41 protein-coding genes, 2 tRNA genes and 1 pseudogene are annotated in these 57671 nt (G+C 51.4%); 20 read left to right on the top strand and 24 right to left on the bottom strand.

All coding sequences use genetic code 11. The features are described 5' to 3' along the window. Positions 1 to 251 precede the first annotated feature (251 nt). The 8 genes from K2G41_RS01785 to K2G41_RS01750 all read left to right on the top strand — a co-directional run bounded on the left by K2G41_RS01785 (position 252) and on the right by K2G41_RS01750 (position 13452). Positions 252 to 836, top strand: a complete 585-nt coding sequence (locus K2G41_RS01785; protein ID WP_300113574.1) for a DUF3575 domain-containing protein — start codon at positions 252 to 254, stop codon at positions 834 to 836. Between the two features lie 74 nt (positions 837 to 910). Next, positions 911 to 2311: a DUF3868 domain-containing protein gene (locus K2G41_RS01780; RefSeq protein WP_300113571.1), complete on the top strand. Its 1401-nt coding sequence runs from the start codon at positions 911 to 913 to the stop codon at positions 2309 to 2311. A 304-nt stretch (positions 2312 to 2615) separates the two neighbouring features. After that, a complete protein-coding gene (locus tag K2G41_RS01775) occupies positions 2616 to 4652 on the top strand; it encodes an Mfa1 family fimbria major subunit (RefSeq protein WP_300113568.1) in 2037 nt (678 codons plus the stop codon). Positions 4653 to 4981: 329 nt separating this feature from the next. Further along, the gene (locus K2G41_RS01770) at positions 4982 to 6061 is read left to right on the top strand and encodes a FimB/Mfa2 family fimbrial subunit (protein ID WP_300113564.1); all 1080 of its coding nucleotides are present in this window, start codon (positions 4982 to 4984) and stop codon (positions 6059 to 6061) included. A 72-nt stretch (positions 6062 to 6133) separates the two neighbouring features. Next, on the top strand, positions 6134 to 7909 hold the full coding sequence (locus K2G41_RS01765) for a hypothetical protein (RefSeq protein ID WP_300113561.1): 1776 nt from the start codon (positions 6134 to 6136) through the stop codon (positions 7907 to 7909). Positions 7910 to 7921: 12 nt separating this feature from the next. Further along, the gene (locus K2G41_RS01760; RefSeq protein WP_300113559.1) at positions 7922 to 10417 is read left to right on the top strand and encodes a hypothetical protein; all 2496 of its coding nucleotides are present in this window, start codon (positions 7922 to 7924) and stop codon (positions 10415 to 10417) included. Positions 10418 to 10440: 23 nt separating this feature from the next. Then, positions 10441 to 12420, top strand: a complete 1980-nt coding sequence (locus tag K2G41_RS01755; RefSeq protein ID WP_300113556.1) for a hypothetical protein — start codon at positions 10441 to 10443, stop codon at positions 12418 to 12420. A 12-nt stretch (positions 12421 to 12432) separates the two neighbouring features. Further along, entirely contained in the window at positions 12433 to 13452 is a 1020-nt protein-coding gene (locus K2G41_RS01750; RefSeq protein WP_300113553.1) for a DUF5106 domain-containing protein, read from the top strand. A 428-nt stretch (positions 13453 to 13880) separates the two neighbouring features. On the opposite strand, the gene K2G41_RS01745 is transcribed toward K2G41_RS01750, so the two are convergent. Both K2G41_RS01745 and K2G41_RS01740 read right to left on the bottom strand, forming a co-directional pair. Further along, complete coding sequence (locus tag K2G41_RS01745; RefSeq protein ID WP_300113550.1) at positions 13881 to 15362, bottom strand: AMP-binding protein; 1482 nt, start codon at positions 15360 to 15362, stop codon at positions 13881 to 13883. 244 nt (positions 15363 to 15606) lie between these two features. Next, the gene (locus K2G41_RS01740) at positions 15607 to 16056 is read right to left on the bottom strand and encodes a peroxiredoxin (RefSeq protein ID WP_300113547.1); all 450 of its coding nucleotides are present in this window, start codon (positions 16054 to 16056) and stop codon (positions 15607 to 15609) included. Between the two features lie 107 nt (positions 16057 to 16163). Here K2G41_RS01740 and K2G41_RS01735 point away from each other — a divergent pair, with 107 nt between their 5' ends. Next, a complete protein-coding gene (locus tag K2G41_RS01735; RefSeq protein ID WP_300113545.1) occupies positions 16164 to 17129 on the top strand; it encodes a glycosyltransferase family A protein in 966 nt (321 codons plus the stop codon). Between the two features lie 32 nt (positions 17130 to 17161). Here K2G41_RS01735 and K2G41_RS01730 read toward each other — a convergent pair whose 3' ends face one another. From K2G41_RS01730 to K2G41_RS01665, 14 genes are all read right to left on the bottom strand, one after another. After that, positions 17162 to 18379, bottom strand: coding sequence for a cysteine desulfurase (locus K2G41_RS01730; RefSeq protein ID WP_300113543.1), 1218 nt, complete (start codon positions 18377 to 18379; stop codon positions 17162 to 17164). Between the two features lie 64 nt (positions 18380 to 18443). Beyond that, complete coding sequence (gene sufD, locus K2G41_RS01725; RefSeq protein WP_300113541.1) at positions 18444 to 19793, bottom strand: Fe-S cluster assembly protein SufD; 1350 nt, start codon at positions 19791 to 19793, stop codon at positions 18444 to 18446. Then, complete coding sequence (sufC, locus tag K2G41_RS01720) at positions 19790 to 20554, bottom strand: Fe-S cluster assembly ATPase SufC (protein ID WP_300113539.1); 765 nt, start codon at positions 20552 to 20554, stop codon at positions 19790 to 19792. The genes sufD and sufC overlap by 4 nt, the downstream gene beginning before the upstream one ends. A gap of 608 nt (positions 20555 to 21162) precedes the next feature. Then, positions 21163 to 21236 (bottom strand) — tRNA-Asp (locus tag K2G41_RS01715). A 218-nt stretch (positions 21237 to 21454) separates the two neighbouring features. Beyond that, on the bottom strand, positions 21455 to 22000 hold the full coding sequence (locus K2G41_RS01710) for a 2-oxoacid:acceptor oxidoreductase family protein (RefSeq protein WP_300113536.1): 546 nt from the start codon (positions 21998 to 22000) through the stop codon (positions 21455 to 21457). Positions 22001 to 22039: 39 nt separating this feature from the next. Then, positions 22040 to 22813: a thiamine pyrophosphate-dependent enzyme gene (locus K2G41_RS01705; RefSeq protein ID WP_300113533.1), complete on the bottom strand. Its 774-nt coding sequence runs from the start codon at positions 22811 to 22813 to the stop codon at positions 22040 to 22042. A 5-nt stretch (positions 22814 to 22818) separates the two neighbouring features. Continuing rightward, positions 22819 to 23901, bottom strand: a complete 1083-nt coding sequence (locus K2G41_RS01700) for a 3-methyl-2-oxobutanoate dehydrogenase subunit VorB (RefSeq protein ID WP_300113530.1) — start codon at positions 23899 to 23901, stop codon at positions 22819 to 22821. A 121-nt stretch (positions 23902 to 24022) separates the two neighbouring features. Then, positions 24023 to 24253 carry a 4Fe-4S binding protein gene (locus tag K2G41_RS01695; RefSeq protein WP_297070511.1) on the bottom strand — a complete coding sequence of 77 codons (231 nt, stop codon included), beginning with the start codon at positions 24251 to 24253 and terminating at the stop codon, positions 24023 to 24025. Between the two features lie 205 nt (positions 24254 to 24458). Next, positions 24459 to 25142 (bottom strand): NigD-like C-terminal domain-containing protein, encoded by a 684-nt coding sequence (locus K2G41_RS01690; RefSeq protein ID WP_300113528.1) that lies wholly within the window; start codon positions 25140 to 25142, stop codon positions 24459 to 24461. Positions 25143 to 25204: 62 nt separating this feature from the next. Then, positions 25205 to 25855: an ABC transporter ATP-binding protein gene (locus K2G41_RS01685; RefSeq protein ID WP_300113524.1), complete on the bottom strand. Its 651-nt coding sequence runs from the start codon at positions 25853 to 25855 to the stop codon at positions 25205 to 25207. A gap of 63 nt (positions 25856 to 25918) precedes the next feature. Next, positions 25919 to 26899: a 6-phosphofructokinase gene (pfkA, locus tag K2G41_RS01680; RefSeq protein ID WP_300113521.1), complete on the bottom strand. Its 981-nt coding sequence runs from the start codon at positions 26897 to 26899 to the stop codon at positions 25919 to 25921. Positions 26900 to 26989: 90 nt separating this feature from the next. Then, on the bottom strand, positions 26990 to 27883 hold the full coding sequence (locus K2G41_RS01675; protein ID WP_300113518.1) for a peptidylprolyl isomerase: 894 nt from the start codon (positions 27881 to 27883) through the stop codon (positions 26990 to 26992). Positions 27884 to 27957: 74 nt separating this feature from the next. Beyond that, positions 27958 to 29046: a glycosyltransferase family 4 protein gene (locus tag K2G41_RS01670; protein WP_300113515.1), complete on the bottom strand. Its 1089-nt coding sequence runs from the start codon at positions 29044 to 29046 to the stop codon at positions 27958 to 27960. Between the two features lie 51 nt (positions 29047 to 29097). After that, complete coding sequence (locus K2G41_RS01665; RefSeq protein WP_300113512.1) at positions 29098 to 29475, bottom strand: hypothetical protein; 378 nt, start codon at positions 29473 to 29475, stop codon at positions 29098 to 29100. 236 nt (positions 29476 to 29711) lie between these two features. Here K2G41_RS01665 and K2G41_RS01660 point away from each other — a divergent pair, with 236 nt between their 5' ends. Beyond that, positions 29712 to 30590, top strand: coding sequence for an AraC family transcriptional regulator (locus K2G41_RS01660; protein ID WP_300113510.1), 879 nt, complete (start codon positions 29712 to 29714; stop codon positions 30588 to 30590). A gap of 61 nt (positions 30591 to 30651) precedes the next feature. Then, positions 30652 to 32256, top strand: a complete 1605-nt coding sequence (locus tag K2G41_RS01655) for a DUF4435 domain-containing protein (protein WP_300113508.1) — start codon at positions 30652 to 30654, stop codon at positions 32254 to 32256. A gap of 122 nt (positions 32257 to 32378) precedes the next feature. Here the strand turns inward: K2G41_RS01655 and K2G41_RS01650 are convergent, their stop codons facing one another. After that, on the bottom strand, positions 32379 to 33857 hold the full coding sequence (locus tag K2G41_RS01650) for a mechanosensitive ion channel domain-containing protein (RefSeq protein WP_300113505.1): 1479 nt from the start codon (positions 33855 to 33857) through the stop codon (positions 32379 to 32381). Between the two features lie 151 nt (positions 33858 to 34008). On the opposite strand from K2G41_RS01650, the gene K2G41_RS01645 reads away from it, so the two are divergent. Further along, entirely contained in the window at positions 34009 to 34518 is a 510-nt protein-coding gene (locus K2G41_RS01645; protein WP_300113502.1) for a hypothetical protein, read from the top strand. 131 nt (positions 34519 to 34649) lie between these two features. On the opposite strand, the gene K2G41_RS01640 is transcribed toward K2G41_RS01645, so the two are convergent. From K2G41_RS01640 to K2G41_RS01625, 4 genes and pseudogenes are all read right to left on the bottom strand, one after another. Further along, on the bottom strand, positions 34650 to 36815 hold the full coding sequence (locus tag K2G41_RS01640) for a glycoside hydrolase family 3 C-terminal domain-containing protein (protein ID WP_300113662.1): 2166 nt from the start codon (positions 36813 to 36815) through the stop codon (positions 34650 to 34652). A 67-nt stretch (positions 36816 to 36882) separates the two neighbouring features. Then, positions 36883 to 39459, bottom strand: a complete 2577-nt coding sequence (locus K2G41_RS01635) for a glycoside hydrolase family 2 TIM barrel-domain containing protein (protein WP_300113499.1) — start codon at positions 39457 to 39459, stop codon at positions 36883 to 36885. Between the two features lie 23 nt (positions 39460 to 39482). After that, positions 39483 to 42359: a TIM-barrel domain-containing protein gene (locus K2G41_RS01630; protein ID WP_300113496.1), complete on the bottom strand. Its 2877-nt coding sequence runs from the start codon at positions 42357 to 42359 to the stop codon at positions 39483 to 39485. A gap of 136 nt (positions 42360 to 42495) precedes the next feature. After that, positions 42496 to 42822, bottom strand: a pseudogene (locus K2G41_RS01625) (helix-turn-helix transcriptional regulator); the annotation flags it as partial. Between the two features lie 709 nt (positions 42823 to 43531). On the opposite strand from K2G41_RS01625, the gene K2G41_RS01620 reads away from it, so the two are divergent. After that, positions 43532 to 44017, top strand: a complete 486-nt coding sequence (locus K2G41_RS01620) for a DUF5106 domain-containing protein (RefSeq protein WP_300113493.1) — start codon at positions 43532 to 43534, stop codon at positions 44015 to 44017. A 119-nt stretch (positions 44018 to 44136) separates the two neighbouring features. Here the strand turns inward: K2G41_RS01620 and K2G41_RS01615 are convergent, their stop codons facing one another. Next, on the bottom strand, positions 44137 to 44676 hold the full coding sequence (locus K2G41_RS01615) for an HD domain-containing protein (protein WP_300113490.1): 540 nt from the start codon (positions 44674 to 44676) through the stop codon (positions 44137 to 44139). Between the two features lie 8 nt (positions 44677 to 44684). Then, positions 44685 to 45707, bottom strand: a complete 1023-nt coding sequence (locus tag K2G41_RS01610) for a branched-chain amino acid aminotransferase (protein WP_300113487.1) — start codon at positions 45705 to 45707, stop codon at positions 44685 to 44687. Positions 45708 to 46097: 390 nt separating this feature from the next. Here K2G41_RS01610 and K2G41_RS01605 point away from each other — a divergent pair, with 390 nt between their 5' ends. The 7 genes from K2G41_RS01605 (at position 46098) to K2G41_RS01575 (ending at position 56773) form a co-directional block, all read left to right on the top strand. Beyond that, positions 46098 to 49421 carry a SusC/RagA family TonB-linked outer membrane protein gene (locus tag K2G41_RS01605; RefSeq protein WP_300113484.1) on the top strand — a complete coding sequence of 1108 codons (3324 nt, stop codon included), beginning with the start codon at positions 46098 to 46100 and terminating at the stop codon, positions 49419 to 49421. Positions 49422 to 49446: 25 nt separating this feature from the next. Next, complete coding sequence (locus K2G41_RS01600; RefSeq protein WP_300113482.1) at positions 49447 to 51030, top strand: RagB/SusD family nutrient uptake outer membrane protein; 1584 nt, start codon at positions 49447 to 49449, stop codon at positions 51028 to 51030. Positions 51031 to 51072: 42 nt separating this feature from the next. Continuing rightward, on the top strand, positions 51073 to 51975 hold the full coding sequence (locus tag K2G41_RS01595) for a putative zinc-binding metallopeptidase (protein ID WP_300113479.1): 903 nt from the start codon (positions 51073 to 51075) through the stop codon (positions 51973 to 51975). Positions 51976 to 51999: 24 nt separating this feature from the next. Next, positions 52000 to 53271 (top strand): DUF4302 domain-containing protein, encoded by a 1272-nt coding sequence (locus tag K2G41_RS01590; protein ID WP_300113476.1) that lies wholly within the window; start codon positions 52000 to 52002, stop codon positions 53269 to 53271. 41 nt (positions 53272 to 53312) lie between these two features. Next, complete coding sequence (locus K2G41_RS01585; RefSeq protein ID WP_300113473.1) at positions 53313 to 54767, top strand: BACON domain-containing protein; 1455 nt, start codon at positions 53313 to 53315, stop codon at positions 54765 to 54767. 156 nt (positions 54768 to 54923) lie between these two features. Continuing rightward, on the top strand, positions 54924 to 56318 hold the full coding sequence (locus tag K2G41_RS01580) for a glycoside hydrolase family 28 protein (protein WP_300113659.1): 1395 nt from the start codon (positions 54924 to 54926) through the stop codon (positions 56316 to 56318). A 374-nt stretch (positions 56319 to 56692) separates the two neighbouring features. Next, a tRNA-Leu gene (locus tag K2G41_RS01575) sits at positions 56693 to 56773 on the top strand. Between the two features lie 131 nt (positions 56774 to 56904). Here K2G41_RS01575 and K2G41_RS01570 read toward each other — a convergent pair. Next, on the bottom strand, positions 56905 to 57671 hold a 767-nt coding region (locus tag K2G41_RS01570; protein WP_300113470.1), incomplete at its 5' end, for an MIT C-terminal domain-containing protein.

The following is a 57671-nucleotide window of genomic DNA, read 5'->3' as shown; positions in this document are numbered from 1 at the left end:
GGATATATCACTCCACCTACTTTGACAAAACGGTCGATAAAACCGGCTTTAATTGTTGGCAAATTCTTAATAAAATAAATAATTAACCTCGTATGCCAAGCTTACATGTTCGGATACCTGTATCTCAGACGGTACTTATGGAGAGCCCTTTAGCCCTTCCCGACAACCTTGTCCCGAATCGGAGCGGCATCGGGCACGAAGTTCAGGCTTCAACTTCAGTCAGAATTTACAGGAATATCACATCCCATATTATGAGTCTTAAATTTCTGGCCATTGCCTTGCTGGGGACATTCTGCGCGTTCAGCGCATCAGCCCGCGACATTGCCGTCAAAACCAATCTGCTTTACGACGCGACCCTGACAATCAACGTCGGGGGTGAAGTTCAGATCGCTCCTAAATGGAGCTTCGATCTGTCAGGTAACTACAATCCTTGGACACTTTCCGATGGTAAGAAGTGGAAACACTGGCTCGTGCAGCCTGAGCTCCGTTATTGGTTCTGTGAGCCTCTCGGCGGACATTTCGTGGCTGCTCACCTCCTTGGTGGACAATATAACATGGGTCACTGGGGTCACGGTTTCAAATTCCTCAACAACGACGCGCATCCTCTTGCCGACCACCGCTATCAGGGTTGGTTTGCAGGTGCGGGCATAGCCTACGGCTACAGCTGGCTTCTCGGCCGTCACTGGAACCTCGAAGCTGAGATCGGTATCGGATGGGCCTACACGCGCTATGACACATACGAATGTAAGGGCTGCGGTCGCAAGATCCGCGCCAACAAGGCCCACAACTACGTCGGCCCGACAAAAGCTGCCCTGAGCCTCGTCTATGTGTTCTGACAACCGACTGATGTCACCTCAACAACTCATAACCAATTCCCCAACCCCAACTCACACCACCACCCATCGAACTTATGAGAAGCATTTCATCACTGCTCATGGCCTTCGTGACCTTCGCTGCACTCGCAGCTCCTGAATCGGTGACCGTGTCCAACCTCAACGTAGAGCGTTCCGAATCCACCCTTCTCGTCTCTATGGATCTCGATGCCACCGGCGTCAAGGTCAAGAGTGACCGCGAGATAAAATATATGCCCGTCATCACTGACGGTGTCAACCGTGCCGAACTCCCCACCGTCACCGTCGCCGGACGCAACCGCTACATCCAGAACCTCCGCCACTCCTCCGTCCAAGCCCCGTCCGTCATCACCCGTCCCGGTTCGGTCGTCGCCTACTCCGCCTCCGTCCCTTATCAGCAGTGGATGCAGGAATCGCGCCTCATGCTCCTCGCCGACGAGTGTGACTGCGGCCTCATAGCCGGAGTCGCCACCGAGCAGCCCCTGACCGACATCGACTTTGTCGAGCGCAAATTCACCCCGACGTTTGTCTTTGTCACCCCCCCCGCCGAACTCGCCAAGACCCGTTCCGTCAAGGGATCGGCCTACATTGACTTCCCCGTCGGCCAGACCGCCATCCGTCCCGACTACCGCCGCAACCCTGAGGAGCTCGCCAAGATCCGCTCCACCATCGGTGTTGTCAAGGACGATCCCGACTCGCGCATCACCTCCGTCTCCATCGTCGGCTATGCTTCGCCCGAAGGATCTTATGCCGCCAACGAACGCCTCGCCCAAGGACGTGCGGCCTCGCTCGCCGAATATGTCCGCAGCCTCTACACCCTCGATTCCGGTGTCATGCACACCTCGTCGGTGGCTGAAAACTGGGAGGGCCTCCGTGACTACGTGGCTCATTCGTCGCTCCCCGACACCACGGCTCTTCTCGCCGTCATCGACGACAGCTCGCTTGCCCCCGATGCCCGCGAGTGGCGTCTCAAAAAGAACTTCCCCAAGGAATACGCTTTCCTTCTTGCCGACGTGTATCCCGGCCTCCGCCGTTCGGACTACACCGTCGATTACGTGATCCGCTCCTTCGTCACCGTTCAGGAGATAAAGGAAGTCATGGCCACCGCGCCTCAGAAGCTCTCGCTCAACGAGATCTATGTTGTGGCCAACTCCCTCGACCCCGAATCAGACGCCTACCGCGAAGCCTTCGAGCTTGCCGTCCGCATGTTCCCCAACGATCCCGTCGCCAACCTCAACATGGCTTCCATCGCCCTCGGACGTGACGAACTCAACGCCGCTCAGGCTTATCTCGCCAAGGCCGGCGACTCTCCCCGCGCCACCTACGCCCGCGGAGTCCTCGCAGCCAAGCGCGCCGACTATCCCACGGCCGTCCGTCTCCTCAACGCGGCTGCCTCTCAGGGCATCCCTGAGGCCACCGACGCCCTCGGCCAGCTCCGTCTCATGAAGGTGATCGACTGACACGACCGGTCCGGTTCCCCTCTCTGTCCCCTCTCCAAAAATGCTTGATTGGAAAAAAAAGCTACAATAGTCAGACCACTCTCAACGTAAATAATTAACCTTTCGTCTGACACCTCTCTCCTCATTTTTAAGCACTCTCGGTTATAAATAATTAACTTTAACATTCTGACGGGTCTTTCTACCGTTAACTCCTCTCTCTGACGTATATTGAAAGTTGAATAATTAACCAACATCGATAATTAACCTCATCGAAAAAAATAATTAACCAAAGGATAATTAACCTATAAACCAATTTTTTAACCAGATGAAAACATCTAAATTTTTCTTAGGTGCTCTTGCTGCCTTCTCACTCGGCACATTGGCATCCTGCTCCAGCGACGATCTCGTTGTGGACAATCCGGTTGCGGAAAATGATGAGACCCGCTTCATCTCCATTCAGATCTCTGCTCCTTCCGGTACAACTTCGCGTGCATTCGAAAATGGTTCAAGCAACGAAAGCTACATCGACCGTCTTGACTTTTTCTTCTATGACGTGAACGGCAACCCGACATCCAGTCCTGTTAACATGGATATTAATCAGATCAAGGCAGAAGTAGATGCCGGAAACGCATTCTTCCCTGATGCTAACACGTCGGGTAATAATGTGACCCGTATATTTACAACTGTAGTTCCTGCCAACCTTACTCAGGGTCAGAACCTCCCCTCGCAGGTGATCTGTATTGTCAATGGTCAGGGTGACAACATGACTGAGCTCAAGACTAAGACTCTTGATGAGCTCGTTGAGTTGGAGCGCGATTATGTGCGTACCGGTAATTATTTCAGAATGTCGAATTCCGTATATTACGGTCAGAACATCCTCACCGGTCAGGCCAACCAGCGTCTCTGCGCTACCCCTATCAACGCTAACACACAGCTCTTCGGAACAAAAGATGAGGCTCTGACGGCTGTAAAGAACAGTCAGGATGACGACGTGAACAACGATGGCGCACTTGTAGATATCTATGTAGAGCGTCTCGCTGCAAAGGTAGGTCTCCAGATGGCAGCAGAAAACGTCGTTCAGAATTACACGCTTACTAATGCTCAAGGAGGAGGAGATGTAACCCTTACATTTGTACCTGAATACTGGGCTATGAACGCCACAGACAGGACCGTATATCTGACCAAGCGTTATGGTGTGGAAAATGCAGATGGTTCTGTCAATGCTACTCCTAACTATAACGATATCAATCAGGCTCTGACTAGTGGAAGCACCAATCCTTGGTGGAATGATCCTGCTAACTTCCGTAGCTACTGGGGTACATCTCCTTCCTATTTTGACAATGAGTATCCTGATGTGTCCGACGACGTGAATGACCTTAATGGTTATACGCATGAGTATTCAGTGAGATACAGAACATACAATGAGATTGCCGCACAGGCCGCACGTACTGATGCTGACGCAGGTATCGGTGGAATCGGTAAGCAGGCTCTTGCAATTGGTGAAAACGGATTCACTCTTGGATCTGGTAATGCCTCTCTCGGTGAAACTGCTGTTACAACCAGCACCGGCTATATCTACGCATTCGAAACCACTGCATCACGCCATCGTATCAATGATGTTGCAAACAACAACCCTGCTGCCGTAGTGGCTTCTGCTGTTGTCGTAGGTAAGTACAGCGTAAACGGAGTACCCGTCGCAGCTAATCAAGCATTCTATATCGACCGCAATGCCGGTACAAATGGAACTTATTACGCAAATGCCGATCTCGTAAAGGCTCAGCTTGCTAATCGTCAGAGAATTGTTTTCACAAATCAAGATGGAACAGGACGCCTTGGTGCTGGCGACACTCGATTCGTAATCAAGCACCCTGATCTGGCAGTACGTGAAATCGCCGGTACTAAACTTGCCGGTCGTCTTGTGACACTTCAGCTTAGCGATAATCTTGCCGGTGACCCGATTTATTTCTTCCATCTTAATGCAGACGGAACTGGTAACTACCAGCAGGTTACGACCGATAATCTTGATGAAGTAAATGCTCAGCTTCTTGGCGTGGGTTACATGGATATGTTCAATGAGGGTCTCGGCTTCTACAGCGTTCCTATCCGTCATCTTAACTGGAATGACAACCTTTATAATGCTACCACAGGCTATGATTGGGCCAACATGCCTTCAGGTGCTCTCGGCGTAGTGCGTAACCACGTTTACAACATCACAGTCGATCGCATCGCTGGTCTTGCAACTGCTCTCCGTTCACCCGAACAGCCCATCGTTCCCGCCAAGGATGAGGCCAACCAGTACATCGCTGCCCGTCTTAACGTCCTTGCTTGGAATATAGTAAATGAATGGCACGTTAACCTCTAATCCTCCCGAAAAAGGTTTCTTATTAACATAATTCCATTTTCAAATCATGGCGGCGGGGCGCAGTCCCTGCGGTTGAGGCCCCGCCGCCATAATTTTTCTAATGAAAATTCGGCCCGCTGAATTTTCATCACCCCTCTCCATCCTCCTAAATTCCCCGCACGGGTCACCTCCGCCCATACGACAGTCGGAGATGCCTGAGCCACCTGAATCGAAATTACACCGACTCCCGCCCGGAGTCCATCAATATATATATAACCAATCCCACGCCCCGATGCCGCCCCTCACGTGCCGGCGCATCCATGACGGTAATATCATTACACTAATTCACGATGAAAAAGAGCATCCAAGCATTCTTTACATTTTCTGCCATAGCCGTTGGCTCTCTTATGAGCTCGTGCCACATCTACGAGGACGAAGGTGACTGCTCTGTCCACTACCGTGTGCCCTTCACCTACACGATGAACATCCTTAACGCCGATGCCTTCTCATCGCAGGTAAGCTCCGTCACCCTCTATGTGTTCGACTCTCAGGGTCACCTCGCGCTCACCAAGACCGAGAGCGGCGCAGCCCTCTCGACCCCCGGCTACGCGATGGACGTCGAGCTGCTCCCCGGCCGCTACACCATGCTCGCTTGGTGTGAAGGCACGCCTGCCTATACCCCCTCCACCTCATTCACCATCGGCGGCGGCGGTTCGCCCTTGGCGGTGACCGAGCTTTCGGCCACCCTCCCGCTCCTCGGCGATCCCTCCGCGCTCTATTCCGACAAGGACATCACCCCGCTCTTCTATGGCTACAAGGCCGATATCGACTGCCCCGACACCTACGGGACTGTCACCCTCCCCGCCATAGATCTCATCAAGGACACCAATGTCATCAACATAGCCCTCGAAAATCTCGAAGGCACTGAGATTGCCGCCGACGCGCTCTCGGTCAGCATCGAGGCCGACAACAGTCAGATGAGCTGGACCAACGCCGTGACGGGCGACACACAGTTTGCCTACCGTCCGTGGTCAGTCACACTGCTTTCGAGCGAGCGCGGCGACGCATCGCGTGCCGACGGCGATGAGGGCACTGGCGAAGGTGAGGGCGAGGGCGACAACGGTCCTGCCGTCAACCCCGTCACCGGTATCCTCGCCGAACTGACCACCGGACGCCTCATGGCCGACCGCAAACCCATGCTCGTGGTTCACCGCAATGTTGACGACAAGGAGATCATCCGCCTCGACCTCATCAAGCTCCTCTGCATGGTCCGCGGACATTTCGGCAACTGGTCCGATCAGGAGTATCTCGACCGTCTTGACCGCTACACCATGACTTTCTTCGTCGATGCCGACCTCAACTGGTATTCGGCCCAAGGTATCAACATCCTTGGCTGGAAAGTCGTGCCCCCGCAGGACGTAGAGTTCTGATTTACATCATTGTGATACAACACTAAAGAATATCCTGATTCCTGTTTTCCACATCTGCATACGATAAGCCTTATGCTACAAACTCATAAACGTCTGCCGTTCCTTTCCGCCTGCCTGTCAGTCATGGCAGGGCTGCTTCTCGGCGCATGCGTCAACGAGGACACTCCCTGTCCTCCTGACCGTGATCCGAACGCTGAGAAAGGAGTGACGCTTGAATTCTCGATGGTCACGCGCAATGCCTCAGGCAGAGGATCGCGCGCACTCATCGAACCGACCGCCGGAACTCGTGAGGTCGGCACGGAAGCTGAAAATTATCTTGACCTCGACAATCTTATCTTCCTGCTCGTTGACGATCAGCAGACAGTCATCCGTGTTTTCTCCCCCAATGTCACACCGGAAGAGAATAGTCGCTACGCCAAGTACTCTGTCCGCGCTTTTATCAACGATAAATACTTCCTTGATGCTGAGCCGGGTGGCAATCTTACTTTCTCGATAGTGGTCATCGGCAACTATAGCACGCTTGATCCGCAGAGTTTTGCCTACCATGCAGGTCAGAAGCTCTCCGAAGTATTCGCTTCCGCCACTGTCGGCACTTTCGCAATGCCTGTCAGCAATAACTGGATGAATAAGTGGATTCCATCAATGTTCGGTACGGCCTACACGGATGCCGCCGGAGAGTTGATAGAAGGCATGACACCTGCCCACATTCCCATGTCCGGCATGCACACCTATACCGTCAGCACCGACGATCTCCTCGCAAGCACCGTCAACAGACCGTTCAATCTCTCCGCTGATGCTAATGGCTCCGGAGACATCAATATGCTCCGTGCGCTCGCCAAAATCGAGATCGTTGACCGTATCGGTATCGGTACAGGAACTACTACTACTCAGCCTGACAGGACAGAACGCAGCTGGGTCGAAAAGGCCGAACTCATAGGCTATACCACCAGAGGCTCTATCCTCCCGACCTTCACTCAGTGGAACAGAGGGTCACTTGAGACACAGTATGTCACCTCTACCTCCGTTCCGGCTTCGGCCACCTACTTCGGAGCAGAGCCTGCTAATGCCCAGCTCACCATTAACGGTAGAGCTATCAATTTCTTTGATGATGCGGAAGCTACGGAGGCCCGCGAGGATGGCTGTCGCGTATTCTCCTGCTATCTCACCGAATACAATCCCGCAGACCGTGGCACGGCCTATCCGATGTGGATTCGCGTCACCGCTTCGAGTCCTGCTCCTGAAGGAGTCACACCGACGTCAGCCCTCTATCGTCTTGATGTCTCAAGCTACACCAACGGAGTCCCCGGCACCCCCCTGTCAATCCTCCGCAACAACATCTACCGCTACGAAATCAACGGCATCGCTACCGTCCTTCAGCCCGAACTTATAGTCAATGACTGGGAGTCGGAAGAGACGGTGTGGGACTACAACGACAATCCCGGTATTGCAGATGGAGGTTATCTGGAATGGTCTGCCGAACAGCTCGATATTACCCGCGATCAGGCTCTGATTATCTATCGTACGCCTCTGACAGGAACATTTACATTTTCTGAGCCTGTCGGCGGTGAGTGGATAGCCGCCTTCGTCCCGGAGGGAAATACTGAAAATGATGCTTTCATGTTCTTGGATGCCGATGGAAACAAAGTCAGCACCATATCCGGTCCGATTGACGGTTCAGAGGCCACGATCCGTATAGTTGCCAACTATGATCCGGGTAACGATAACCGTCGTGTCCGCCTCCTCTTCTCTGTCAGGACTCCGGATGGCCGTACAATTTCCGCAAACCTTCTCGGAAGTGATTATGGACGTAACACCTACTTTACCATTCAACAGAATGCAAGACTCTAATTATAGATGACAATGGATTTTGCAAATAGAATCATATCGCGCCTCTTGGCTGTCGGTCATCGGCTGGCCGCTATGGTCGTAGCCTCGCTCATACTGGTTTCCTGCGCCGACGGCAGTCTGCGCGACGCTGAACCGACTGATCCGAAAGCCGGCTATATAACTATTGATCTTTCGAGCTCGTCGCTCCGTTCGCGTGCACCGGAGGCTGATGTTGACAATCTGAATGAAAATCTGATCTCCAAAGCTCTCATCTGCCTCTTCCCGGATGTGGCCTACGGCGAGTCGGACAAGCCTGCGATGATGCAGACCGTCGATATCAACCAAAGGACTGAGGCCACCGTGCAGATTCGTATTTATGATGATCTCATTGGAAAGCTCTTCCCTGCAGGGATCTCAACGGCCCGCGCTTATGTGATAGCCAACCTGCCCGCATCGACTGTCGTCCCCTCTGACCCGACTCTGGCCGAACTGCGCGCGCTCCCCATCGAGGCTGACTTCGCCTCAAGCGGTCCCCAGCCCTCTTTTGTCATGGATGGCGAAGCTCCCATCACGCTTACGGCCGACCCCAACGATCCTTCGCGGAGTTATGTCACGGGTGAAATACGTCTCACGCGCGTTGCGGCGAAACTTACGCTCGGAGTCAGCGTGGCTGAAACTGTCACTGACGGTAACGATGTCGTATGGGAGTCAAGACCGGCTGATATGTCAGTCCTGATTTCCAACGGTGTCAATCGTTCGGAAGTTAAGCCCATGCACTATACTCCTGCTCCCGATGATTACTTCAGCACAGCTACGAATGCTCCTGTTGAGTCGCATAGGGAGCGGAAATTCACCAATCGGGGCGGTAATTATCCTTTCGTGCTTAATTCGCCGTTCTACACCTATCCGAACTCGTGGACTGCGGATGGCGATAACATGACCTACATGACACTTGTCGTGCCTTGGAAGAAGCAGAACGAGGAGTCATACCGCACCTGTTACTACACTGTGCCCGTCCTTCGTGATGCGCAGGCTCTGGTCAGCAACGTTTCCTATCGTGTGAACATCAATGTCAACATTCTCGGCAGTTCATCGCCTGATGATCCCTTGCAGCTTGACGATCTGAGCTACCGTGCTGTCGAGTGGGGAAGAGAAGAGGTCGGCGTCGATATTGAGGATTACCGTTATCTTGTCCTTGATGCCACTGACTATGTGGCCAATAATGAGGCGTTGGTAAATATACCCTTCTATTCTTCTCACGAAACTACCATCACTGACACGAAGGTGACATACTATCTTTACAACACCACTGCTGCCGGCCTTGAAGAACCGGTAACCATCACTGATGCACAAAATTCAAGATCAACCACGACTCTTAACGATAGTACACAGCATATCTACTCCTCATGGATCAATAACAAGATTGATTCCGTGACGGCTACGCGTACACTGTTGTTCCATCATCCGCTTTATCAGTGGGATCCACGCACTAGCACCGGTGGAGTTGTCTATCTCGGACTTAATGCTAATGATGAGTATCCGACCACCACATTGCAGACTCGCCTTAATCAGATAAATTATTATGTGCGGACTGAAAATATTGCTTTTTCCCGCTATGAGATAGAGATTACGCTTGTCCACAAGGATAAGATCGGTCAGCCGGATGAGGCTAATTTCACCGAAACTATCAAGATCACCCAATATCCACAGATGTATATTGAAACTCAGAAGAATTTCTACGGAGGAACGAGTAGAACTGAAAGAACTGCCGCTCGTGGAAATATGTATGATAACGGAAATCAAAATGGAAATACTCAAAATTGGTATGTAGCTTACGGACTTGGTGGTGATGCGGGTAATGCGAATCCAAATCAGTATGTGATATCGATTACTTCCTTTAATGATGATAGATATAGTATTGGAGATCCGCGTGTTACCGCTATTAATAACTTGAATAATAATTTTAATGGAAATGCTCCTGCAAATGGATGGGCAACTGCTCCGGGTATAGAAAATGCCAATACTGATAGTCCGACATCTACAAGAAAACTATCGTATTATTATCCGACAGATCAAAGTAATGCCATGCAGTATCGAGTTGCTCCCCAAATTAGAATCGCATCTTCTTATGGTGTTTGTTACAACTTGTCATACGAACAGGCACAACGTAGATGTGCTTCATATCAAGAACTTCAGTATCCAGCCGGTCGTTGGAGAATTCCTACGTTTGGCGAGATAGAATATATTATCAATTTGTCTGCGACTAATAAAATACCTGTTCTATTTAATAGCGGAGGTCGATATTGGTCGGCTCAAGGTCGTATTATTGCAACAACTACAGATGGAAAATTATCTGCTCCTTCTGGATTTGACACTGATAATGGATGGAACAACAACAGTACAGCTGTTCGATGTGTCTATGATGAGTGGTTTTGGGGAGATGACGTAATTAAAACGACTCAGACTCAAACGTTTGACAATGAAACATTCCCGTTATATCCATTTGTATGGGGTGACAGGCAACAATGAATTATAAATAAATTGTATTGACGATGAAAATTCTCCGATATATATTCCCGATTCTGACCCTGATCTCTTTGGGGTCATGTAGCGATGAGCTGCAGTCTGTTGGTGAGCCGGCGGGAGAAGAGGGTGGAAATACAATAAAGGTCGATGTAACGCTCAATGTGGCCGATATTGCGGCCGCATCCAGCCGTGCGTTCACTGATGAACCGGATTACTCTGACCTGAAACTCCAAGTGGTGGAATATGTCCTTGCCTCAGGCCCGCTTGACGGCAACATGTTCACCACCAACTACACTGATTCAATAAAAAACATCACGACCAATGGCGATGGTGATGTTCACTTCTCCATAGTCCTCAACAAGACTGATGAGCCGCGTGTGTTGAACTTCATCGCTACTCCAAAGGATGTCGAGCTGACCGTCCCCTACGGACTTGAAGGAACATCCGTCCCCGGTCTGACCCTTACGGATCAGACCCCTGCCTATTGGCAGCGCGTAGAGTTCCCCGACGGTTATGGCGTGTATGATAGCGATGGTAAGTGGACCACCAATGAGCAGGTTCAGGGCAAGCTTACCCATGTCCCGATGATACGCAATTTCGCAAAAGTTTCGCTTCGCGTGGCCGATGGTGCGGGTTTCACGCTCGAAGGCTTCGCCCTGCTCAACCGTCCGGCGGTAGGAACTGTCGCCCCGTGGAACACGACCACCATGGAGTTTCCGACTTTCCTGTCAGGCGATAAGCTTCTATCCTATAGCGATATTAATGCAACCTATCATGGCCGTTCGCCGGGCAATCAGGTAATAGAGGCCGATCCCGCGACCGCTACATACAACACGGACGCTAAATATCTCTACGAACGTCCGCAATCATCCATCAACAATCCCGTGGTCATAATGCGCGGACGCAGGAATGGCGCGACGGCTTCGACATATTATAAGATTGACCTCGGTTACAAGGATGGGAATAATTTGTTCAGATATTATAACATCCTCCGTAATTTCGAGTATGCCATCACTGTGAATGCAGTCGGAGCTGACGGCTACGCCACACCGCAGGCAGCTATGGACGGAGTGGTGTTTAATAACTTCTCCTTTGACATCAATACGCGTCAGATGCTCAATGTGTCCAACGGCCGTGACATGCTTTGGGTCAATCAGACTACTTTTGTGGTGACAAATGCGGATCAGAGGGAGATCACACTGCGTTATCGCTATAAAAAGAATATCTCGAACAATGGAGGTACGGCGTCAAACGGCGATATCAGGTTCCTTGATCTCGAAACCGGAGAGGCGATAGATAATATCACATACGGGACATCGGACGATAACGACGGCTGGAGACAGGTGACCATTACGACACCCATACCCACTTCCGACCGAAAGATGCAGGAGTTTGTGGTGTATGATCCGGCGACAGGTCTTGGCCGTACGATCACGATTGTAGTCCGCACTCCGTGGTTCTATACCGATGAAGGTGTCTGGGGCGGTAACTATGACTACTATGACCAGTTCATAGAGAATCCTGAAATTAGGGATGAATGGAAAGGTTTTGTATCAAGCAGTGCTACCATCGGTCAGCCTCTGACTGTCCGTTTCCATATCGATGACAATATTCCTGAAGCTCTATTCCCGCTTACATTCACCTTTGAGTCAGATCGTCAGAATATCGAGAATAATAAGGTCGGTAATCTTGTGGTGGTTTCCGGTCCAAGCTTCTTTGATGCAAGTAAAACAACGATCAAGTATGTGAAGACAGTCACATGGGCTGACTATAATTCAGAACTTACCCATGATAATCAGACAGGTACGATCGTCGATGATGACAATGACGGTATAACAAGCCATGTTGTCCGCGCACGCTTCCAGACAATTCTTCCGATAAGCACCACACAAACGACGTGGATTTATGTCTATAATCCATACATACGTGTTCAAGGTTCTTCATCTGATTATCTTGGAGTAAGCTTCACCGGAAAGGAGGGTACGGCTCCTACTCCGACAGAATGATAAGTAATTACAATGAAATTTCATAAGGTTTGCGAAGCTTTTTGGATACTGTCGGTTTTGGCGGTGAGTTCCTGCAAAGGGACAGCCGTCAGACCAGACGGGAATGAAGCTGGCGGTCCATCCGTCGTGCAGGAGTCAGAGGGGGGCGGTCAGGCGGCAGCCGGGATGTTGCCCATGCCCGCCATCCCCGACTCTCTCCGCACAGTGGAGGATCGTGCCGCTTACTTTGTGACCCATTACTGGGACGCTATGGATTTTGAGGATACGTCACTGAGCCTCGACACAGCTTTCGTCGAGCAGAATTTCTCCAATTTCATAGCTCTTCTCCCTGTTGCCCCCACAGCGGTGGCCGACAGTGCCGTCGGGAGTCTTCTCGCGCGTTCGGCAGCCGAGCCGCGGGCCTTCGAACTGCTCGTCGCCACGGCTGACAACTATCTCGATCATCCGAATTCGCCGATGCGCAATGAGGAGACCTACATACTGTTTCTCCGCCATCTGCTTGCTCCGTCGGTGGTATCCCCGGCCTTGCTGACCGAAAGTTCGCGCCTGCGCTTGGAACACCGTTTGGAGGAGGCTATGAAGAACCGCCCCGGCACACGTGCCGCCGATTTCCGCTTCGTCACGCGTCAGCTGAGGGGTGGAAGTGTTGACGGTGAGAATCCGGCTGTGGCGGTCGGACCGGAGACCACGCTATTGAAGTCGCTGGCCGCGGCAAGGCAGACGCTCGTGGTGTTCTATGATCCGGACTGCGAGCACTGCAAGGAAATCATGAAGCAGTTGGCGACAGCCGACCTGCCGACCGATGTCAATGTGCTTGCAATAGCCGTCGAGACGGACCGGGGGTCGTGGGAGATGACCGCAGGATCTCTTCCCCGGTCATGGACGGTGGGCTTCGCCACCACGCCGATTGTTGATCAGGAGCTCTATTCCTTCCCTGCCGCTCCGACACTCTATCTGCTGGATAGGGATGGGACGGTAATAATGAAGGATGCGCCGGTCGAGGCGGTCATAAACAATCTACAACATTCGTGACCATGAAAAATATGTCGTCATAATATACAATAAGTTTCATTACCACCAACAAATTCCAATATCTCGGCGGTCTTCTGCGTTGATGCAGCGGACCGTTTTTTTATTGTTTAATGCATAATTCATATCGGAATGGATAAATTCCCGTGTGGCAGGGCCTGTGCTTGCGCTGGCCCTACAACCGGTTTGATTTTGACACGGCATAGTTATGAATAATGCATTGAATAAAGATTAAGCATTAAAAAAGAAAAACTTCCCGACGCATTTGCGACCGTTGCCTAAGCGGTGACGCGTTGCGTTGGGAAGTACATACCTACTGATTTTTGCTATGGAGTAGAGTTCCGTAGGGATAATATGTTGATACCTTTTGAGGGGAAAGGAGGGATGAGTCGGGATGTCCGGACACTTCATCCGATGGCGGAGGATGTGGGTCATACGGCCTTGTTGTCCTTGAGGACCACGGGGAGTGCGAGAGTGTTGACTGCACCGGCTGCATCGGTCGGGAGAGCCTTGAGCAGTACGAAGAATTCAGGAATCATGTAGGCCGGGACGTTCTGTGCCATCGTGTTCTTGACCCATGAGAGTCGGAACGACTTGGTCTTGGGAACGACGTAGGCCACGAGATATGCCGAGCCTTGCTCGTCGGAGTAGTGGACCACTGCGCAGTCCTCCACTTCGTCGCTCTTGCGGATTGCGCGCTCTACCTCGCCGGTGACCACCTTTTTGCCGAGTATGTTGACCTCGCTGTCCTTGCGACGGATGAATGCATAGTTTCCGTCGGGGAGCTGACGGCCCATGTCGCCTGTGCGGAACACGCGGCGTCCGTCGGCCAGAGTGGCGAAAGGCTGAAGATCGGCGCGATGGTCGCCCGTATAGTAGTCGGCCAGACCGTCGCCCACGAGGCAGATCTCACCTTCCTTGCCGGGAGCGACCTCGCAGAGCTGGTCGTCTAGGAGGAGGACGTCAGTACCGTTCATCGGCTTGCCGATGGGGAAAGTGCCGTCGGGGAGCACCACGCCTGTGTTGCAGCAGTAGGTCGTCACGCTGACGGTGGCTTCTGCAGGGCCGTAGGTGGTATAGACGGGGACTTGTTCGAGAAGGTGACCCACGGTGCTTGCATGGAGCACGTTGCCGCTGCTGATGAGCAGGCGTACGATGACCGGGAGAGCCTTCACGGCATTGAGTTCCATCATGAGGTAGGGGAAACCGCTGACGACAGTGACGTAATTGTCGTCGATGAAGCGTATGAGCTTCTCAGGATCGTTGCGTGTCTCAGATGAGGGGATGGCGATCACGGCACCGCTGAGGAGCGCGCCGAACACTTCCTGAATGAAGATGTTCATGATGCAGGCTGAGAACTGCAGCAGAGTGTCATCGCCGCTTATATTGTATGTGCGTTTGAATGAATCGGCGAAATGTACCACCTGACTGTTGCCTACGGCCACTCCGAGAGGATAACCGTCGGGGGTAGAGGTGTAGATGATGTAGGCGGGGCGGTCGGCCTGCGAACGGTCGGGCAGGGGATGGAGTGCGGGGTCGATATAGACTTCGCTGCCGATGATGAGGCGAGTGAATTCGTTGAGCAAACCTGCATGCTGTTCCTGAGTGATGACGAAGTCAACACCACTTTCAATAAGGAATGTAGTCAGGCGGTTGGGCGGAAAGTCAGGTTCGACAGCCACGAATGCGGCTCCGGACTTGATGACGGCCATCATTGCAGCCACCATCTCGACGCTGTGGTCCATGACTATGCCTACGCGTGCGGGGATAAAGGAAGGAAAGCGGGATATGAGTGAATCGACCAGACGGTCAAGACCTGAATAAGTGACGCAGGTGCGTTCGTCGATGACGGCGGGGTGATCGGGGTCATTATTGACGATTTCTTTGAAGCGTGAGTAAATTGTGGGTTCCATAGTTATTACATCCTTAAAAGTTTTTTCTGTTTTTCTGTCTGTAACCGAATTGTAACATCGGTTTGTACTATAATAACGGCATTCCCCCCGTTGAGGTTTTCGGAAAATTGTTAAAAACCATGAGAATAAAAATTTTCCCCCACTACAAGTAGCTGTAATGGGGGAATGGGGTAATAAATTTAGGAAATTGCGGGTGGTAGTGTCCGAATTTATCCAGACGGTGGGTCAGAATAAAACCGGTCCTTTAAAGAAGTCCGAGGAGCTGCTCGCCGGCCTTCTTGGTATCGACTTTAGAGATTATATGGGTCACGTTGTGGTCGGCGTCCGTAACGAAAGTAGTGCGGACGGTGCCCATGTATTCGCGCCCGGCCATCTTCTTTTTCTGCCACACGCCGAAAGCCTGATTGACTTCGGTAGTCGGGTCGGAGAGGAGGATGAACGGCAGTGAATACTTTTCGGCAAACTTCACGTGGCTTGCGACCGAGTCCTTGCTGATGCCGATTACGGTGTAGCCCTTGGCTGCGAGTTCGCTGTTGAAGTCTCGGATCGAGCAGGCTTCGGCAGTGCAGCCGGGAGTGTTGTCCTTTGGATAGAAATAGATGATCAGGGGTGTGCCTGCGAAATCGGAGCTTTTCACTTCTTTACCCTCGGCATCGAGGCCGAGCACTTCGGGGATTTTATCGCCAATATTCATGATTAGGGGGGATTTATGATATGTTTTGGGAAATTCGTTAATGGGACGGAGAGAGTTTGCAGGGGCAAATGTAATGAAATTGGTCAAATAATGCTAACTTTGTGGAAATGAAATCGCCGATCACCATAGTAATTCCTGCCTATAACCGTGAAGCCGTCATCGGGCGCACGCTCGCTTCGATAGCTGTGCAGACGGTGATGCCCGCACGCGTGGTGCTCGTCGATAATAATTCGTCGGACAGGACCGCTGATCTTATGCGCGAGTGGGCCGCAGAGATGAAAGGCTGTGAAGTGATGGTGTTAACCGAGCATGAACCGGGTGCGTGTGCCGCACGCAACCGCGGACTGCGCGAGGTCGGGACTCCGTTTGTGATGTTTTTCGATTCCGACGACGTGATGCATCCCGGCCACGTGGCTGATTTCACTGAAGCTATTGAGAAGCATCCCGGAATTGATATATTCGGGCGGAGTATATGGCTTGAGGATATCGACGGCAGTCGCCGTAAACTTTTCTACAAGGCTTCATCGCCGCTGTTCAACCACATATTCAGAGCTTCGCTATCGACGCAGCGTATGGTTGTGAGGACGGAGCTTGTGAGGCGCGCCGGGGCTTGGAATGTCGGTCTTGACGGATGGAATGATTATGAGCTTGGGGTGAGGCTGCTTCTCTTGACGGACAGGATATATGAATTGCCGGGCGAGCCGACAGTGACCACTTATCGCTTGGCGGAATCGATCACCGGTCTGAGCATGAGCGCGAACAGCTCACGCTGGGAAAAGTCGCTTGAGCTTATCGAGACCTGTCTGAGAAAGGCGGGGATGGAAAAATGGGTCGATATGGTGGATTCTCGCCGCATGATTCTCGCCGCGCAGTATCGCAGGGAGGCGGACACGGCTCGGAAACTTGGCCGCGAGGAGTTGGCTGACAACGCGCTCATGCAGGCAGCGCGTCTGCGCGCTGAAGTGCTTGCCCGGACCGGCAGTCCGATGCGTATGCGGATGATCTATCTCCATAACCGCTGTCTCAACCGTCTGACTTGGATGCTCGTGCGAGTGCTTTTCCCGATGGTCTGACGTGACAGATCTCCCTGATGGTGGTTTAGCGTTTAGCGGAGCATATCGCTGACGCGCTTAAGGGCTGCAAGGAAAAGGTCGCATTCCTCACGCGTGTTATAGACGGCGAATGAGGCGCGGACTGTTCCCTCGACTCCAAGAGCGTGCATGAGCGGCTGGGCGCAGTGATGGCCGGTGCGGACGGCAATTCCGAGTTTGTCGAGGAGCATTCCCATGTCGTAGTGGTGCTCTCCATCTACAAGGAAGGAGATGATGGCACATTTTCCGGGAGCGTTGCCATAGATTTTCAGACCGGGAATCTCGTCGAGCATACGGCGTGTGGTGTATTCGAGCAGTTCGTGCTCGTGGGCGGCAATCTTCTCAATACCGATACTCTCCATATAGTTGATGGCTTCATGTAGGGCTGCAATGCCGATGAAGTCCGGAGTACCGGCCTCGAATTTATAGGGCAACTCTGCGTAGGTGGTCTTTTCAAAACTTACGGATTCGATCATCTCGCCTCCGCCCTGATAGGGAGGCATCTCCTCCAGATGCTTGCGCTTGCCGAAGAGCACGCCGACACCGGCAGGACCATACATTTTATGAGCCGAGAAGGCGTAGAAATCAGCGTCGAGATCCTGCACGTCTATTTTAAGATGGGGAGCAGCCTGCGCACCGTCGATGAGCACCGGGACACCGTGGGCATGGGCCTCGGCTATGATTTCTTTGACCGGATTGACCGTGCCGAGGACATTGGACGCATGGCAGACGGTCACGAAGCGCGTATGCTCGTTGAAAAGCGTGCGATAGACATCCATGTCAAGCGATCCGTCCTCACGGATAGGGATCACGCGCAGCTTGATGTCGGCATGGCGTTGGAGCAACTGCCAAGGGACTATATTGGAATGGTGTTCCATCACGGAGAGGATTATTTCGTCACCGTCGCGGAGGAATGCACCGCCGTATGAAGCAGCCACGAGGTTTATCGCCTCGGTAGTTCCTCTGGTGAAGATGATCTCGTCCGTTGATGGAGCGTTGATAAATTCCTTCACCTTCCTGCGCGCCGCTTCCTGAAGCTCGGTGGCCTCCATGGAGAGTGTGTGGACTCCGCGGTGGACGTTGGCTTTGGTTTTTGTGTAGCCTGACATGATCGAGTCAACCACCTCGCGCGGGGTCTGCGAGGTGGCGGTATTGTCAAGATACACAAGCGGGCGACCGTAGATCTTACGGTCAAGTATGGGATATTCGGCGCGTATTTTTTCTAAGTCCATGAGTTAGAGTATAGAGAGTATAGAGGGGGAAGTATAGAGTACAGAGATAAAGGGGGACTGCCGATCAGCATTCCTTGCCCTGACAGCCTGCGCAGTCGCCGAGCGAGCCTGAGAAGCGGCGATCGACGAGATGGAGGAGACGCTCACGCAGTCCGCTGATGTGGACACTGTCAATGACATCCACCATGAACGCCTGCATGAGCATCGTACGGGCTTCGGCTTCGGGGATGCCGCGCGAGCGCATGTAGAACAGTGCGTCGGTGTCGAGCTGGCCGGTAGTGGCTCCGTGTGAGCACTTCACATCGTCATTGTAGATCTCAAGCTGCGGTTTGCAGTGCATCTTCGCTGTGGTTGAGGCGAGTATGTTGCGGTTGCTCTGATATGCTTCCGTGTATTGCGCACCGGGGGCTACGAGTATGCTGCCCTCGAAAGCTCCGGTGGCAGTGTCATCGAGCACATATTTGAACAGCTGATTGCTGTGGCAACGCGGTTTGAGATGACGGATGGACGAGTCATTGTCGATGTGCATGCTGTCTGATCCGATGACCATGCCGGCGAGGTGTGTCTCGGCGTTCTCTCCGTTAAGCTCGATGGAAAAATCGTTGCGTGTGGTTCCGCAGGTGAGTGTGGTGGAATTGAAGGAATAGTATGATCCGGCTTCCTGATGCACGAATGTGCGGGCATAGCGTGAGGTCAGCGCGGAGGATTCTTCGATCGAACATGCTTCGAAGCGTGCACCTTCACCGACGTGGATCTCGGCGATCTGTGACGCAAGGTAGCTGTTGGTGCGTTCCTGAGTGTGGTCACACACGAGCAGCTGGGCTTCCGCTCCATCCTCGATCACGATGAGGAGACGACGGAAGGCAGCCGATGATACGGGCGATGAGAAAATGTTGACGAGCTGAAGAGGGCGGGGCAGACGCACACCACTGGGGACGTAGATCATCACTCCGTCCTGCGCAAGGAGGGTGTTGAGTGCTACGGAGGCTTCGTCCATCGGAGCGATGGAAGCATAGTAGCGGTTCACGATCTCCGGTAATTCCTCGGCTGCACGGCGCAATGATCCAAAAAAGACGCCTTCGGGAAGTTTGTTTTCGAGCAGCGAGGTGGGGACGAAAGCATCGTTGATCACCAGTCCGAGCAAGGTCGAGAGAGCGGGCACGTCGCATTTGAAGCTTGCAGCGACGTCAACGGGGATATTGACACGGGAAATATTCACACCGTAGTCAGGCGTGAACATTTCCTCGATGGATGTCTTTTCAAATCCTTCACAGTTTTTGTCAGGGAGACGTGCATCGCGCAGTCGGCCGAGAGCTTCGTCACGGACGGCATTAAGCTTTCCGGCGGAGTGAGAGCAGATGGTGTCGCGGTTCTCCTCGAAAAGCTTTATGTATTGTGTCAGGGCATTGCTCATAGGTCATTCTCCTCCTTAATCCAGTCATAGCCCTTTTCTTCAAGTTCGAGTGCCAGTTCGGGACCGCCTGTCTTGACGATGCGTCCTTTGTAGAGGATGTGCACGAAGTCGGGACGGATGTAGTCAAGCAGACGCTGATAGTGGGTGATGACTATGGTGGCGTTCTTGTCAGTCTTGAGTTTGTTGACGCCTCCGGCCACAACGCGGAGCGCATCGATGTCAAGGCCGGAATCGGTTTCGTCGAGAATGGCTACGCGGGGTTCGAGGACGGCCATCTGGAAGATCTCGTTGCGCTTCTTCTCGCCTCCGGAAAATCCCTCGTTCACCGAGCGTGATGCAAGTTTGTTGTCAAGCTCTACGATGGCGCGTTTCTGACGCATCATTTTCAGGAAGTCGCTTGCGCTCAACGGCGGTTCGTCGAAATATTTGCGTTTGGCATTGACGGCCGCACGCATGAAGTTCACCATTGACACTCCGGGAATCTCTACCGGATACTGGAACGAGAGGAAGAGTCCCTCATGACTGCGATCCTCAGGCGAGAGGTCAAGCAGGTTCACACCGTGGAGAAATGCCTCTCCCTCGGTGACAGTGTAGGACGGATTTCCGGCGAGAACCCCTGAAAGGGTACTTTTTCCTGATCCGTTAGGACCCATGATGGCGTGGACCTCACCCTCGTTGATTGTGAGATTTACACCACGGAGTATTTCTTTACCCTCGACAGAGGCGTGAAGGTTGCGCACTTCAAGTAGTTTTTTGCTCATCCTGATAATGTATATACTGTGAGTTATAGTCAGTTCTTTATTTTATGATGCGAAATTACTTAATTTCTCTCACCTACCCAAACATTTTGGGTGTGACTTTGGTTTGCTTAGGTCGTTATCAGGATATGGACTGGAATTCCTTTGTCGGCGTAAGGCTGTTTTTCATGAATGAGACAACAATTAATGGCTTTCATCGCCCAAAAGCGACCGAATATAGGACTGATTTTCTAAATAAATGTTAAAATAGGGACGTGTAACTATAATGTGTTACGATTGTCACCGGATTGTAATATTTGCGCCTTACCTTTGTATCGTGAAATTAATCAAGCCTCTTTAGAAAGTTAAAGAGAAGCTGACAAAGATATAGAATCAATACCAAACACGAAAATTTTACGGTTGCAAAATAGTTTTTTAGTAGAAAAACCAAGAAATTTATCACATTCTTACAGAAAGGCTGTCGAGATCGACAGCCTTTGTTGCATATATGCGTTTCTGTATTTTGTACCAGAGTCTGCCGGGTGAGCCATAGTGTCGAAATATGGATACAAAAAAAAGAATGAGTAACGAAATCCGAAGATTATCAATTACTCATTCTCCTCTCTCCTCAGCGGTATGGACGGGACTCGAACCCGCGACCCCCTGCGTGACAGGCAGGTATTCTAACCAGCTGAACTACCACACCAAGGTTTTGAGATGCATCGTGCAGCTCCGTTTTTTATCGCCCTTTGGCGTTGCGGTTACTGCCGTTTTGCGAGTGCAAAGTTAAGACGGTTTTTTCAACTGTGCAAATTTTTTTACAAGAAATTTTGAGAAAATTTCAAAATTGTCATTTCCGGACGATTTATTGCCCGCGATTGGCGGAGAAACGGCGTGTAGGACTATTCTTTCCGAGGCTAAATTCTATTGCTCGTCCTTAGACAGGCTCATGCCTTTAAGTATCGCATCCTTGTTGACGGGCAGAAGATGATGATGGCGTTCAGGAAGAGTCTTTTTCAGTCCCTTCATTACGGCTTCGACCGGAAGGAGGTCACGAACCTTGAGGAGTGCGCCGAGGAGCACCATGTTATAAGCCTTGCTTGTGGAAAGTTCGAATGTGGCTTCCATTGCATCCACCGGCACGATCTTTATGTCCTTGCGCGTAGGAGCATGGTGGATGCTGTACGGATCATAGATGAGCGTACCTCCGGGCTTGACCTTCGACTCGAATTTGTCGAGACTCTGCTGGTTGAGCAACACGGCGGTATCGTAGGAATTAAGCACGGGGCTGCTGATCGGGGCATCCGAAAGAATCACGGTGACATTGGCCGTGCCTCCGCGCTGTTCAGGTCCGTAGGCCGGCATCCATGTGACTTCGAGTCCGTCCATGAGTCCTGCGTATGCAAGGATTTTACCCATTGAAAGGACGCCCTGTCCGCCGAAGCCGGCTATGATGATTTCTTCTTTCATAAATTGTCTTCTTTAATGACTATGTCGGAGTGTGCTGTGTCAGTCCTTCGCAGTTGTATCCTTGAGATCCCCTATAGGATATTTTTCAAACATGTTCTTTTCCATCCATTCATTGGCCTTGACCGGCGACATTTTCCAACCGGAGCTGCAGGTGGAGACTATTTCCACTACGGATGTTCCAAGACCGGCCATGCTGTTTTCAAAAGCCTTGCGGATGGCCTTCTTTGCTTTGCGGACTGCGGCGGCTGTCTCGACGCTCTGTCGGGTTACATAACAGGTACCGTCAAGCATCGTAAGGATGTCAGTGATGCGGAGGGGATAGCCGTTAAGCTCTACGCGACGTCCGTAGGGGGTGGTGGAGGTGACCTGACCTTCGAGAGTTGTAGGGGCCATCTGGCCGCCGGTCATGCCGTAGATACCGTTGTTGATGAAGATGATGGCGATGTTCTCGCCACGGTTTGCGGCATGGATGGTCTCGGCGGTGCCTATGGCAGCAAGGTCACCGTCGCCCTGATATGTGAATACGAGGCGCGACGGATTCAGCCTCTTGACGGCTGTGGCTATGGCCGGAGCACGTCCGTGGGCCGCTTCGATCCAATCAATGTCGATATAATTGTAGGCCATCACCGCACATCCGACCGGAGCGATCGCTATGGCGATGTGTTCCGCACCCATTTCCTCGACCACTTCTGCAACGAGTTTGTGGACCACTCCGTGGGAGCATCCGGGGCAATAGTGCATGATGTTGTCGTTGAGCAAGCGGGGCTTGGTCTGGACTATATTGGAGGCTTGTTTGATTTCTTCAGGAGTCATGACACTTACTTTTCAATGATTTTTTTAAGGGCATCGAGCACTTCGGAGGGATCCATGACGATTCCGCCCATGCGTCCGTAATGATGGACAGGCAGACGGTCCTCAAGGCTCAGGCGGACATCCTCGATCATCTGTCCGGCATTGAGTTCCACGACAAGGATGGCCTTGACTTTCTTGCTCAGACGCTTGATCTCTTCTGACGGGAAAGGCCAGAGGGTGATGGGGCGGAGTATGCCGACCTTTATGCCCTCCTCGCGTGCTTCCTCCATGGCTTTCTGGCAGATGCGTGCCACTGAACCGAAAGCCACGATGAGATATTCGCAGTCGTCGGTGCAATGCTCCTCCCAGCGGGTTTCGTTGGCTTCGATAAGTCGGTAGCTCTCCTGAAGGCGGATATTGTTGCGCTCCATGGCCACGGGATCAAGCTCAAGTGTGGTCATGATGTTGGGCTTTCGTGTGGCCGGACGGCCTGTCACTGCCCACGGGCACTGTTGAGCAATCTCTTCGTCGGTACGGCGCGGACGCTGGGGCGGAAGCACTACCTTCTCCATCATCTGTCCGACGATACCGTCGGCAAGCATCATGACGGGATTGCGGTACTTGAATGCAAGGTCGAAACCGAGTCCGACAAAATCTGCCATCTCCTGAACGGAAGCCGGAGCGAGGACTATCAGGCGGTAGTCTCCGTGGCCGCCTCCTTTGGTGGCCTGAAAATAGTCGGCCTGCGAGGGCTGTATGGTTCCGAGGCCGGGGCCTCCTCGCATACAGTTTATGATGAGTGCCGGGAGCTGTCCGGCTGCTATGTAGGAGATGCCCTCCTGCTTTAGACTGATGCCGGGGCTTGACGATGATGTCATGCAGGCTTTGCCTGTTGCTGCACCGCCATAGACCATGTTGATGGCAGCGATCTCGCTTTCGGCCTGAAGCACGACCATGCCGGTTGTCTCCCACGGCATGAGTTCTTCGAGCGTCTCAAGGATCTCGCTCTGAGGAGTGATGGGATAGCCGAAATAACCGTCAACCCCATAGCGGATAGCTGCGTGGGCCACGGCTTCATTGCCTTTCATCAGTCTGACTTCGTCTTGCATATTGTTCTTGATGTGTCCGGCGGACAGTGTGTGATGATTGTCACCGCCGGAGGAGTGTTTAAAGAATTGCGTAGTTTATTTTCGGCACGGAGGTGTGCCGTTAAGGGAGATAAAGGGTCGTTTATTTCTCCACGACGCGATATACCGTGATGCATCCGTCGGGACAGACGGTAGCACATGCGGCACATCCGATGCATTTGTCGGCGTTCTCGTCGGTTACGAAATGATACCCCCTGTCATTGACTTCTTTGGGCTGGAGCTTGAGCACATCGCACGGACAAGCGACAACGCAAAGGTCACATCCTTTACATCGCTCTCTGTTGATGTCAACAGCTCCTATGATTTTTGCCATATCGTTATTCGATTAAATGAAAAATGAGGCCGGGGAGGGATCGACGGAAGCCTCGTTGAAAAATATTATTTTTTCAACACAAATTTAACGATAATATTTAGATATATATGCTTTTAATAAAACTTTAACCATTTGCACAATTGACAAATGGTTGTGTAACCGGGCTAAAAGACAAAATTATAGTCCTTTAAGTCTTATTTATTGGTTAATTATCCTTATTGAAAGTGAAAATATCTTTATTAAGATTGGTGTCGGCAACGTGGACTCTCACACCTTTAACGGAAGGCGAGTCCCATATTTCAGCTATATTATATGACGCGAAGTACGCGCGGTCATGATAGTCCGTAGGTTCGGCCATTATGTGGACCAGATAAAATTCAGGCATTTCCGAGTCACGAGTCGAAGGGTCAAGAACGAGAGTGAACACCCGCGGATCTGTCGAATACGTGAGCCTCAGATGGAAATTGATGTACGTACCTGACCGCCACGAGCTATAGATGAACACCTTGTCACGGTTCCAGTTGTCATATTCCTTTTTCCATTCTGTCTCGGCTGAGCCATTGTTGATTCGGGCGGCCGACAGAAGGTTGATCCTGTCATCCGTATATGCCTTGCCGTTTTCAGGAATGTAGCGTATCATCATGCGCGTTCCCGCCTCGGTATCTTCAAGTGTCTTGTTGGAAGTGAGGGTGATGAGCGGCGAATCATTGACCTGCCGGAAAGTGAATACCGAACCTGAATTTCCGGTCAGATGTCCTTCGTAGGTGACAATATCCCAGAGCTGTGCATCCACAGGTCCATCCACGCCATCCTCGACTGAACATGCCGTGAGCAGCGTTGCGATGATTACAGGGACTAAAAATCGGAGACGGAAAGGCAGGGTGGACATTATGATTGGCTGTGGGGTGATGGTGAGATTTTTAGGTGACGCTTATGAGCCGGAGGGAGGAATCAGACTATCAGGCCATCCTTCATGTGGATCACGCGGTCGGAGTTTAAGGCAAGCGTATCGTCATGAGTGACGATTATAAATGTCTTGCCGGTAGCCGCCCTCAGTTCGAAGAAGAGTTTGTAAAGTTCAGCACGGTTGTAGCTGTCAAGGCTGCCGGTAGGTTCGTCGGCAAGAATTACCTTCGGGTCATTGATGAGGGCGCGTGCCACTGCCGCGCGCTGTCGTTCACCGCCCGACAGTTGTGATGGACGGTGATCCAGACGCGCTCCGAGACCAAGGTCTCCGAGGAGTTGTCTTGCACGGGTGAATGCGTCCGAACGCCTTGTGCCCCCGATCAGGGCCGGGAGGGCGACGTTTTCTTCAAGGGTAAATTCCGGCAGGAGCTGATGGAACTGGAACACGAAACCCATGTTACGGTTACGGAAACGCGCGAGTTTCGAATCCTTCATCACTGTGATCTCCTCACCGTCAAATTTAACGCTGCCACTATCGGCACGCTCAAGCGTGCCGATTATCTGTAGCAGCGTAGTCTTGCCTGCTCCGCTCGGCCCGACTATGGTCAGCATTTCACCGTCGGCGATTGAAAGTGACACACCTTTAATCACCTGAAGTTTGTCGAAACTCTTGCGGATATCTGTGACCTCTATCATTTACAGTCAGGGGGGATGGAGTTTGGCTATTATGATTTGTGTTTGATGAGCGGCGGGGCAACATCAGATGGAGAGACGGCGGAGGGTCTCAAGAAGCTCACGGTTGATGGGCTTGTCGTTCTTAATGGCCTTGGAGAAGGGCACATAGACGATCTCGTCATTGCGGATGCCGATCATCACGTTGCGCTGTTCTTCAAGAAGAGCGTCGATAGCGGCTGCTCCCATGCGTGAGGCGAGGATGCGGTCATGAGCAGTAGGCGAGCCACCGCGCTGGAGATGTCCGAGGATGGATACGCGCACGTCATAGCCGGGATATTCGTCCTTGACACGCTGTGCGAGACCCATCGCGCCACCGGTTACGGGGCTTTCGGCCACGAGTACGATGGACGAGTTCTTGCTCTTACGGAAACCGTTCTCGATAAGTTCGGCAAGCTGATCGACCTCAGTCGAGATCTCCGGGATGATGGCTGCTTCTGCTCCAGAGGCGATCGCACCGTTGAGCGCGAGGAAGCCTGCGTCGCGTCCCATCACTTCGATGAAGAAGAGGCGTTCGTGGCTTGTCGCCGTATCGCGGATCTTATCGACACATTCCATGATGGTGTTGAGGGCAGTGTCGTAGCCGATGGTCGAGTCAGTACCGTAAAGATCATTGTCGATGGTGCCGGGGAGGCCGATGATGGGGAAATTGAACTCGTTGGCAAAGATGCGCGCACCGGTGAGCGAACCGTCACCGCCGATGACGACAAGAGCGTCGATTTCATGACGCTTGAGATTGTCGTAGGCCAGCTGGCGGCCTTCGGGGGTGGTAAATTCCTTGCAGCGTGCGGTCTTGAGGATCGTACCACCTGCTTGGATTATATTTGAAACATTCTGAGTCTTGAATTCCTGAATCTCGTCGGTGATGAGACCTTTATAGCCTCGGTAGATACCTTTGACTTTAAGGCCGCCGTAGATCGCCGAGCGGGTGACGGCGCGGATGGCGGCGTTCATGCCGGGAGCGTCGCCGCCTGAAGTCAGTATGCCTACACATTTGATGTCTGCCATAATTTTATAATTTGTATGGTGAGCGAAAGTATGATTCGCAAAGTTAGGGCTAAATTATGAAATTAAGCCTTATCGGAACGTAAAAAAATGTCAAGGAAGCACTGTCGCGGAGATGATGCGGACATCATCGACGGGACGGTCATAGCCGTCTGTCTCGACCTGCTGGATTTTATCGACTACATCCATGCCTTCGAGCACACGTCCAAAGACGGTGTAAGTGCCGTCGAGGTGTGGAGTTCCGCCCTCGCGCATGTACATCTCGCGCTGTTCGGGTGTGAAGTAGGTGGAATCGTTGGCAGTGAGTTTTTCGGTTTCCTCAGCGAGTTTGTCGCGGAGCGCGTCAAGTCCGGCCTGATCGCGGTTGCGGCGCATTGCCATAATGCTGTCGCGGTAATCGGCTGAGAGCTGGTTGAACACATCCTGCTTGTGCTGCATGATGGCCTTCTGTTCCATTGCGTCGAGCTGGCCGGCAGAGAATTTGCGTCCGGTGACGATGTAGAACTGTGAGCCGGATGATTTGCGTTCGGGGTTCACGTTGTCGCCCTGACGTGCGGCAGCGATCGCACCGCGATGGTGATAGTGCTTGGGAAAATCGATTTCGGCTTCGATCTCGTAGCCCATATCACCTCCGCCGAGCATTTTGCCCTTGGGAGCGTCCTTTGAATCAGGGTCACCGCCCTGAACCATGAAGTCGTTGATGACGCGATGGAAAAGCAGACCGTCGTAGTGGCCAGACTTTACGAGTTTCACGAAGTTTTCGGTGTGGCGGGGAGTGTCACCGTAAAGAAGAATGGTGATGTCGCCCATGGTGGTGTGAAGGAGCACCTTCACATCTCCGGGATTGATTGTATTGTTGTCCATTGTGGCTGTAGGATTAGTTTCTGTCTCTGAAGTGGCTTCAGTGGTTTTCGCATTGGTGGATGCGCAACCTGTGAGACCCGCGAGGGTGCAGAGGATGAGGAGGGTGGAGATTACGGATTTCATGATTCTATGAAAAAATAATGGGGGTATATTGTCTTATTGATGAAACAGAGTTTCCTGTGGAATGGTTGACAGATCTATGCTTTTCCGGCATATATCCGGAGTATGCGCGGGATGAATTTATCGTAGGATAGGTTGTCGTCAAAGTATTTTTTGCCTGCCTCGCCTATGCGTTTCCGCAGGGGGACGTCGGTGAGGAGCAGATCTATGGCTTCCGCGAGTTCCTCCGGTTTGCGCGGGCTGACGAGAAGTCCTGTCACCCTGTCGGTCACGTATTCAGGCTGTCCACCGTTATCAGTGGTGATGATGCTGACTCCGTTCTGTTGAAACTCAATGTTGGAGAGGAGGAATGAATCGCGGACGATCGAGGGTGAGATTCCTATGTCGGCCTGACTCATGAGCTGCCGGGCTTCGGAACTGAAGCCATAGAAATGAATGCGCCCGGCAATATTGTGTTCGGCTGCGAGTGCCTGCAATTGTCCGGTATAGTCTTTCGGATGGCATGATCCTATGAATACCATTGCGAATTTTCTGTGGGCAAGCATTGAAAGTGCCCTGACTATGTCGCCGCAGCCTTTCGATTCGCGTACGCGTCCTGAAAATACGAGCAGGGGGGTGTCGGCTGGGATTGAATACTTGTCGCGCAGCGCCTCTACAGGGGAGGGCTCGAAAGGGGGGATGCTGTTGTGGACAACGGTGCATTTCTCCTCCGGAAACCACCGGTTTGCGCCGTGCCAGCATTTGCGCGCCATTTCCGAAACGAAAATTATCCTGTCGAGTTGCCGGAAAAGGTGGCGGAAAAAGATATTTGCAGGAGTGCGGTGGGCCTCATGATGGGTGAGGATCACGCGTGCGCGGTTGCCGGCAAGTCTGTTGGCCAGAATGGCGACAGGGACAAAACGCGTGTTATGAATGTTGACCACATCCGCCTCTGACGAACGTATGATTTCTGCAAGCTGCCTGATTGTCCCGCGGTCAAGTGCCCACCGGAACGGCAGAGGGGTGTATTCATTGCCGCTTGCTTTCAGACGTGAGCCGACGGCCTCCGAATCGCGGGTGACGTAGGTGAGACTGTGGCCCTGTGCGGTCAGGGCTGTGCTCAGGTCGAGGATGTATTGCTCCGCTCCTCCCCAGATCTTACCCGGAAACACTTGTACAATGTTCATCGTGCGCCTGCTGTATCAGATGTGAATGAATTTCAGGTTAGGATGTCCGTGTCAGAGTCCCTGCGGGGGATTTAACCGCTTGTAGATACGGCGGAAATTGTCGTCCTTCGCGGACAGTTCTTCGGCATGTTCGGCATAGTCCGGTCCCCATATAGTGGTTACGAGATCGGGCAGATAGCGGCGTTCACGGTCCTTCTCGATAGCGGCTGAGATAAGCTTGGAGATAGCACCGGCGTAATTTTCGGGATCTATGGCGTAAAGATAGCGGGCAGCCGAAACGGTGAACTGGCCTGTGGAATCGACAAGTATCATGTTATCGACCAGTTCGCTCATGATTTCGTCACAGCCACCGATATGGTTGGCGATGTATTCGTATGTGAGCAGCCCGTCAGGGTCCTGTAAGAGGCTTTTTTTGAGATCTTGGTCCATTGTGGATGATTCGTGAAAAATATTGTGCAAAAGTACTTATAATCGCTTAATAATCCAAATCGAGGATGGTGGATTGGTCAGATTTGGAATTAGAGTGTCGATAATAGCAGAAATTTTGTCCGAATATGGTAGATTTATGTAAAATTTGCTAATTTTGCCCTCGAACTATAAAAATCATCCCTCAAATCCTCATTATTGAAATGGGCAAACCGTTGGATTTAACGAAGCTTGCATTGATGCAAAATTTTTTCACCGAGTTCTCCACTCTCGGTGATGACTATGTGTTCACACGTATGACGGAGTCAGGGCGTACGGACGATAATTTCTTCGATAGTGATCCGGTGAGGTTCGACGGAATGGCGTGGCTGCTGTGTTTCGGCGGAAAGCTTGAGATCGAAGTCAATCTGAATACGACTGTCCTCCGGCCTAATTCAATCCTTGTTACCCGCCCCGATTCATTTTATAAAATCAAGAGTATCGACTGGAATGGGTTGGATTGCTACATGCTTTTTATCTCAAGGGATTTCATCCGCGACATCAACTTTGATCTTAATATCCTTGGGTCGATCCCTCGTCCGGTATCTAATAGCGAGGGCAAGATCGTCCACGATATCTCTCTTGACGATGGCAAGCTGCTCAAGGAGTACTATGCCATACTCCATCACAACACCCGTGATTCAGACAATACCTATTCCAAATCTATAGCACGCTGTGTGATAGCCGCGCTGACCTATCAGCTCATACAGATAATCACCCGCTCCATCCCGGCTGAGAGCAAGGAACGTCCGCGTTCGCGCCGGGCAGCCTACGTCAATGATTTCATTGAGCTTGTCCATGAATATTATCACCGTGAGCGTTCGGTGGCTTTCTATGCCGACAAGCTGTTCATATCTCCCAAGTACCTCTCGCTCATAATCAAGGAGTCGCTCGGACGGTCGGCGGCAGAGATCATAGATGACTATGTGATTCTCGAAGCGAAGAATCTGCTCCGTTTCTCCGGCAAGAATATCCAGCAGGTGAGCTACGAACTGAATTTCCCCAATCAGTCGTCATTCGGGAAATATTTCAAACACCTCGTGGGGCTTTCTCCGTCGGAATATCAGCGTTCAAACTGACACCGGAGCGGGCATTTACGTTCCGACCTTTTTACCGTTCATTCTCTAAACTTCACTGACCATGATAATAACTCTCCCTCCGCGCACGGGAGGTGCGCCATTGACCGTCGATACGGCTGAAAACCGCCAGATACTCATAATCGGTGCCAACGGTTCCGGAAAGACCCGTTTTGCCAACCGCATGATGGCCTCGCTCGGAAGCAAGGCATTCAAAATGTCGGCCATAAAAGCTCTTTACGGCCGCGATGACGAAAGCCTGATCGAAGGTTCGGTTGACACGCTCTATCATAGCGTGACCGACGGCGGGACAGGGATCATACGCAGCGACATCCGTGGGGAGTTTGACCGTCTGCTTGCGTTGATGCTCCACGAAGAGATGACCAATCTCATCCAGTTCAAGTATTACCCCGATGGTGAGGACGGAAGGGCACGCAAGGTGCGCCATCCCAAGCGCGACGTGCTTCCGACCACCCGCCTCGACCGGCTGATTGAGCTGTGGGAACGTGTGTTTCCCGACAACCGAATACTCATCGAGAGTGGACGTCTGATTTTCGGCAGTGGAAATTCCGACGACACTTACTCTTCGTCCAAACTGTCGGCTGGAGAGAAAGCGGTGCTCTACTATATCGGTGCGTCGATGTATGCGCCGGAGGATGGGGTGATTTTTGTCGAGTCACCCGATCTTTTTCTCCATCCTTCCTCCACGCGTTCGCTTTGGGACAGCATCGAGAGGCTGAGACCTGACTGTACGTTTATCTACATCACCCACGATCTTTCATTCGCCTCGACGCGTGCCGACGGCACTACTATATGGGTCAAGTCATGCGACTCTGCGGCGGGAGAGTGGGACTATGATTTCATGACCTCGGCCGACGGGCTTAACGATGAGGTCTTTCTCGCCATTGTCGGTGCGCGCAAGCCGGTGCTCTTCATCGAGGGCGACGGGGTCAACTCCATTGATGCGAAGCTTTATCCCCTCATCTTTCCGGACTATACCGTCAAATCGCTCGGAGGTTGTGACCGTGTCATCGAATCGACCCGTACATTCAACAGCCTGCGCGCCTTCCATAATCTTGATGCCTTCGGCATTGTCGATCGTGACCGCCGCGACGAAGGTGAGGTGGGCTATCTGAGGAAGAAACAGGTATTTGTCCCCGATGTGGCGGAGATCGAAAACATATTCATGCTGGAGAATGTGGTGCGTGCCGTTGCTGCCTATTATCACCGCGACCCTGACGAGGTGTTTGCCAAGGTAAAGAAAGCCATTATGAGGCTTTTCGAGACAGATCTGCGTCAGCAGGCGTTGATGCATACGCGACACATAGTCAAAAAGACCGTCGAGCACCGTATAGATGGCCGTTTTGCCAATATCAACAAGCTGGAGGAGCATATCAATGACCTCTGTCAGTCCATCAATCCGCGTGGTATATATGAGCAGTATTGCCGTGATTTCCGACGCTATATCAATGAGGGCGACTATGACTCCGTGTTGCGGGTCTATAACCGTAAGACCATGCTGTCTGAAAGTCATGTTGCGCGTGCCTGCGGACTGAAACGCGACGACAAGGATGCCTACATCCGTGCCATCCTCACGATATTGAAAGATGACCGCGGTCCTGCCTCGGCCATCCGTGCATCAATCCGTGCCACCTTCGGACTTGATTGATTATACAGTAATTGATTATACAATATATGGTAATATAGTACGGAGGATTTGCCGAGATTCAATCTTGGCAAATCCCCCGTACTGTATATCAGGAGTATGGATGTGAAATTCACATCGTTTGTTTATGCTTGATTGCCGTTGGCCGTGTCACTTGAGGGTTTGGTATTACCCGCATTTGTGGATGTGTTTGTGCTGTCATTTGTTGAGTTGGTGTTTCCTGCGAGCGATGAGTCGGCTTTGACTGCGGGAGCGGGGTCTGTCATGTCGGCCGGTCTGGGCTCGGTGGCTCTGACGGGAGGTGCTGCAGGCTGAAGAGGAGTGGCGTTGGTCATGCGCACAGTGGTGACATCCGTGCCTGAGGGATCGTTGAACAGACGCAGGCCGAAGTCGATAGCGGTGACGGCGATGTGTTCGAACATTTCACTTTGGATAGCCTCATAGGCAGTCCACGCTGTCGTGGCAGTGAAACACCAGATCTGCAGGGGTATGCCTTCACCGGTCGGTGCCATCACGCGGACAAGGATCTGCTGGTCGTGACGTATGGCTGAATTATTGAGAAGCCACTGGCACATATAGATGCGGAAGAGGCCGAGGTTGGTCTTGTTTGTGCCGTTGACAGTAGCCAATCCCGGATCGTAGTCAGGATGGCCGAGAGCCTCGATCTTTTTGAGGTAGCTGTCCATGATGGGATATTTGGCTCTCAGGGTGGCTATCATGTCGGGGGTGGTAGGCATGATGGTATCCGAATCAATGATTACTGAACGTGCTATCTGACGACATCCGCTGTCCGACATTCCGCGCCAGTTCTGGAAGGAGGTGGAGATGAGGGTGTAGGGAGGGAGGGTTACGATGGTATTGTCCCAGTTCTGCACCTTTACGGCAGTGAGGGTGACATCGATCACGATACCGTTGGCGATCGTCGAGGGAACGACGATCCAGTCACCCACGCGAAGCATGTCGTTCTGCGAGAGCTGGAGTCCGGCAACGAGTCCGAGAATACTGTCCTTGAACACCAACATGAGTACGGCGGCAAATGCACCGAGACCGGTGAAGAGGTTGACAGGCGACTTGTTGACTATGATCGAGATACTGATTATTATGGCAATGAACCAGATGATGCCGAGAGTGGTGTCGAGGATGCCACGCAGAGGCAGGTTCTTGCTATTGCGTGTCTGATCGAAACGCAACCATATAAAACTCGTCACAGTGCAGACGGCCCGGCAAACTACGATTACAGTGTAGATGAGTAAAATTCGGTAAATTATGGTCTGGACAGGAGTTTCTTCCGTAAAGGCGAAAGGCAGGAGCGCGAGCAGGACGAGCGGCGGGATGATGTGGCTGCAACGTCCCAGCACATTGTGACTGATGAGCTCTTTGCCGACCTCGCTATGGCGCAGGAGCATGAACTTGCGCAGAGCGTATAGGACGATTGATTTGATGGCCCAGCCGAGGAAAAGTGCGAGGCAGACGATTATTGCGACATAGATTATCTCCTCGATCAACTGATCTTTTTCAAGACCGATGAGGTCGAGCAGGTGATGGATATGAACAAGCAGCCACTGTGCCACTTTGTTCGACGGAATCAGGGCGGTTAGCAACATGGTTGAAACGGGAAAATAGTTGAACGTTGATTTTGATAATGGGATGAACAAGGGGATATATTGATTATTTTTATACATCCGCTGTATCAGTCTAACGCTTAATTCTCGCGGGTTGTTTGCTCGTTTGGCAAAAGCTTGCTAAATTTGTGGAATGTGTAATGTCCCTGTAATCCTTGATTTCATTAATACGCTTGTCACGCTTGCCGTCTTTGACAGCGTGGAGTTCTATGTGATAGCAGCCGTGATCGCGGCTGCCATCGTTGCATTTACTGCCAGAGGAGGCGATCGCGGGCCGGTCAGGCAGTTCCTGCTACCGGGAGTGCTCACCCTGTCTGCAACCCGTAGGGATAAGCCGTCTATCGAACTGATTTGTTGCGATGACGGGGCAGTGGTGCTCCGCCGTCACGGTGTGGAGGGGATCACGCTTTCAGGGGCTGTAAGTCTGGCTGTCGAAGTCAACGGTTTCGACGTCCGGATTATCGAACGCACAGTACCCGGCCGTCCCGGTGACACGGAGATCATCGACACAGCCGACTTCATACTTGAATTTATGGGCGCGGAACGATACTTCATCAACTACACCGCGGAGGATGCCGCCCTCTTTGTCGCCGTCACCCTCCACAACCGCCCCGGCATAAGGGTTGAAAAGACTATGCAGTAATCCTTACTTTAATAAGATAAATACTTGGTAAGTCTGTGGCAGAATGTATAAATTGCGGGTTCTACAACCGGGTTAATTTTGACACAGTATCATTAGGTGTAATGTGACGGTTGATGTGATTTGGTAGCTTTTTATTTCAGCTCAAACGGGACTATTGCGCGGATGTCGGTGGATGACGAGCCGATATAGGCGCGGAATTTACCGGGTTCGGCAATCCATGAAGCCGTGGCAGGATCATAGAACTTCAAAGCGTCAGGGCTGACTGTGAAGTTAACGGTCTTTTCCTCGCCGGGTGCAAGTTCGATCTTCTCAAAGCCTTTGAGTTCCTTGACCGGACGCAGTACAGAAGCCTTTTCATCACCGATATAGAGCTGTACGGTCTCCTTTCCGGCAGTCGTGCCGGTGTTTCTTACCGGGATAGTTATAGTGAGTGATTCGTCCTTTCCGATCGTTTTGGCGGATGCGACAGGCTTGCCGTAGTCAAAAGTCGTGTAGCTGAGGCCGTGTCCGAAAGGATAGCGAGCTGGGATTTTCTTAGTGTCATGCCAGCGGTAACCCACGAGGATATCCTCAAGATACTCTTCTCTGATTGAATCACCCGGATAGGCTATTGTTCCGAAACTGTGCGCACTGTTGTCCTCAAGTCTGACCGGGAAAGAGAAGGGGAGTTTGCCGGAGGGATTGACCTTTCCGCTGATGACGTTGCCAATGGACTTTCCGGCCATTGAGCCGAGATACCATGCCTGTGCGATGGCGGGAACTTCGGATGCCCAAGGCATTTCGACGGCGTTGCCACTGAGCAGCATGACGATCAGGTTGGGATTGACCTCGCTCAACTCTTTGATAAGTTCCGGTTGGCCGTAGGGGAGGGCATAGCCCTCACGATCGGCTGCCTCGCAGTCCTGAAGATGATTTTTGTTGAGACCGCCGACGAAGATCACCACTTCTGCATCGCGGGCCATTGCGATAGCTTCAGCCCGGAGTGAATCCTGAACAGAGGCCGGGATCTCCTCGACGTTGGAATACATGGGTCGGCCGGCACGGTAACCCTGAGCATATTTAACCTTGTCGCCGTAGATGGTACGCAGACCTTTGAGCGGTGTGACGTTGTCCTTCACTTTAAGTTCGGATGAACCGCCTCCTTTCATCAGATCGCGTGTGGCGTTGTCGCCCACAACGAGTATGGATTTCACATCGGGCGAGAGCGGCAGCAATGGATTTCCACCTTTGACTGTAGGATCGTTTTTCAGCAGGACTATAGCCTCATTGCCTATGGCTTCAGCGACGGCATAATGTTCGGGCGATGCTACAGATCCGAGCGGTTTGCTGCGGCGCATTGCCGTCAGGAAGTTCAGACGGAGCAGACGGCGGGTCTTGTCGTCGAGGGTTGAGGCCGGAACTTCATCTTTTTGGATCATTTCGAGATATGGGCGGGCCATATAGTAATCATCTGTCGTAAATTCGGATTCCGATGTCAGACCGTTTGTGTGTGATCCCATTTCAAGGTCGAGACCGTAGAGGGCTGCTTCGCGGGTGTCGTGTGCTCCACCCCAGTCTGTGATCACTACCCCTTTGTAGCCCCAGTCATCTTTGAGGATCTTGTTTAGCAACATTTCATTATGGCAGGCGTGCTGTCCGCGGATCTTGTTGTATGCACCCATTATGCTCCAGCTGTCACCCTCGGTCACAGCACTCTTGAAAGCCGGCAGATAGATTTCGTGTAGGGCGCGGTCGCTGAGACGGACATCGATATGGCCACGCCATTTCTCCTGATTGTTGAGTGCGAAGTGCTTCACACAGGCTGCCACACCGTTCTGCTGCATACCCTTGATGTAGGGGACAACGAGCACAGATGCGAGATAAGGATCTTCGCCCATATACTCGAAGTTGCGCCCGTTTAGCGGTGTGCGGTATATGTTGATCCCCGGACCGAGCATCACATCCTTTTCGCGGTAGAGGGCCTCCTCGCCGAGAGCATTGCCATAGGCATGGGCGAGAGTCGGATTCCACGTCGCTGCAAGTGCGGTGAGAGCCGGAAAGGCGGTGATCGAGTCATTGGTCCGCTTGGAGTAGCCCCAGTCGTTCCAGTTGATCTCTGCACGCACTCCGTGAGGCCCGTCGCTCATCCAAAGATCCGGAATGCCGAGACGCGCCACTCCGGGTGACGAGAATTTGCCTTGCGCGTGGATCATGTTGATCTTTTCCTGCATTGTCATTCGTGAGAGGGCATCCTCCACACGTTCGTCAAGCGGACGCGACTCGTCCTGATATATGGGTGTTCCGGCATTTACTGTCATTGAGGCCGTGAGCAGTGTCACGGCGGTGGCAAGTGTATGTAGAGACTTCATATCTTGATATTTATACTTATTTTAAAGCTGTTGTCAATGGCTGTCGCGGACGGTTGTCGTTGGCATTGATTGTTATTGTTGACGGGCGAAGGGCGGGTGAGGTTGCGCGCACGGTTATCGGCCCTTCCTCGCCGGTGCTCTGTACTATAAGCATGGCTTTGCCGTAAAAAGCCTTGCGGTCATCGGCTTTGAAGCGTTCGGAAGATACTGGAGATCCGTTATCGACACCGGCATTGAATCCTGCTCCCGAAACGTCAAACGAAATCTGATCCTCAGCCCATGGACACAGATTGCCCTCCCGGTCTGTCACCTCCACCAATACATAGCTCAGATCACTTCCGTTTGCCGTGATCATCGCACGGTCGGGAGTCAGACGGATAGCGTATGGCTGGCCAGCCGTGCGTATGGTCTGTTCAGCCACCTTGTGTCCGTCCTTCCGGCTGATGGCTTTAACCGTTCCCGGCGTGAACCGTACCCTCCATGCGGCGTGATATTTCCCCGGTTCGGGGTGGCGTATGCCCTGCGACTCGCCGTTGATGAACAGTTCGACTTCATCGGCATTGTTGTAGTAGGCCCACAAGTCGATCTCCTGACCCTCCTCCCAGTTCCAATGGGGGAAGATGTGCAGGACATTCTTGTCGGGACGCCACTGCGACTGATACAGATAATATATATCCTTCGGGATTCCGGCAAGATCAATTATGCCGAAGTAGGAGCTACGTGCCGGCCAACCGTAGGGAGTCGGTTCACCGAGGTAATCGAAGCCGGTCCAGATGAACTGTCCGGCAATGAAATCCTTCTCATTTACATGTCGGAGTGTCCCCTCATGGGAATTACCCCAAGGCACATGGCAGTTGTCGTATGACGAGCAGGCGAGCGACGGATCTTTGAAAGCCTTGTCCCAGCGTTTTGGCCAGATGTACATGCTGTCCGACGGCATTCGGTAGTAACCGCGTGTCATAAGCCCCGAAACACTTTCTGTGATGATGAAGGGGTGATGAGGAAACCATTTCGGGACTGAATCAAACCAGTCATCGTGATAATTGTAACCGATTATGTCGAGCGCACCCGAACGGAACAGGTGGTTGCCGGGTTTGGGTTCATTACATCCGGCGGTGACCGGCCGTGATGGATCAAGTTCACGCACCATTCCGGCAAGTTTTTTCGTAAGGAGCGAATTGACGCTCATATTTCCGTTTTCGGAAGCAAGCATATCCTTGCCGTGTCCGAAATTAAGGATCAGGTTGGCCTGTTCAAGCGAAAGAGTGTCGGCCTTTGCATCGCGCCACTGTTCGAGGACTTCATTACCGATGCTCCACATTATCACCGACGGATGGTTGCGGTCACGGCGTATCAGATCGGTCAGGTCGCACTCATGCCATTCGGGGAAGTAGCGCGCATAGTCGTGGCGGGTCTTGCGCTTGCGCCACATGTCAAAAGACTCGTCCATGACAAGTATGCCCATGCGGTCACAGAGGTCGAGCACTTCAGGTGCGGGAGGGTTGTGTGACGCGCGGTAGGCGTTGCAGCCCATTTCTTTCAATATCTCAAAGCGGTGCTCGATAGCGCGGGTGTTGACGGCAGCTCCGAGTGCTCCGAGGTCATGGTGCATACACACCCCGTTGATCTTCATCGGTTTTCCGTTCAGCGAGAAGCCGGAGGCCGGATCGAAGTTGAAATACCGGAGACCAGTGGTGGTGATATAGGAGTCGAGCAGTTCGCCTGTAGAACTGTCGGAAATAAAAGTGGCGATGGTGTAGAGATAAGGGTCATCCGTGCTCCAGAGATGGGGTCGGGTTACATTGATAGTCCCCTTGACTTTGGTGTCGGGATGCTTTTTTTCAATCTTCACTGTCTCTATGTCCGTGCGTCCGATCATTTTGCCTTCGGCATCCATTAAGGTCGAATAGATGCTTACTGAAACCGGCTTCTTGGTCGTGCTTACGATCTCGGTGTCTATCTCGATGCGGGCGGTTGAGTCGTTGACCTCTGGGGTCGTTATCTGCTGACCCCATAAGGGGATGTGGATGTCGCTGAGAGCGCGCAGCCACACGTTGCGATAGATGCCGCAACCGCTGTACCATCGTGAATTGGGTTGCTCTGCGTTATCGACACGGACGGCAATCACATTCTCACCATCGCCGTTGAGATAGGGAGTGATGTCATAGCTGAAAGATGCGTATCCGTAAGGCCGGGTTCCGAGCTCATGACCGTTGACATAGACAGTCGTGTTCATGTACGATCCGTCGAAGTCAATGAATATATTCCTGTCGCGCTCCTGCGGTGAGAGGGTAAAGGTCTTGCGATACCATCCTACGCCGCCGGGTAGCGCGCCGCCACCCGGCCCGGAGGGGTTATCCTCACTGAAATCCCCTTCGATCGCCCAGTCATGGGGGAGTCGGAGTTTCCGCCACGAACTGTCGTCAAAATCGGGTGTGGCCATTTCAGGTGAGTCAGCGAGGATAAATTTCCATCCGTCGTTGAAACTGCGTGCACGCGGATCGGCTGCTATCGCGCAGAAAAAGAACGAAGCTGCTACACACAGGAGGCAAAGCAACAGAGCTGTGTTGAACTTTTTGCTTACGGTTGTCATGGTATTGCAGATGTTTCGGACGGTCAGAGTTTTATGGTTTTCGCAGAACCGTTGTAGGCAACCTCGATGCCTTTATTGTCACGACCATAGCCGACGGGATGATCCTTCGAAACTTTTATGATGTTGAAACGGCGGTTGCGCAGCATACCGGGGAATTGTCCTGCGCGTTCGCCTATCGTAAGTGTCTGCCTTTCATCATTCCATTTGAGCGGGATCACGGCATAGCGACCATCCTCGTAATTATAGTTGACATTCTCATCTTCATAGAGCATGAACTCTCCGTTTTGTCCGGCATAGACATAAAGATTGATGACGTCCGCAGGTTTTTCATCGCTCCATTGGAGTGCCGGACCGAAGGGAATGATCGATCCAGCACGGACAAAGAGCGGAATCCGCTCGTAGGGAGCGGCGACATTGACTGTCTGCCCCCCATTGATCTCCTTCCCGGTATAGAAGTCATACCAGTCAGTGCCCTCTGGGAAATATACTTCGCGCGACTTAGCTCCGTAAGTATAGACCGGGGCTACGAGCAGGGCAGGACCGAACATGTACTGGTCGCCGATGTTGAGCGTGGTTTTGTCGGATGTGAAATCCATCACCATCGGTCGCATGATCGTGTAATCGTTGAAGTGAGTCAAGGCAGCCAGTGAGTAGAGATAGGGCATGAGATCATAGCGGAGATTTGTATAGTAGATGACCGATTTATAGGCCGGATGATTTTCAGGTGCGATATTGAAAATCTCGCGGTAGGGCCACTGTCCGTGTGCGCGGAACAAGGGTGCGAATGCCCCGAACTGATACCAGCGTGTGTTCAGCTCGCGCCACTCCTTCAGGTCGGCATTTTCATTTCCGGTCTTGTTATACTCCTTCTGTGCGGCGACATAGCGGTCCTCGACACAGAAGCCGCCGATATCCATGCTCCACCAAGGTATGCCCGACGATGCAAAGTTGAGACCTGCGGAGATCTGCGCCTTCATGTCCTCCCAGCGGGTGGCGATGTCACCGCTCCATGTCGCCGTTGAGTAACGCTGCTGTCCGGCGAAACCTGAACGTGTGAGGAGAAAGACACGATTGTCATTGATGGCGCGTTGCCCGTCATAGATGGCCTCGGCGTTCATCAGACCGTAGGCGTTGAAATATTTTGTCGATGGACCGAGGGCTGTCGGAGTGATGAGATCCTTACGGTATTGGAGATCGGTGCAGTCACGGATGTTGGGCTCGGATGCATCCATCCACCATGCGTCCATTCCGAGCGGCACGTAATGATCCTCGATCTGTTTCCAGAACAGCTTGCGGGCATCGGGATCGTAGGCATCGTAGAACGAGCCGAGATAGCCCGGTCCTACCCAATCACGTATGCTGTCCTTGACGGGAAGCTGATACATCCATCCGTTTTTATCAAATTCCTTGTAGTGATCGGTGGTCACATAGAATTTCGGCCATACGGAGATCATCACACGTCCGTGCATGTCATGTATGGTATCGACCATTCCTTTCGGATCGGGGAAACGGTCGCGGTCAAACTCGTGACTTCCCCATGCGTCCTGCTTCCAGTGAAGCCAGTCGATGACAATGTTGTCGATGGGTATGTTGCGTTTCCTGAACTCCGCGAGCGTCGAGAGCACTTCCTTCTGTGTGTTGTATTTCTCGCGGCTCTGCCAGTAACCGAGCACCCACTTGGCCATGATCGGAGCTTTGCCGGTGAGCGTGCGGTAACCGCTGATCACTTCGTCCATATCCTCACCGTAGATGAAATAGTAGTCGATCTGATCCTGCATCTCGCCCCACCAGCTCATGTCGAGCTGACTGTCTTGCCCGACAGGAGAATAGACACGCAGTCCGCAGTAGGCCACAGATCCGTTGGGACGCCAGTCTATTTTTATGGGTACGCGACGGTCCTTTTCAAGCTCGACGGAAAATTTGTAGGAATTGGGATTCCACGCTGTGCGCCAGCGTTCGGGCACTACTTCCTTTCCGTCTATATAGACTGACATGTATCCCGAATAATAGAGGTTGAATTTGAATTCGCCGCTTTCCGACGGCTCGATCCCACCCTCGTAGGTAATGTGTGAGCCATTGTATCGGAAATCCTGCGGGAGATTGACCACATGCTTCAGCTCCTTGCGGATGAGATGTTCGAAATAGATGGAATCCTCGCGCTGGATGAGTGTCTCCTCCTCCGGCTTTGCGGGGACGTATGTGCCGGTCAACGCTCCCTCCTTACCATCCTTATCATAGAGCCTGAAGACTTCTCCGAGCTGTTTGTATGGTTCGGGATTGCCGAATCGGCAGAGTGAGTAGCTGTCCCAGAGAATACCGTAATTATCTGTCGATATAATGAAGGGAACTGAAACTTTTGTGTTGTACTGGAAAAGCTCTTCGTTGCGTCCCTTGTAGTTGAATTCGTCACTTTGATGTTGGCCGAGACCATAGAGACCCTCTTCCTCGTTGAGCGATTTGAATACCTGCCGGACAGTGTAGCCTTTCGTTCCTTCAACCTCTATCGGAGAGAAAGAGCGTCCGCCGTCAGCCTCTGCTGCTATCAGCTTGCCATAGCTGTCATAAAACTTCACGTCACCGCTTTCAAGGCTGACTGTCGCTGTGACGGATGAGGTTATGACCGAGACTGTGGAATCTGTCTCCGTTACTGCATACTCTGTAGGTGATTTCTGCGGGACGGTTATCAGGCTATTGTCTTCGGCGAATTTTCTGTCCGGAGTGGCGGATACGCGGATGATACGGTCGCCAAGCACTTGCAGACGTACTTTCCTGACGGAGTTTTCAGTGGTAGGGGAGAGGTTGACGGTAACGCCGAGATCAGTTTTTTCGACTCTTTCAGGCGTACAGGCCAGCAAGAGCAGACCTACGGCAGATATGGCAGCAAAAAGACGGGGTTTCATTGACGTGGTGGTGCTGAATGGTATTTTTTTTAAGGGTTGGGATTACTATCGAATGCAAAGGTATGGAATATTTCCGTAACGCAGGGTGACGGGTATCAGGAAAATGAGATTTAAGGTAGGATCTGACGACGCGATTTTATGCCTTCACGGCAGAAGTCTTGCCTCCATTGCTCTGATAGACCGACGGTAATACACCGAACTCCTCCCTGAAATATTTACTGAAATATTTAGGATTATTGTAGCCGAGCTGAAAGGCTACCTCCGATACAGTCATTTTGCTTTCGAGTAGCATTTCAGCTCCGCGTTTCAGCCGGATCTGACGGATAAATTCTATCGGTGTCTTTCCGGTAGTGGCTTTCAGTTTCTTGTAGAGATGCACACGACTCATGCCGAGATGTCCGCTGAGTTCCTCGACAGATAGATCCGGACGCTTAATGTTGCTTACCACATAATCCACAGCCTTATTATAAGTGCTCTCGTCAAGCGGCGGGATCTTTATGGAATCGGTTTCGGTGTTTACCGGAGTTTCGATGTCTGCCGCAGGGGTGGATAGTTCAGCCGTTGGGATCTCTTCCTGCGCGCCGTCATCGCTTCCATTCTCAGGATTTTCTATCACCTGCGTATCTTGATCATTACCATCATTAATCCGGCCGCAGTCTCCGGCGGGGATGCGATCGACATCCATATTTATACGTGAAAGCAGGTCGGAGGCATTTTTGAGCGCGAGGGTTATTAATTGGCGGCGTTCGTCTCCATCCGGAGATTTGAGTGAATCTTCAAGTGACGTGATGATCTGAGTGACCGTAGGGCGTAGTTCCGAATCAAGTTTTCGGGCGAAACGGCGACGTTCGAAATGACGGATGAGGATGAGGGACAGACTGACGATAACTATGATTACACCGATACATATAAAGATATACCCGCTTCCGGAACTCATGGACCGGTCCGCGGCCATGACCACGACGGGGAGCAGGATGGATATGATGAGAAGAAGTAATCTCATTGAATGGACATTTAAGGTTTAGGTTTGCAGTCACAAAGTAAACTAATGTGTGGCTAATATGCAAATATGAAAAACAATATTACACTCCTTGCCGTTTGATTTTTGATGACACACACTCATTTTGCCGGATGTGTGCATCACCTCACGTTTAAATTTTTTATATATGACTATGATGCACACTCTACAGATCATTGGCCTTTCAGGAGTCGTGATATTAATGACAGCCTGCGGCAAGGTGTCCGCCCGACAGCAGGAAACTTCTGAATCTGCTTCCGTTGCGGCGGTTGCCGCGCGGCCAGACAGCCTGTCGCTTGAACTGCCGTCGATCCCCGCGACCATCTCCGCTCCGGAGGATATGGCCGGATTCATCGCCATACATTTTTGGGACAACCTTGATTTCGCAGATACTTCGAAGTCCCTGCAAATGCCTTTCATGGAGCAGAATTTCGTGGAGTATCTGTCGATAATGCCCGCGGTGATGTCGGCTGATCGCGTGACAGCATTCCAAGAACTGATCAAAAGGGCATCGGTCACTCCTGAAACGCGGGCTCTCATCATCACGCTTGGGGAGAGATACCTCGGTGATCCTGATTCACCGATGAAGAATCAGGAGTACTATGCCGACTTCCGTAAGGCCGCCGGGCTGGAAGATTGAGAGTAAGATGTAGGATGGGTAGATGTGTCAAGATAGACAGATCCAAAATGTAGCTGTGTCTGAATGGATAAACAACTCCATGCTGATTTTGACACAGGATCACCGACGTATCTTCGTCGCTATTCAAATTCCTTTCGCAGTTCAATGAATCTGGCGAGAGTCGCTTCCGAGATACGTGCCATCGATCTCTCAACCTTTTCCATCGGTTTCCGCTTCATGTCACCGCTCTTTGAATAGAATTTGTCCGCGTAGCACACGAGGCGTTCGAGCTGCGTAGCAGGCAGATAGTCACGGTCGGTCGGGAGCGGGAGGTGCTGATCGCGTATGTCCTCAGGTGTTATTCCAGCTCCGGTGTGACGTTCGGCCACCGACGCATCCCTCTCCGGCATCCCTTCCTTGCGGAGCAGATCCGCGCCGAGGACTCCGTGGAGTATGTAAGGTTCATCTCCATGACACTCTATGCCGGGAGCATCCGTAAGAAATACACCTATGTCGTGAAGCATCGCCGCTTCCTCGATCTCCTTAGGGTCGAGATCGAGATGCTTGTCCGCAGCTATCTCAAGAGCCAAGTCGGCTACTGACCGGCAGTGGCGCATATAAATATCCCGCAGGGGTGAGCCTGCGGGATAATATTTGTCAATGATGTCCTGATAGTTCATCCGTGGGGTTATTCTACGATTGTACACCATCCGTGCTTGTCCTCGATCTCGCCGAGCTGGATGCCGCGGAGAGTGTGGTAGAGTTCGGTAGTGATAGGGCCGGGTTCTCCGTTTTTAGATACGATATACTTCTCGCCTGTGTCAAGATCATGGATCTCACCGACGGGCGATGCGACAGCTGCTGTTCCGACGGCTGCTGCTTCGTCGATATCCTTCAGTTCGTCAACAGTGATGTGTCGGCGTTCCACCTTCACACCCATATCCTCGGCGAGCTGCATGAGGCTCTTGTTGGTGATCGAGGGGAGGATAGAGTTGGAAGCTGGAGTGATATACACGCCGTCCTTGATAGCCATGAAGTTGGCCGGACCGCATTCGTCGAGATACTTTTTCTCTTTCGGATCAAGATAGAGCACTGCCGAGTAGCCGAGTTCGTGGGCATGTTCGCCGGCGGTGAGCGATGCGGCATAGTTGCCTCCGACTTTCCACAGGCCGGTACCGTTGGGGGCTACGCGGTCATACTGACGCATGATGCAGATGTTGGTGGGCTTGAATCCGGTCTTGAAATACGGGCCGACGGGTGTCACGAGGATCATGAACAGATACTCGTTGGCAGGTTTCACACCGACCTGAGCCGAAATACCGAGTTCGAGCGGACGGATATAGAGCGATGCGCCTGAGCCGTAGGGGGGCACGAAGCGTTCGTTGAGTTTGACCACTTTCATCACCATCTCCTTGAATTTTTCTTCGGGCAGCGGTTCCATGAGGATACCCTTGGCCGATTCGCGGATGCGGCGCGCGTTTTCTTCGAGACGGAACACACGGATCTTGCCGTCCTTTCCACGGAAAGCCTTCAGCCCTTCGAAGATCTCCTGACCGTAGTGCAGGCAGGTGGCGGCGATGTGGAGATTGATCTCCTCGCTTTGCGACACTTCTATCTCACCCCACTTCCCGTCGCGGAAGTAGCAGCGTACGTTGTAATCTGTTGGGATGTAACCGAATGAAAGGTTCCCCCAGTCCAATTCGTTGTTCATTTTGTTGTGTGCAGTTTAGTTGTTTTCTGCAAAATTACTATAAAAAGCGCAATATACTAAGTAAAACCGACGGAAATTTTTCAAATTGTTATGCTTGTCATGCTTGTTGAATAAGTAACGCGGCTCCTTATTGACGGACAGTGCTGAAAACGGGCTTGAAATCCCCGTTTTAAAGCCCGAATTTTAACATTTGAGCGTTAAAACTAACAAAATGCCATTAATTTCATCGATTTTAGCGTTAAATTCAAATTTTATTAGGATTATTATGAAAAAAAGTATTAATTTTGCGAATCCTACGTTAAAAACACTGAATACATAGTGATTTTAGTGGATATCCGTAAATATTGCAAATAATAGAAATTTTAACCAATTTATTGTTTCACAGTGTATATGAGAAAAACCCTCTTCATGCTTATAGTCATGATACTCGCAGGTATCGGACTTTCAGCAGCTCAGACGCGTAAAGTGTCGGGCGTGGTAATATCGGCTGATGATCAAGAGCCGATCGTGGGTGCGACCGTCACAGTCAAGGGAACGAAGACCCAGACTGTCACCGACATAGACGGTTTGTTTACAATTTCAGCCCCCCCTACTGCTAAATACCTTGTAGTCACCTATATAGGTATGAAGCCCGCCGAAGTAGCGATTACTGACGGCAAAATGAATATCGAGCTTTCAAGCTCAGCCGAGGAACTCGGCGAAGTTGTGGTTACCGGTATGACCAAGATGGACAAGCGTCTCTTCACCGGTGCTGCTACAAAGATTGACGCACAGGATGCCCGCATCGGCGGTATGGCCGATATCAGCCGAAGCCTTGAAGGACGTGCTGCCGGTGTATCGGTTCAGAACGTGTCAGGTACTTTCGGTACAGCTCCCAAGATCCGTGTGCGTGGTGCCACTTCTATTTATGGTAGCTCCAAGCCTCTTTGGGTTGTCGATGGTGTGATCATGGAGGACGTGACCAACGTGTCTGCCGATGATCTTTCATCCGGTAACGCCGAGACCCTTATATCATCAGCTATCGCCGGTCTTAATGCCGACGACATCGAGAGCTTCGACATCCTCAAGGACGGTTCAGCCACTTCTATATATGGTGCGCGCGCGATGGCCGGTGTGATCGTCGTGACCACAAAGAAAGGTAAGGCCGGACGCAATTCACTTACCTACAACGGTGAGTTCACCATGCGCCTGAAGCCCAGCTACAGCACTTTCAACATCATGAACTCGCAGGATCAGATGGGCATCTATCAGGAACTTGCGAATAAGGGTTATCTCAACTATGCTGAGATCGCCAATGCATCGTCAAGCGGTGTCTATGGCAAGATGTATCAGCTCATCTCCGAATATGATGCAACTTCCGGTCAGTTCGGTCTTGCAAATACTCCTGAGGCCCGTGCCCAGTATCTGCGCGAGGCTGAGTACCGCAACACTGACTGGTTCGACCAACTGTTCTCTACATCGGTGATGCAGACACACTCTATCTCGCTATCATCCGGTACAGAAAAGGCTCAGCACTATGTATCTGCATCGGCTATGTATGATCCGGGATGGTACAAGCAGAGCAACGTTCAGCGTTACACCGCCAACCTTAACTCAAACTTCAATATCTCCGACAAGGTTGCCTTGAACCTTATCAGCAACGCTTCTTTCCGTAAGCAGAAAGCTCCCGGCACACTCGGAAGCGAGACCGATATGGTGACCGGCGAGGTGAAGCGTGACTTCGACATCAACCCCTATTCATATTCAATGAATACGTCGCGTACGCTTGACGCCAACACCTTCTATACACGTAACTATGCACCCTTCAACATCCTCCATGAGCTTGAGAACAACTACATGAAGCTTGGTGTCTCCGACTTCCGTCTCACCGGCATCCTCACCTACAAGCCCATCAAGAAGGTTGAACTTTCACTCCTCGGCGGTGTGCAGAACACCTCTACTTCGCAGGAACATTTCATCCTCGATGACTCAAATCAGGCTCAGGCTTACCGCGCTATGCCTACTCAGGCCATCCGCGACAAGAACCCCTTCCTCTACACTGATCCTGACGATGCATTCGCTCTCCCCGTATCGATCCTCCCCAACGGCGGTATCTATGAGCGCGCCGACCGCAGCATGTTCAAGTGGGACATGCGCGCCGCTGCACGCTACAACGACGTATTTGCTGAAAAGCACATCGTCAACTTCTACGCCGGTATGGAGACCAACTCTGTCAACCGTCACTCTACATGGTTCCGCGGCTGGGGTATGCAGTATGCGATGGGCGAAGTCGCCAACTATGCCTACACCGCCTTCAAGCGCGGTAAAGAGGAGAATACCCAGTACTACACCCTCACCAATACCCGCGAGCGCAGTGTCGCTTTCTTCGGTAACGCTACTTATTCTTACCAAGGCCGCTACACCCTCAACGGTACTCTCCGCTACGAAGGTACCAACTCGCTCGGTAAGAGCCGCAAATCACGCTGGCTGCCTACATGGAACGTTTCGGGTTCATGGAACGCACATGAGGAAGAGTTCTGGAGCGATCTCAACCCCACATGGAGCCACCTTACTCTCAAGGCTTCTTACTCACTCACCGGTGACCGTCCTTCGGTCAGCAACGCATACGCCGTAATCGGCTCAAAGAACCCTTGGCGTCCTACCGCCGGCGTGACTGAAAGCGAACTTTACGTGAGCCAGCTTGCCAATCAGGATCTTACCTACGAGAAGAAACACGAGCTTAACCTCGGTCTCTCAACCGGTTTCCTTGACAACCGTATCAACGTGGAGTTTGACTGGTACAGACGTAACAACTATGACCTTATCGGTCTTGCAACCACTCAGGGTATCGGTGGTGAAATCGACAAGTTCGGTAACATCGCTTCCATGCGCTCTCACGGTGTCGAGCTTTCGCTCACTACCCGCAACATCGTGACAAAGGACTTCACTTGGACCACCAACCTCATCTATTCTCACAACAAGAACAAGGTGACCGACCTCAAGACCACCAAGCGAATGATGGAGCTTATCTCAGGTAGCGGTTTCGCTCAGCAGGGCTATCCCGTCCGCTCACTCTTCTCTATTCCTTTCATGGGTCTTAATGAAGAGGGTCTCCCCACCTTCCTTGATCAGGACGGCAATATCTCAACTACTGGTATCTACTTCCAGACATCCGATCCTGAGAAGCTCAACTTCCTTGAGTACTCCGGTAGCATTGATCCGACCGACGTAGGTTCGTTCGGCAACATCTTCCGCTACAAGGATTTCACCCTTAATGTCTATGTCACTTACTCTTTCGGCAATGTGGTTCGTCTCGATCCTGTGTTCAAGAAGGAGTATAACGACCTTACCGCTCACACTAAGGAATTTGCCAACCGTTGGACAGTCCCCGGCGACGAGAACAAGACCAACATCCCTGTTATCGCATCAAAGCGTCAGAACAAGAACGATACTTATCTCGCCTACGCTTACAATGCATATAACTACTCTACCGCACGCGTAGCAAAGGGTGACTTCATCCGCATGAAGGAAATCTCACTGGCTTATCAAGTTCCCCAGAAGGCCGTAAGTGCCCTCCGTCTTTCAAGCGCAATGCTGAAGCTTCAGGCCACCAACCTCTTCCTGATCTATGCCGATAAGAAGCTCAACGGTCAGGACCCCGAATTCTTCAACACCGGTGGTGTCGCAGCTCCTACTCCCAAGCAGTTTACGCTTACAGTGAACCTCGGTTTCTAATCAATTCATGAAAAGAATCTAAACAATGAACAAATATATAAAATACGCTTTCGCACTTGCGTTGCCCACTGTTGCGCTGACTTCGTGTGACGATTATCTCGACACGATGCCCGACAACCGTGCAACCCTCGATAGCGAAACCAAGATCAAGAGTATTCTCGTTTCCGCTTACGTCGAAAAAGAATTTGCATGGGTCAACGAAATGTCATCGGACAACTGTGATGACATCGGCGGTCCGCAGAACCCCAATACAAGCCGCTGGATGGACGACACTTTCGCTTGGAAAGATGAATCCGAGGACACCAACGAATCGCTCAATGACTACTGGGAAGCAAGCTATGTAGCCATTGCCGCAGCAAATGAGGCACTCGTCGCAATCGAGGAACTCGGCGGTGCGGATGCATCCTCAATGTTGTCCGAACTCAAGGGTGAGGCTCTCCTTTGCCGTGCCTACAATCACTTCATCCTCGCCAACCTCTTCTGCAAGCCTTGGACTCAGAATGCCGCTCAGGATCTCGGCCTTCCCTACATGGATCACCCTGAAACCCAGCTCCAGCCTCAGTATCAGCGCGGAAATCTCGCCGATTTCTATGCCAAGATCGAAAAGGATCTCATTGAAGGCGTGGAGCGCGTAGGCGATTCGTACTATGACGTGCCCAAGTATCACTTCAATCAGAAGGCTGCCTACGCTTTCGCCGCTCGTTACTTCATCTACACCGAGCAGTGGGAAAAGGCCATCGAGTATGCCAACCGCTGTCTTGGCAGCGATGCAAGAGCTATGCTCCGTAACTGGACATCTTTCGGAAGTCTCCCCAAGACAAATCAGGTTCAGCCCAATGCGTTCATCTCAACCACTGAGAACTGCAACCTTCTCCTTCAGACCGCCTATTCGCGTATCGGTGTAGCTTTCGGTGCATATTCCAACTATAGCCGCTACAGCCATGGTCAGCACCTCGCGCTTAACGAGGACTACCGTGCATCGAACATCTACGGTACGACTCCGACTGGTATCTACGGTACTTATACCGGATCGAACTTCGACAAGTCCATTATCCGCAAGTGTGCCTACCTCTTTGAATACACTGACCCGGTGGCTGGTATCGGTTATGCCCACACGGTGATTCCCGTGCTGACTGCTGATGAAACCCTCCTCAACCGCGCCGAGGCTTACATCATGCTCAACCGCTATGACGAGGCTTGTGCCGACCTCACCGCTTGGAGCCAGAACCTGTCAGGCCGCACCACAGTGCTTACTCCTTCATCGGTAACCACATTCTACAACGGTAAGACCTATTGCTACGACGATGCCGATCAGATCAAGTCCGGCATGAAGAAGCACCTTAATCCTGCATTCGCCATCGAAGAGGAAGGTTCAACTCAGGAGTGTATGCTCCAGTGTATGCTTGCATTCCGCCGCATCGAGACCCTCCACAATGGTCTCCGCTGGTTTGACGTCCGTCGTTACGGCATCGAGATCCCCCGCCGTGTGCTCAACGCGAGCGGTAATCCCGATCACAAGACCGACTGGCTTGCCAAGGATGATCTCCGTCGTACTTATCAGGTGCCTCAGAAGGTGCGTGATGCCGGCTTCGAAGCCAACCCCCGTTGATCTGTCAGATAATTAAAACTAAAAATTCAAAGATCGATTACAATGAAATATAATAAAATATTCGGATTGGCCCTCTTGGCTGTAACCGCTGCAGGATTCACCGCCTGCTCATCTGACGATCCCGATACGGGAGTGACGGTCATCACATCGGGCAATACCGAAAAGACTCCGTTTGACCTTTGGCTTACCAACAATTTCAATAAGCCTTACAACATTGACTTCAAGTATCGCTACGAGGATATTGAAGGTGACTTCGACTACTATCTCGTCCCCGCCCGCTATGAGGATGCCGTAACGATGGCTCACCTTGTGAAATATCTTTGCGTGGAGACTTACAACGAGGTTGCCGGTACTGACTTCACCTGCCGTTACTTCCCCAAGATGTTCTATACGGTGGGCGAGTGGGAGTACAAGAACAACGGTACTTTCATCCTCGGTACTGCCGAGGGCGGTCGTAAGATCTTCCTTGCAGGTCTTAATTACCTTCCCGATTGTCTGGGTGATGCCGATGCTCTGAACTACTATTATTTCAAGACCATCCACCACGAGTTCACCCATATCCTCAACCAGACCAAGACGATGCCGGTAGCTTTCCAGACTGTTACCTACGACGGTTATGTAGGCGACATGTGGAGCGAGCCTCCTTACAATTCCGGTTATCTCAATAACGGATTTATTTCAGCTTATTCCCAGCATTCCTATGGTGAGGATTTTGCCGAAATGCTGTCAATCTACATCACAAATCCCGCTTCATACTGGAACGAGACTCTGGCTAAGGCTTCGACCGATGCTCAGGCGGCTCTCAATCAGAAACTCGATATTGTGCGCGATTATATGAAATCGAACTTCAATATCGATATCGATGAGCTCCGCGACGTGTTGCAGCGTCGTCAGGCAGATGTAGTTGCCGGTAAAGTTGATCTCTCGGATGTTTCTGTTAATTAACCAATCATCTAAAAGAAAATTATCATGCGATTAAATAAAATATATCTTCCTGTCCTGATTGCATTTGTAGCCATGACGCTCCAGTCATGTCTGAAGGATCAGGATGACGTTTTCGACAAGCCGTCAAGTGTCCGTATGCAGGAGTATCTCAATGACACCAAGGAAGTACTTGTAAGTTCTGAAAACGGTTGGTTGTTAGATTATTTCCCTGATAGAGACCTCTCTTACGGTGGTTTCCTCTATGCGTTGAAGTTTACAAACGAGAATGTGACCATCGCTTGTGATCTGGCTCCGGCCACGTTCGAGACAAGCCTTTATAAGTTGTGTGAGGATAACGGCCCGACACTGTCGTTTGACTCTTACAATTCTCTGATGCACTACTTCGCCACTCCATCATCAGGCAACTATGAGGCTCTTGACGGTGACTTCGAGTTCATGATCATGGACGTAACCAAGGATCTCATCACTCTCCGTGGCAAGCGCACAGCCAACACCATGTATCTCCGCCGTCTCGATTCCGACATGCAGGCTTACATGGCTGCTGTTGATGCCTCAAGCGAAAATCAGTTCTTCACTCAGGCTGCAGGTAAGATCGGATCGGCTGCTGCTACCGCAGCGTTTGATCTTGACATTCACCGTCTTTCGATCACGCTTGATGCTCAGCCAGATGTCACTTACAGTGAATTCTTCTTCTTCACTCCCGAAGGACTCCGTCTGAACAATCCGATTGAAATCAACGGTGCTGCAATCACTGCTCTTAGTTTCGACAGCGACACCAATGTCTATAGCGGTAGCGATTCAAACGGCAATAATATAGTTCTGACAGCCAAGCTTCCCGACAACTATGCGCTTATCGACGAATTTGAGGGCGAATTCACATTCACATTCGGTAGCGGAAGCGTCGATGTCACCCTCGTTCCCAACAAGGAGACAGGCGTGGTTATGATCAAGGGCATTTCACCCGGATTCGACCTTGAGGCTTCCTACAATAAGTCATACGGCTGTCTCAATCTTTGCGCGCAGACTGTATATTCAAGCAATGAGTTCCTTATTATCTTCGGTGCCGGAACCTCTTCAGGCTTCTACACAGGTGCTGCAGGTGTATTCTTCATTAAGGATACGGCAAATCCCACCACTTACCTCGCTACTCCTGACAATAAGGCTAATTCTGCTGACGCTAACTGTAACTTTATTTTGGTTCAGTATGACGGTGACAGCTATTATCTCGCACCCTCGCCGTGGCGAATCAACAACACGTATGATATTTCCGGCGTGAAGTCAATCACTAAGAAATAATCACCGGTAAAAAAGTTTATTAAAAAAACTTCGACAAGAAAATGAAAAAGATATATAAATCCATATTTTTCACCATCTTCGCAGGCTTGAGCGTTGCATCGTGTGACAACTATGAAGCTCCGGCGATTACTTCTGATCCGGCTGTCTCTATTGTTGGCCGCGACACCGATTTCCCTGCATCTGCATCGACAGGTACTATCCAGTTCAAGGCCGACGGACCTGTGACTGTAACGACCTCCAACGAGTGGCTCTCGGCCACTGTTGAAGGCGATGAGATCAAGGTGAGCTGTACGCAGAACAATTCGCTCGAAAGCCGTTCGGGCATCATCACCGTGAAATGCGGTGAGAAAACCACTGAGATCTCGATCATTCAGGAAGGTGTGATCTTCCAGCTCGGCGAAGGTGCTGACAATATTAAATTTACCGCCGGAAAGGCGACCCAGACCATTCTCGTGAAGAGCAATGTCCCCGTGGAGATTGCTTCGGAATATGAATGGCTCTCAGGTGATTTCAATGACGGAGTCATTACCATTAATGTTGATGACAATATCAGCCTTGATGACCGCACCGGTAGCCTCAAATTGATCTGTGGCAATACTGAGAATGAGCTTAGCGTTACTCAGTCCGGTATCTCTTATCCGATCTTTGACCGTACCGAATGGTATCCCACTGATGCAAAGACCCGTTACAATCTTGACTATCCGTTTGATAAGGATATTGAATATAGCTCTACTGATCCTGAAATGCTTACCTACGAGTGGGACAAGGAGAAGAAGAAGCTCTATATCAATACAGAGAAGAACGAGACCGGCCATCTCCGCACAGGTAGTTTCACTTACACCATCGGCCCGAAATCAGGTTCGATGTGGGTTCACCAGTGCGATTTCACAAAAGATCTTGTTTCAGAAGAATACAATCTCTATTTTGTCGATCCTTCCGATGGCAAACTGTACTATATGCCGGCTGTTGTAAAATGGCCATTATTTAAGAAGATCGAACTTCCGACTTTGGGACTCGAATTCGTGATCGATTACAGTACAACAGATCATACCATTTCGTTTACCGGCGGAGTGGCTTGCGGTCAGTATCGTAACTATGAAGTCTTTACTACCATGGGCTTTACGATGGATGGCAGGTCATCGGTTACTTGGTCAACTGATGCAGCGGTCAAGGCTCTTCCGCTGTATGAGTTCGATGCTGACGACAATGTAGGCTATACTACTGCTGAATTTGAGGATGCAGGTACATATACCTACCCGATAAGCGAAATAGTGCTTACAGCTTTCACTTCTACCACACTCTCGTCTGACACTTATGCAGGTTCACTTATGCGTATGGTAGATCCCTTCCTCGTGCGTGTTCATGAAGTAGCCGGTGAAGAAGCTCCCGCAGCTGCTCCTGCGAAAGCTCCGAAATTTAACAAGGCTGCTCTCCGTGATGCCAAGCCCGCTGCTCCCGTGCTCAGCAAAAATGAGGATATGATTCTCTGCCGTTGAGAGTCACTCAACATTTTCCTGAAAAAGAAAAAGTAATACGACATATCTATTTTCAGACCTCGCCCCGACCGACCGGTTATGGCGAGGTCGCTTTTTTTGTTTCTGCGGATTTTTGTTACCTTTGCAATATTCTTATTCATCGCATCCCCCCTTTGTATCATGAAAAATTTAATCATTGCGCTTGTCGCTATCCTCTTTTCAGTATCTGTGTCGGCAACGGGTGTAGAGTCGCTTGACACCCGACGCACGCTTCTGCGTGACAGTATCCTCGGAAATATTCATGGGGCTACCATCCCGGAGATGACGGTTGACATCATGAAGTTCGGAGCTAAACCCGATGGAGTGAAGGACTGTCTGCCTGCGTTCAAAAAGGCCATGGCGAAGATTGCGAAGGCCGGAGGTGGCCGCATCAACGTCCCGGCCGGGATATATTACCTCCGCGGTCCTTTGATGCTCACGAGCAATCTGTGCATCAATCTTGAGGCCGGGGCTACGCTGCGTTTCGATCCCGATCCTGAATTGTATCCCGTGGTCAACACTTCGTGGGAAGGCACGTATCTCTACAATTATTCCCCCATGATCTATGGCTACGGTCTCCACGACGTGGCTATCACCGGTGAGGGTCTTATCGACGGCAATGCCATGACCACCTTTGCCACATGGCGCAAGGATCAGAAACCTGCACAGCAGCGCAGCCGCGACATGAACCATCAGGGAGTCCCGGTAGGGGAGAGGCGTTTCGGTAAGGGCGACTGGCTTCGTCCGCATCTCATTCAGCTCTATGGCTGCACGCGTGTCACGCTCGAAGGCTTCAAGATGATCAATTCACCCTTCTGGTGCGTGCATCTTCTCCAGTGTGAAGACGCTGTCTGTCGTGGTCTCCGCTATGATGCCAAGCTCGTCAACAATGACGGTATCGATCCCGAATCGTCGCGCAACATTCTCATTGAGGATATCCATTTTGACAACGGTGACGACAATATTGCCATCAAGAGCGGACGCGACAACGATGGCTGGACCACGGCTAAACCGTGTGAGAATATCGTGATCCGCAACTGTCATTTCAAGGGGCTTCACGCGGTGGTGATCGGTAGCGAGATGTCGGGAGGTGTGCGCAATGTCATCATCGAGGACTGTGACTATGCCGGCTATTGCAAGCGCGGTCTTTATGTCAAGACCAATCCGGATCGCGGCGGTTTCGTCAGCGGTATTTTTGTCAAGAACTGCAAGTTCGGCAATGTCGAGGATCTCTTTTACGTCACGAGCCGCTATGCAGGGGAGGGGCTTGACAGCGATCATTATTCGCTCGTGACGGACATACATGTCGATGGCATGACATGCGACAAAGCCTCGGCCGCCGCGCTTGTCCTCCAAGGCACTTCCTCACGGCCTATAACCGACGTGAGCTTCGATAATGTGACTGTCGGTGAAGCCGTCACCGGTATCAGTTTCAGCGATGCCGTCGGTGTGACGTTTGGCACATGTCACATCGGCCCCGCTGCCACCACCCCCACACAAGTCACCCCTAAGGACAAAATCTTTGAAAAATAACCCCTTAACCCCGAAATTGATAAAACGGCCAAGGAACTTATAAAATCCACCGATATTTAAACAAACCGTCAATACACGGCTCTCTCATTTAGAAATGCTTTGATTTTTCAATGTTCGTGAGCAGTAGTTGGTTAGAAACCACTTCTCACTTCTTTCAAAAAAGCTTCTATATAATATTCAAATGTAGTCTGGACAGTAACCATCGCATACCTAAGGCATTGCTACGCTCAGTCAAAGTTAAATGAAAGAGCCGTGTCATTAATGAGCCATTACCGGTTGAACCTGCGGTGAATAAAATTCACCCTAAGCCCAATAAAAATTGCCGTAAACACTTGTAAAAACAAAAAAAGATTTCTACCTTTGTACCCACAAAAGCCCAGGTGGCGGAATGGTAGACGCGCTCGTTTCAGGTGCGAGTGCTGCGAGGCGTGCAGGTTCGAGTCCTGTTCTGGGCACAGACAAAGCGAGATAACTCATTGAGAGCTCAATAGTTATCTCGCTTCTTTTTATTTTTACGTGCATATTACGTGCAAAAGGCCTATATTTTGCCTGCAAATACGCACAGACGGCATTAGAGATTACTCCCCTACATTATTCTCCTCGAAGCATCATCTACCCTAATGTAGTCTACTGAGAACTCTTTACACTTGCGACGAGCCTGACGAGAAGATGCCACACTGTAAGGACTATATTTTTCGTATATATCCAGACCTCTTCCGGGAACGATACGCCACCCGTCATCGGTCGTTATAGCACGGTCGTGGAAGTCTCTGAAGGTATAGTCAAACTCGATACCATATTCTACAAGGTCGTCCTTGATGTCATCAAGACGATCTATTAGTTCGGGTATTTTTTCCTCTTCTTCAGAAGTATAGAGTTTAATCTTCAAACCCTCAACCGACTCTCTGGTATCAATGAGCATCGTGATGAACTCCATCAGATTCTTAACCTGCCATGAAGCCCTGATATACGGATCCTCGACAACTATCTCTTTTGCGTTTGCCAGATAAGGGGCAAATAACTTTTCATAGGTTACACCAGTCTGCCCCATTCTAAAGGAAAGGGTCTTTTGACGTGTGTCTGCAATCCTCTTTCGCTTGGATTTGGGCGTTTCAGCAGGAGGCTCAGCGTTATTTGCCGAAGTCGTATTGTCGTTGGATTCCTCCGTAGAATGCGTTTCTTCTGCCTCATCAGAGGTTTCCTCTACGACTTCATCAATGTTGTTGCTGATACGTTCAAGGGTATCAACGGTTTTTATCTCGCCATGCTGTTTGAGCAGTTCATACTTGAATATCGGCGACACATTGAGGCAAGTCTCGGATAAAAAAAAAAGTCTCTCTCTTTTACACATCT

This window comes from Duncaniella sp., assembly GCF_029056165.1.
GTDB lineage: Bacteria > Bacteroidota > Bacteroidia > Bacteroidales > Muribaculaceae > Duncaniella.
The sequence above is the reverse complement of the archived record's forward strand: the minus strand, read 5'-3'. Positions and strand labels throughout refer to the sequence as shown.

Bases quoted from the DNA above. Each gene is read 5' to 3' on its own strand.
- K2G41_RS01785 (WP_300113574.1), top strand. From the start codon at position 252: ATGAGTCTTAAATTTCTGGCCATTGCCTTGCTGGGGACATTCTGCGCG.
- K2G41_RS01780 (WP_300113571.1), top strand. From the start codon at position 911: ATGAGAAGCATTTCATCACTGCTCATGGCCTTCGTGACCTTCGCTGCA.
- K2G41_RS01775 (WP_300113568.1), top strand. From the start codon at position 2,616: ATGAAAACATCTAAATTTTTCTTAGGTGCTCTTGCTGCCTTCTCACTC.
- K2G41_RS01770 (WP_300113564.1), top strand. From the start codon at position 4,982: ATGAAAAAGAGCATCCAAGCATTCTTTACATTTTCTGCCATAGCCGTT.
- K2G41_RS01765 (WP_300113561.1), top strand. From the start codon at position 6,134: ATGCTACAAACTCATAAACGTCTGCCGTTCCTTTCCGCCTGCCTGTCA.
- K2G41_RS01760 (WP_300113559.1), top strand. From the start codon at position 7,922: ATGGATTTTGCAAATAGAATCATATCGCGCCTCTTGGCTGTCGGTCAT.
- K2G41_RS01755 (WP_300113556.1), top strand. From the start codon at position 10,441: ATGAAAATTCTCCGATATATATTCCCGATTCTGACCCTGATCTCTTTG.
- K2G41_RS01750 (WP_300113553.1), top strand. From the start codon at position 12,433: ATGAAATTTCATAAGGTTTGCGAAGCTTTTTGGATACTGTCGGTTTTG.
- K2G41_RS01745 (WP_300113550.1), bottom strand. From the start codon at position 15,362: ATGGAACCCACAATTTACTCACGCTTCAAAGAAATCGTCAATAATGAC.
- K2G41_RS01740 (WP_300113547.1), bottom strand. From the start codon at position 16,056: ATGAATATTGGCGATAAAATCCCCGAAGTGCTCGGCCTCGATGCCGAG.
- K2G41_RS01735 (WP_300113545.1), top strand. From the start codon at position 16,164: ATGAAATCGCCGATCACCATAGTAATTCCTGCCTATAACCGTGAAGCC.
- K2G41_RS01730 (WP_300113543.1), bottom strand. From the start codon at position 18,379: ATGGACTTAGAAAAAATACGCGCCGAATATCCCATACTTGACCGTAAG.
- sufD (WP_300113541.1), bottom strand. From the start codon at position 19,793: ATGAGCAATGCCCTGACACAATACATAAAGCTTTTCGAGGAGAACCGC.
- sufC (WP_300113539.1), bottom strand. From the start codon at position 20,554: ATGAGCAAAAAACTACTTGAAGTGCGCAACCTTCACGCCTCTGTCGAG.
- K2G41_RS01710 (WP_300113536.1), bottom strand. From the start codon at position 22,000: ATGAAAGAAGAAATCATCATAGCCGGCTTCGGCGGACAGGGCGTCCTT.
- K2G41_RS01705 (WP_300113533.1), bottom strand. From the start codon at position 22,813: ATGACTCCTGAAGAAATCAAACAAGCCTCCAATATAGTCCAGACCAAG.
- K2G41_RS01700 (WP_300113530.1), bottom strand. From the start codon at position 23,901: ATGCAAGACGAAGTCAGACTGATGAAAGGCAATGAAGCCGTGGCCCAC.
- K2G41_RS01695 (WP_297070511.1), bottom strand. From the start codon at position 24,253: ATGGCAAAAATCATAGGAGCTGTTGACATCAACAGAGAGCGATGTAAA.
- K2G41_RS01690 (WP_300113528.1), bottom strand. From the start codon at position 25,142: ATGTCCACCCTGCCTTTCCGTCTCCGATTTTTAGTCCCTGTAATCATC.
- K2G41_RS01685 (WP_300113524.1), bottom strand. From the start codon at position 25,855: ATGATAGAGGTCACAGATATCCGCAAGAGTTTCGACAAACTTCAGGTG.
- pfkA (WP_300113521.1), bottom strand. From the start codon at position 26,899: ATGGCAGACATCAAATGTGTAGGCATACTGACTTCAGGCGGCGACGCT.
- K2G41_RS01675 (WP_300113518.1), bottom strand. From the start codon at position 27,883: ATGAAATCCGTAATCTCCACCCTCCTCATCCTCTGCACCCTCGCGGGT.
- K2G41_RS01670 (WP_300113515.1), bottom strand. From the start codon at position 29,046: ATGAACATTGTACAAGTGTTTCCGGGTAAGATCTGGGGAGGAGCGGAG.
- K2G41_RS01665 (WP_300113512.1), bottom strand. From the start codon at position 29,475: ATGGACCAAGATCTCAAAAAAAGCCTCTTACAGGACCCTGACGGGCTG.
- K2G41_RS01660 (WP_300113510.1), top strand. From the start codon at position 29,712: ATGCAAAATTTTTTCACCGAGTTCTCCACTCTCGGTGATGACTATGTG.
- K2G41_RS01655 (WP_300113508.1), top strand. From the start codon at position 30,652: ATGATAATAACTCTCCCTCCGCGCACGGGAGGTGCGCCATTGACCGTC.
- K2G41_RS01650 (WP_300113505.1), bottom strand. From the start codon at position 33,857: ATGTTGCTAACCGCCCTGATTCCGTCGAACAAAGTGGCACAGTGGCTG.
- K2G41_RS01645 (WP_300113502.1), top strand. From the start codon at position 34,009: ATGTGTAATGTCCCTGTAATCCTTGATTTCATTAATACGCTTGTCACG.
- K2G41_RS01640 (WP_300113662.1), bottom strand. From the start codon at position 36,815: ATGACAGTAAATGCCGGAACACCCATATATCAGGACGAGTCGCGTCCG.
- K2G41_RS01635 (WP_300113499.1), bottom strand. From the start codon at position 39,459: ATGACAACCGTAAGCAAAAAGTTCAACACAGCTCTGTTGCTTTGCCTC.
- K2G41_RS01630 (WP_300113496.1), bottom strand. From the start codon at position 42,359: ATGAAACCCCGTCTTTTTGCTGCCATATCTGCCGTAGGTCTGCTCTTG.
- K2G41_RS01620 (WP_300113493.1), top strand. From the start codon at position 43,532: ATGATGCACACTCTACAGATCATTGGCCTTTCAGGAGTCGTGATATTA.
- K2G41_RS01615 (WP_300113490.1), bottom strand. From the start codon at position 44,676: ATGAACTATCAGGACATCATTGACAAATATTATCCCGCAGGCTCACCC.
- K2G41_RS01610 (WP_300113487.1), bottom strand. From the start codon at position 45,707: ATGAACAACGAATTGGACTGGGGGAACCTTTCATTCGGTTACATCCCA.
- K2G41_RS01605 (WP_300113484.1), top strand. From the start codon at position 46,098: ATGAGAAAAACCCTCTTCATGCTTATAGTCATGATACTCGCAGGTATC.
- K2G41_RS01600 (WP_300113482.1), top strand. From the start codon at position 49,447: ATGAACAAATATATAAAATACGCTTTCGCACTTGCGTTGCCCACTGTT.
- K2G41_RS01595 (WP_300113479.1), top strand. From the start codon at position 51,073: ATGAAATATAATAAAATATTCGGATTGGCCCTCTTGGCTGTAACCGCT.
- K2G41_RS01590 (WP_300113476.1), top strand. From the start codon at position 52,000: ATGCGATTAAATAAAATATATCTTCCTGTCCTGATTGCATTTGTAGCC.
- K2G41_RS01585 (WP_300113473.1), top strand. From the start codon at position 53,313: ATGAAAAAGATATATAAATCCATATTTTTCACCATCTTCGCAGGCTTG.